At 66.8% G+C, this 57671-nt stretch carries 50 protein-coding genes (2 of these 50 only partly in view); 17 read left to right on the forward strand and 33 right to left on the reverse strand.

Annotation, left to right across the window (positions count from 1 at the left end; all coding sequences use genetic code 11):
- The 3 genes in view from G6N53_RS22925 to G6N53_RS22935 are tightly spaced (at most 46 nt apart) and all read right to left on the reverse strand, a layout consistent with a single transcriptional unit that may run on beyond the window.
- Positions 1–2533 carry the 5' portion of a valine--tRNA ligase gene (locus G6N53_RS22925; protein WP_237166617.1) on the reverse strand. The gene continues 161 nt to the left of window position 1, outside the view, so the window shows 2533 of its 2694 coding nt (coding positions 1–2533); it begins with the start codon at positions 2531–2533; its stop codon lies off the left edge, out of view.
- 46 nt (positions 2534–2579) lie between these two features.
- Positions 2580–3848, reverse strand: coding sequence for a saccharopine dehydrogenase family protein (locus tag G6N53_RS22930; RefSeq protein ID WP_163892575.1), 1269 nt, complete (start codon positions 3846–3848; stop codon positions 2580–2582).
- A 10-nt stretch (positions 3849–3858) separates the two neighbouring features.
- Positions 3859–5853 (reverse strand): S9 family peptidase, encoded by a 1995-nt coding sequence (locus G6N53_RS22935; protein ID WP_163892578.1) that lies wholly within the window; start codon positions 5851–5853, stop codon positions 3859–3861.
- Between the two features lie 177 nt (positions 5854–6030).
- Between G6N53_RS22935 and G6N53_RS22940 the strand changes: the two genes are divergently transcribed.
- Together G6N53_RS22940 and G6N53_RS22945 are read left to right on the forward strand one after the other, a co-directional pair.
- The gene (locus G6N53_RS22940; RefSeq protein WP_163892582.1) at positions 6031–7368 is read left to right on the forward strand and encodes an ammonium transporter; all 1338 of its coding nucleotides are present in this window, start codon (positions 6031–6033) and stop codon (positions 7366–7368) included.
- Positions 7369–7587 (forward strand): hypothetical protein, encoded by a 219-nt coding sequence (locus tag G6N53_RS22945; RefSeq protein ID WP_163892586.1) that lies wholly within the window; start codon positions 7369–7371, stop codon positions 7585–7587.
- A 118-nt stretch (positions 7588–7705) separates the two neighbouring features.
- Here G6N53_RS22945 and G6N53_RS22950 read toward each other — a convergent pair whose 3' ends face one another.
- Genes G6N53_RS22950 through G6N53_RS22960 form a run of 3 tightly spaced genes read right to left on the reverse strand, consistent with a single transcriptional unit; the run spans position 7706 to position 10210 of the window.
- Positions 7706–8683: a heme-dependent oxidative N-demethylase family protein gene (locus G6N53_RS22950; protein WP_163896273.1), complete on the reverse strand. Its 978-nt coding sequence runs from the start codon at positions 8681–8683 to the stop codon at positions 7706–7708.
- A 28-nt stretch (positions 8684–8711) separates the two neighbouring features.
- The gene (locus tag G6N53_RS22955) at positions 8712–9668 is read right to left on the reverse strand and encodes a PDR/VanB family oxidoreductase (RefSeq protein ID WP_163892589.1); all 957 of its coding nucleotides are present in this window, start codon (positions 9666–9668) and stop codon (positions 8712–8714) included.
- Positions 9665–10210, reverse strand: coding sequence for a dimethylamine monooxygenase subunit DmmA family protein (locus G6N53_RS22960; protein WP_163892592.1), 546 nt, complete (start codon positions 10208–10210; stop codon positions 9665–9667). Before G6N53_RS22960 ends, G6N53_RS22955 begins: the two co-directional genes overlap by 4 nt.
- Before the next feature lie 137 nt (positions 10211–10347).
- Between G6N53_RS22960 and G6N53_RS22965 the strand changes: the two genes are divergently transcribed.
- Positions 10348–11514, forward strand: coding sequence for an FAD-dependent oxidoreductase (locus G6N53_RS22965; RefSeq protein ID WP_163892597.1), 1167 nt, complete (start codon positions 10348–10350; stop codon positions 11512–11514).
- 13 nt (positions 11515–11527) lie between these two features.
- Here the strand turns inward: G6N53_RS22965 and G6N53_RS22970 are convergent, their stop codons facing one another.
- From G6N53_RS22970 to G6N53_RS23000, 7 genes are all read right to left on the reverse strand, one after another.
- Positions 11528–12034, reverse strand: coding sequence for a transglycosylase family protein (locus G6N53_RS22970; RefSeq protein ID WP_163892603.1), 507 nt, complete (start codon positions 12032–12034; stop codon positions 11528–11530).
- Between the two features lie 219 nt (positions 12035–12253).
- Positions 12254–12577: a transglycosylase family protein gene (locus G6N53_RS22975; RefSeq protein ID WP_163892606.1), complete on the reverse strand. Its 324-nt coding sequence runs from the start codon at positions 12575–12577 to the stop codon at positions 12254–12256.
- A gap of 945 nt (positions 12578–13522) precedes the next feature.
- Complete coding sequence (gene mobA / locus G6N53_RS22980; protein ID WP_163892609.1) at positions 13523–14125, reverse strand: molybdenum cofactor guanylyltransferase; 603 nt, start codon at positions 14123–14125, stop codon at positions 13523–13525.
- Positions 14126–14159: 34 nt separating this feature from the next.
- Positions 14160–15242, reverse strand: coding sequence for a 2-oxoacid:ferredoxin oxidoreductase subunit beta (locus G6N53_RS22985; RefSeq protein ID WP_163892612.1), 1083 nt, complete (start codon positions 15240–15242; stop codon positions 14160–14162).
- Positions 15239–17221 (reverse strand): 2-oxoacid:acceptor oxidoreductase subunit alpha, encoded by a 1983-nt coding sequence (locus tag G6N53_RS22990; protein ID WP_163892616.1) that lies wholly within the window; start codon positions 17219–17221, stop codon positions 15239–15241. The genes G6N53_RS22985 and G6N53_RS22990 overlap by 4 nt, the downstream gene beginning before the upstream one ends.
- Before the next feature lie 298 nt (positions 17222–17519).
- Positions 17520–18371, reverse strand: a complete 852-nt coding sequence (locus tag G6N53_RS22995; RefSeq protein ID WP_163896275.1) for a PfkB family carbohydrate kinase — start codon at positions 18369–18371, stop codon at positions 17520–17522.
- Between the two features lie 115 nt (positions 18372–18486).
- A complete protein-coding gene (locus G6N53_RS23000; RefSeq protein ID WP_163892619.1) occupies positions 18487–19491 on the reverse strand; it encodes a LacI family DNA-binding transcriptional regulator in 1005 nt (334 codons plus the stop codon).
- A gap of 152 nt (positions 19492–19643) precedes the next feature.
- Here G6N53_RS23000 and G6N53_RS23005 point away from each other — a divergent pair, with 152 nt between their 5' ends.
- The 4 genes from G6N53_RS23005 to G6N53_RS23020 are packed head-to-tail and all read left to right on the forward strand — an operon-like array spanning position 19644 to position 23702.
- Complete coding sequence (locus G6N53_RS23005; protein ID WP_205390440.1) at positions 19644–20807, forward strand: phytanoyl-CoA dioxygenase family protein; 1164 nt, start codon at positions 19644–19646, stop codon at positions 20805–20807.
- Complete coding sequence (locus G6N53_RS23010) at positions 20804–21832, forward strand: Gfo/Idh/MocA family protein (protein WP_163892625.1); 1029 nt, start codon at positions 20804–20806, stop codon at positions 21830–21832. The genes G6N53_RS23005 and G6N53_RS23010 overlap by 4 nt, the downstream gene beginning before the upstream one ends.
- Positions 21829–22701: a sugar phosphate isomerase/epimerase family protein gene (locus G6N53_RS23015; RefSeq protein WP_163892628.1), complete on the forward strand. Its 873-nt coding sequence runs from the start codon at positions 21829–21831 to the stop codon at positions 22699–22701. The genes G6N53_RS23010 and G6N53_RS23015 overlap by 4 nt, the downstream gene beginning before the upstream one ends.
- Complete coding sequence (locus tag G6N53_RS23020; protein WP_237166618.1) at positions 22698–23702, forward strand: Gfo/Idh/MocA family protein; 1005 nt, start codon at positions 22698–22700, stop codon at positions 23700–23702. Before G6N53_RS23015 ends, G6N53_RS23020 begins: the two co-directional genes overlap by 4 nt.
- Before the next feature lie 3 nt (positions 23703–23705).
- Here G6N53_RS23020 and G6N53_RS23025 read toward each other — a convergent pair whose 3' ends face one another.
- From G6N53_RS23025 to G6N53_RS23060, 8 genes are read right to left on the reverse strand one after another with little or no spacing between them, the layout of a single operon-like run.
- On the reverse strand, positions 23706–25133 hold the full coding sequence (locus tag G6N53_RS23025) for an MCE family protein (RefSeq protein ID WP_163892631.1): 1428 nt from the start codon (positions 25131–25133) through the stop codon (positions 23706–23708).
- Complete coding sequence (locus G6N53_RS23030; RefSeq protein ID WP_163892634.1) at positions 25134–26276, reverse strand: MCE family protein; 1143 nt, start codon at positions 26274–26276, stop codon at positions 25134–25136.
- Positions 26273–27526 carry an MCE family protein gene (locus G6N53_RS23035; protein WP_163892637.1) on the reverse strand — a complete coding sequence of 418 codons (1254 nt, stop codon included), beginning with the start codon at positions 27524–27526 and terminating at the stop codon, positions 26273–26275. The genes G6N53_RS23030 and G6N53_RS23035 overlap by 4 nt, the downstream gene beginning before the upstream one ends.
- Complete coding sequence (locus G6N53_RS23040; protein ID WP_163892640.1) at positions 27523–28755, reverse strand: MCE family protein; 1233 nt, start codon at positions 28753–28755, stop codon at positions 27523–27525. The genes G6N53_RS23035 and G6N53_RS23040 overlap by 4 nt, the downstream gene beginning before the upstream one ends.
- Complete coding sequence (locus tag G6N53_RS23045) at positions 28752–29780, reverse strand: MCE family protein (protein ID WP_163892643.1); 1029 nt, start codon at positions 29778–29780, stop codon at positions 28752–28754. The genes G6N53_RS23040 and G6N53_RS23045 overlap by 4 nt, the downstream gene beginning before the upstream one ends.
- A gap of 31 nt (positions 29781–29811) precedes the next feature.
- On the reverse strand, positions 29812–31161 hold the full coding sequence (locus tag G6N53_RS23050; protein WP_163892647.1) for an MCE family protein: 1350 nt from the start codon (positions 31159–31161) through the stop codon (positions 29812–29814).
- A gap of 1 nt (position 31162) precedes the next feature.
- Positions 31163–32017 carry an ABC transporter permease gene (locus G6N53_RS23055; RefSeq protein WP_163892650.1) on the reverse strand — a complete coding sequence of 285 codons (855 nt, stop codon included), beginning with the start codon at positions 32015–32017 and terminating at the stop codon, positions 31163–31165.
- A 9-nt stretch (positions 32018–32026) separates the two neighbouring features.
- Entirely contained in the window at positions 32027–32794 is a 768-nt protein-coding gene (locus G6N53_RS23060; protein ID WP_275999385.1) for an MlaE family ABC transporter permease, read from the reverse strand.
- A gap of 481 nt (positions 32795–33275) precedes the next feature.
- On the opposite strand from G6N53_RS23060, the gene G6N53_RS23065 reads away from it, so the two are divergent.
- Positions 33276–34469 carry a TetR/AcrR family transcriptional regulator gene (locus G6N53_RS23065; protein WP_237166619.1) on the forward strand — a complete coding sequence of 398 codons (1194 nt, stop codon included), beginning with the start codon at positions 33276–33278 and terminating at the stop codon, positions 34467–34469.
- A 22-nt stretch (positions 34470–34491) separates the two neighbouring features.
- On the opposite strand, the gene G6N53_RS23070 is transcribed toward G6N53_RS23065, so the two are convergent.
- From G6N53_RS23070 to G6N53_RS23095, 6 genes are read right to left on the reverse strand one after another with little or no spacing between them, the layout of a single operon-like run.
- Complete coding sequence (locus tag G6N53_RS23070) at positions 34492–35262, reverse strand: SDR family oxidoreductase (protein WP_163892657.1); 771 nt, start codon at positions 35260–35262, stop codon at positions 34492–34494.
- Positions 35263–35299: 37 nt separating this feature from the next.
- Positions 35300–36376, reverse strand: coding sequence for a 3,4-dihydroxy-2-butanone-4-phosphate synthase (locus tag G6N53_RS23075; RefSeq protein ID WP_163892660.1), 1077 nt, complete (start codon positions 36374–36376; stop codon positions 35300–35302).
- On the reverse strand, positions 36373–36894 hold the full coding sequence (locus G6N53_RS23080) for a flavin reductase family protein (RefSeq protein WP_237166620.1): 522 nt from the start codon (positions 36892–36894) through the stop codon (positions 36373–36375). The genes G6N53_RS23075 and G6N53_RS23080 overlap by 4 nt, the downstream gene beginning before the upstream one ends.
- Positions 36895–36897: 3 nt before the next feature.
- Positions 36898–37953 carry an alpha/beta fold hydrolase gene (locus G6N53_RS23085; RefSeq protein ID WP_163896280.1) on the reverse strand — a complete coding sequence of 352 codons (1056 nt, stop codon included), beginning with the start codon at positions 37951–37953 and terminating at the stop codon, positions 36898–36900.
- 24 nt (positions 37954–37977) lie between these two features.
- A complete protein-coding gene (locus G6N53_RS23090) occupies positions 37978–40512 on the reverse strand; it encodes an FAD-binding oxidoreductase (protein ID WP_163892664.1) in 2535 nt (844 codons plus the stop codon).
- Between the two features lie 27 nt (positions 40513–40539).
- The gene (locus G6N53_RS23095; RefSeq protein ID WP_163892667.1) at positions 40540–41649 is read right to left on the reverse strand and encodes an LLM class flavin-dependent oxidoreductase; all 1110 of its coding nucleotides are present in this window, start codon (positions 41647–41649) and stop codon (positions 40540–40542) included.
- A 326-nt stretch (positions 41650–41975) separates the two neighbouring features.
- Between G6N53_RS23095 and G6N53_RS23100 the strand changes: the two genes are divergently transcribed.
- Genes G6N53_RS23100 through G6N53_RS30670 form a run of 4 tightly spaced genes read left to right on the forward strand, consistent with a single transcriptional unit; the run spans position 41976 to position 48405 of the window.
- Complete coding sequence (locus G6N53_RS23100; protein WP_275999391.1) at positions 41976–42884, forward strand: enoyl-CoA hydratase; 909 nt, start codon at positions 41976–41978, stop codon at positions 42882–42884.
- A gap of 15 nt (positions 42885–42899) precedes the next feature.
- Positions 42900–44150, forward strand: a complete 1251-nt coding sequence (locus G6N53_RS23105; protein ID WP_163892670.1) for an acyl-CoA dehydrogenase — start codon at positions 42900–42902, stop codon at positions 44148–44150.
- Between the two features lies 1 nt (position 44151).
- Positions 44152–45249, forward strand: coding sequence for an acyl-CoA dehydrogenase family protein (locus G6N53_RS23110; RefSeq protein ID WP_163892674.1), 1098 nt, complete (start codon positions 44152–44154; stop codon positions 45247–45249).
- 24 nt (positions 45250–45273) lie between these two features.
- The gene (locus G6N53_RS30670) at positions 45274–48405 is read left to right on the forward strand and encodes a long-chain-fatty-acid--CoA ligase (protein ID WP_163892677.1); all 3132 of its coding nucleotides are present in this window, start codon (positions 45274–45276) and stop codon (positions 48403–48405) included.
- 19 nt (positions 48406–48424) lie between these two features.
- Here G6N53_RS30670 and G6N53_RS30475 read toward each other — a convergent pair whose 3' ends face one another.
- From G6N53_RS30475 to G6N53_RS23135, 5 genes are all read right to left on the reverse strand, one after another.
- A complete protein-coding gene (locus tag G6N53_RS30475) occupies positions 48425–48553 on the reverse strand; it encodes a hypothetical protein (RefSeq protein ID WP_264062598.1) in 129 nt (42 codons plus the stop codon).
- Positions 48554–48641: 88 nt separating this feature from the next.
- Positions 48642–49121, reverse strand: coding sequence for an SRPBCC family protein (locus G6N53_RS23120; protein WP_163892681.1), 480 nt, complete (start codon positions 49119–49121; stop codon positions 48642–48644).
- A gap of 67 nt (positions 49122–49188) precedes the next feature.
- Entirely contained in the window at positions 49189–50013 is an 825-nt protein-coding gene (locus G6N53_RS23125; RefSeq protein ID WP_163892684.1) for an ATP-binding cassette domain-containing protein, read from the reverse strand.
- A gap of 4 nt (positions 50014–50017) precedes the next feature.
- Positions 50018–51076 carry an ABC transporter permease gene (locus G6N53_RS23130; RefSeq protein WP_163892688.1) on the reverse strand — a complete coding sequence of 353 codons (1059 nt, stop codon included), beginning with the start codon at positions 51074–51076 and terminating at the stop codon, positions 50018–50020.
- The gene (locus tag G6N53_RS23135; protein WP_163892691.1) at positions 51076–52062 is read right to left on the reverse strand and encodes a substrate-binding domain-containing protein; all 987 of its coding nucleotides are present in this window, start codon (positions 52060–52062) and stop codon (positions 51076–51078) included. Before G6N53_RS23135 ends, G6N53_RS23130 begins: the two co-directional genes overlap by 1 nt.
- 232 nt (positions 52063–52294) lie before the next feature.
- Between G6N53_RS23135 and G6N53_RS23140 the strand changes: the two genes are divergently transcribed.
- Positions 52295–53089, forward strand: a complete 795-nt coding sequence (locus G6N53_RS23140) for a TIM barrel protein (RefSeq protein ID WP_163892694.1) — start codon at positions 52295–52297, stop codon at positions 53087–53089.
- Positions 53090–53165: 76 nt separating this feature from the next.
- On the opposite strand, the gene G6N53_RS23145 is transcribed toward G6N53_RS23140, so the two are convergent.
- Positions 53166–53948 (reverse strand): GntR family transcriptional regulator, encoded by a 783-nt coding sequence (locus tag G6N53_RS23145; RefSeq protein WP_275999384.1) that lies wholly within the window; start codon positions 53946–53948, stop codon positions 53166–53168.
- Between the two features lie 101 nt (positions 53949–54049).
- Here G6N53_RS23145 and iolC point away from each other — a divergent pair, with 101 nt between their 5' ends.
- The 4 genes in view from iolC to iolD are tightly spaced (at most 3 nt apart) and all read left to right on the forward strand, a layout consistent with a single transcriptional unit that may run on beyond the window.
- Entirely contained in the window at positions 54050–55036 is a 987-nt protein-coding gene (gene iolC / locus G6N53_RS23150) for a 5-dehydro-2-deoxygluconokinase (RefSeq protein ID WP_163892700.1), read from the forward strand.
- Positions 55029–55913, forward strand: coding sequence for a Cgl0159 family (beta/alpha)8-fold protein (locus G6N53_RS23155; protein WP_163892702.1), 885 nt, complete (start codon positions 55029–55031; stop codon positions 55911–55913). The genes iolC and G6N53_RS23155 overlap by 8 nt, the downstream gene beginning before the upstream one ends.
- Positions 55910–56800, forward strand: a complete 891-nt coding sequence (iolB, locus tag G6N53_RS23160; protein ID WP_163892705.1) for a 5-deoxy-glucuronate isomerase — start codon at positions 55910–55912, stop codon at positions 56798–56800. Before G6N53_RS23155 ends, iolB begins: the two co-directional genes overlap by 4 nt.
- 3 nt (positions 56801–56803) lie before the next feature.
- Positions 56804–57671, forward strand: partial view of a 3D-(3,5/4)-trihydroxycyclohexane-1,2-dione acylhydrolase (decyclizing) gene (gene iolD, locus G6N53_RS23165; protein ID WP_163892708.1) — the beginning only. 1082 nt of this gene lie beyond the right edge of the window; only the first 868 of its 1950 coding nucleotides appear in the window; the start codon lies at positions 56804–56806; its stop codon lies off the right edge, out of view.

Consider the following 57671-nt stretch of genomic DNA (forward strand, 5'->3'; position numbering starts at 1 on the left):
CGGCCAGATCCTTTTCCAGCCTGCGCCGTTCGGCGCCGACGTCGACGGTTCCCGAGGTGTCGAGTTCGACGAGCACGGTGGCTCCGGACAACCTCACCTCCAGGGAGGCCGACGGGGTGAAATCGTCAGCCGGCGGGGTCAGCCAGGCCAGCGCCGTGACCGCCGGAACGTGGGCGTCGAGCCCGGCCGCGCTGATCTCGGAGAGTCGGGCCGGGACCTTCTGCCGGTCGCCGAGGCCCTGGTCGCTGCGGAACCTGCGGACCTCGGTGACCAACTTCTGCATGTCGGACACACGTTGGGCCGCAGCCTCATCGGTACCGAACCCGGAGGGCTCGGGCCAGTCGGCGACGACGATCGACTCACCCCCGGTCACCGCCTTCCACAGCACCTCGGTCACAAACGGCATCACCGGGTGAAGCAGCTTGAGCAGTGTGTCGAGCACGAAGGCGAGGACCGCAGTCGTGCGCGCGGCGGGTGTCTCTTCCTGCCCGAGTTGGACTTTCGCCAGCTCTACATACCAGTCGCAGAACTCGTCCCAGGCGAAGTGGTACAGCGCCTCGCAGGCCTTGCTGAACTCGTAGCTGTCCAACGCCGAATCCACTTCGGCCCGAACCTCTTCCAGCCGGCCGAGGATCCAGCGGTCGGCGTCGGTGAGCTCCGCAGCCGACGGCAGCGGAGCTGGGCTTGCCCCGTTGAGCAGCGCGAACCGGGTGGCGTTGAACAGCTTGGTGGCGAAGTTGCGCGACGCCCGGGCGTGATCCTCGCCGATGGCCAGATCGCCGCCGGGGCTGGCACCCCGGGCCAGGGTGAATCGCAATGCGTCCGCACCGAACTTCTCCACCCAGTCCAGTGGGTCGATGCCGTTGCCGCGGGACTTGCTCATCTTGCGACCGTGCTCGTCGCGGATCAGGCCGTGCAGGAACACGTTTTCGAAGGGAACCTGCGGGCCGCGGATTCCGTCGCCGGTGATCGCCGGGTCGTCGCCGACAAACGTGCCGAACATCATCATCCGTGCCACCCAGAAGAACAGGATGTCGTATCCGGTGACCAGCACCGTGGTCGGATAGAACTTCGCCAGCTCGGGGGTGCGCTCCGGCCAGCCCATCGTGGAGAACGGCCACAGCGCCGAGCTGAACCACGTGTCCAGCACGTCGGGGTCCTGCTCCCAGTCCTGCGGCGGTGTCTCGTCCGGGCCCACGCACACGGTTTCGCCGTTCGGCCCGTGCCAGATCGGGATGCGGTGTCCCCACCACAGCTGACGTGAGATGCACCAGTCGTGCATGTTGTCGACCCAGCCGAACCAACGGGGCTCCAGGCTGGCGGGATGGATCACGGTGTCGCCGTTGCGGACCGCGTCACCGGCGGCCTTGGCCAGCGATTCCACCTTGACCCACCACTGCAGGCTCAGGCGCGGCTCGATCGGTTCGCCGCTGCGTTCGGAGTGGCCGACGCTGTGCAGATAGGGCCGCTTCTCGGCGACGATCCGGCCCTGTTCGGCCAGCGCCTCGCGAATGGCCACGCGCGCTTCGAATCGATCCATGCCGTCGAATCGGGTTGCGGTGTCGACGATCCGGCCCCTGGTGTCGAGAATCGACGGCATCGGCAGCTGGTGCCGCAGGCCGATCTCGAAGTCGTTCGGGTCGTGGGCGGGCGTGACTTTCACCGCTCCGGTGCCGAACTCGGGATCGACGTGCTCGTCGGCGACGATCACCATGTCCCGGTCGAGGAACGGATGCGGCAGCGTCTGGCCCACCAGGTGGCGGTACCGCTGATCGTCGGGATGCACGGCGATCGCGGTGTCTCCGAGCATCGTCTCCATCCGGGTGGTGGCCACCACGATGTGCGGCTCGTCGTCGTTCATCGAGCCGTAGCGGAACGACACCAGTTCGCCTTCGACGTCCTCGTACTTGACCTCGAGGTCGGAGATCGCGGTCTCGAGCACCGGCGACCAGTTCACCAGCCGCTCGGCCTGATAGATCAGCCCGGCATCGAAGAGTCGTTTGAAGATCGTGCGGACCGCCCGCGAAAGACCCTCGTCCATGGTGAACCGGTCGCGACTCCAGTCCACGCCGTCGCCCAGGGCGCGCATCTGCCATCCGATGGTGCCGCCGGACTCCCGCTTCCAGTCCCACACCTTTTCGACGAACAGGTCGCGCCCGAAGTCCTCTTTCGTCTTGCCGTCGACAGCGAGTTGCTTCTCCACAACCGACTGGGTGGCGATCCCCGCGTGGTCCATCCCCGGTAGCCAGAGCACTTCGTAGCCCTGCATGCGCTTACGCCGGGTCAGGGCGTCCATCAGCGTGTGGTCGAGTGCGTGACCCATGTGCAGGTTGCCCGTGACGTTCGGTGGCGGCAACACGATCGAGTACGCGGGCTTGCCGCTGTCCGGGTCGGCACCGAAGTACCCGGAGTCGACCCAGCCCTGGTAGAGCGTGCTCTCCACTGCCCCCGGGTCCCATGATTTGGGAAGGGCGTCGATGGACGGACCCCCTTCGAGGCCGCTGCTGGCGATGGGCTGGGAACTGGCGGTCACCGAGCCATTCTAGGAAGACTCTGCAAGCGGGTCACCGCCCCACCGGTCAGGCCAGCCGCGACGTCTCCAGCGACACCCCGGCAGCCGGGAACCGCGCCAGCAACGCGTCACCCATGGCGGCCGCCGGCGTCAACACCCCCCGCAGGTCAGAGAGGTGCGCGCGGTCCAGCGCCAACGCCAGTCCGCTTTCACCCAGCAACACCGACGTCGCCTTGTAACCCGGGTCACCCCGCTGCGACATCCGCGCCAGGTAGCGGGCGCCGGTGGAGGTGGTGGTGTATGTCTCGACGGTGTAGTGGCCCTGTTCGCGGGCCCGCTCGCTGGGCCCGGTGCCCACCTTGGGCAGCACCCGCTCGAGCAGGCCGCGCGGCACCCGGTCGAGGAATCGACTGCCCAACCCCATGGTCGCGACGTTGCCACCGGTCGCCATCGCCGCGGCCAACGGGGCCACCACGGAACGTCCGACGCTCATCTGCTCCGCGTACTCGAACCGTCTGCCGTAGGCGTAGTCCAACAGCGCATTGGTTCGCCGGACGATGCGGGTGTTCGGGATTGCCATCGCGAACGCACCGACCCAGTAGCCGTCGAGCTCGGGCGCGATGTCACGCCCACGCCGCCATCGCGCGTCGGGCTGCGCGCCGAGTTCGGGCTCCGCCGCGCGGTCCGGTGTCAGCGTGTAGGGATCGTTGAGCAGCCGGCGCGCCTCGGGATCGGCGGAGGCTTCCCGGGCGAGCTCGGTCATCGACGCGACGGTGCCACCGGAGACACCGCCCGCGAAACGGCGAACCACGAAGTTGGTGTCGCCGAGCTGACCGGTGCCGTCGCGCTCGGCCTGACGGTACAGCGCGTACACCGTCAGATCCGAAGGGATGGAGTCGAACCCGCACGAGTGGACGATCCGTGCGCCGGTGTCGGTGGCCTGCTTGTGATAGAGATCGATGCCTTTGCGGATGAACAACGGCTCGCCGGTGAGATCGGCGTAGTCGGTGCCCGCAGCCGCACATGCCGCGACCAGTGGCAGGCCGTAGCGCAGGTAGGGCCCGACAGTGGTGATCACCACCCGGGTGCGGGCCGCCATCGCGTTGAGCGTGGCCGGTTGCGAGGCGTCGGCGGTGATCAGCGGCCACGATTGCGCCGCCTCCCCCAGCGAGTCACGCACGGCGAGCAGCCGGTCTGCCGAACGGCCTGCCAGCGCGACGCGTGCGCCGCCCGCCGCGGCGGCCAGATACTCGGCGGTCAGCTTGCCGACGAATCCGGTGGCACCGTAGACGACGACATCGAACTCGCGATCGGCTTCATTCTCCGGAGCGGTCATGGAGCCGACGCTACCCGAGCATCTCGGGCAACTCGACGTCCTGACCGAGCACATGTCTGGACAGGAAGCCTGTCACCACCTGGTACCAGATCTTGGCGTGCTGCGGGCTGAGCACCCAGTGGTTCTCCGAAGGGAAGTACAGGAAGCGGTGGACGGTCGCTCCATCGTCGCCGGCCGGCAGCGCCGATCGGCTCAGCAACTCGTACCACAATCGAAGGGCCTCGCCGATCGGCACCCGGTAGTCCTTGTCGCCGTGGATCACCAGCATCGGCGTGGCGATCTCCGAGACGAATCGGTGCGGTGAGTGCGCCGCCGCCATCTCGGGTGTCATCTCCCTGGCCCACCAGTACGCACCGTCGGTGGTCGAGCCGAACTGGTCGAGTGCCCACAGGCTCGCATGGGTGACGATCGCCGCGAATCGGTCGGTGTGCCCGGCGATCCAGTTGGCCATGTAGCCGCCGAACGAACCGCCCATCGCAGCGGTGCGGGTTGCGTCGACGCCGGGCTGTGCGCAGGCCGCGTCGGTGGCCGCGAGTAGATCGGTGTACGGCGCCGAACCCCATGCTCCCCAACCACGTTGGACGAATTCCTGGCCGTAGCCGGTTGACAGAGCCGGGTCGGGCAGCAGCACCGCGTAACCGCGGGCCACCATCACCCACGGGTTCCACCGCCAATGCCACGCATTCCAGCTCGCCAGCGGGCCGCCGTGGATCCACAACAGCAGTGGGGCCGGTGCGTCGTCGTCACTTCCGTGGGGGACCGCCAGCCAGGACCGCACCGCCTGCCCGTCGTCGGCGACCGCGGTCACCTCTGTCAGCGTGCCGGGCAGTTCGGGCCTCGGCAGGCACGGCAACTCGACCACCGTCCCGTCGGCGTCGATGCGCACCGGGTGCGGCGGGGTGGCGCAGGAACTGCGCAGCGCGAACAGCACCCCGCCGGGGGCGGAGCGTACGTCGGAGTAGGTGAAATCGTCAGCGACGATCGAACGCACCGCGCCGGAGGCCGGGTCGACGGCGAAGATCGGGCCGCGACCGTTGTCGTCTGCGGTCACGATCAGCGACGAACCGTCCGCCGACCATGTCACCGACGTCGGCCAGCGGTCCCAGTGCGTCGTCAGCTCGACCGGCTGCGCGCCGAAACGCAGCAGCCACAACGTTGTTCGCGGTGCATGATGCGACGTGGAGAACGTCTCCCGGGTGAAGGCCACCGACTGCCCGTCCGGGGAGATCGCCGGCAGTCCCAGATCGGCATCGGGGTCGTCGACGACGACGGAGCGCTGCGCGGTCGCCACGTCGATGCGGATCAGCGTGCTGCGGACCGCCGCTCCCGGCGCCGGCCGCTGCCAGGCCGCCACCACGAACGCACCGTCGCGGCTGAGATCGAAATCCGCGTGGCTCAAGGCGGCGCCGGCGTCCGGGGTCAGGTCGCGCCCGTCCGCGCCGAACAAGTGCGTGCGCTCGGGGCCGAGGTCCTGGTCCCAGTACCGGACCGGGTAACCGTCGTGCAGCACCGCCGAGACCTTGTTGTCCTTGCGGGCCGCCCGCAGTTGCTTGTCGTGGTCGGTGTCGGTCGCCGACGGAAACACCGAGGAGGCGATCACAACCGTGGCGGCGGCTTCAGCCGCCACCACTGCGTCGACACCACCGGGCAGCATGACGGCCTCGACCGCTTCGCCACCGGCCGTGGGCAACCGCCACAGCGATTTGGGTGGTTTGTCATCATCGGCGGTGGCCCTGGCGGCGAGGAACAGCAGATCTCCGTCTGCGGTGAAAGCCGGTGCCGACTCCCCTTTCTCGCCGTGGGTGATTCGGCGTGCCGGCTGCCGTCCACGCGGGTCGAGTTCCCACAGCGAGCTGACGAACTCGGTGCGCTTGGTGTTGAGGGCGGCGACGGTGGTGACGATCCTCGAGCCGTCCGCGGACACCGCAAGACCGGACATCCGCGGGAGGGCCAGGAAGTCGTCGAGGTCGCCGAAAGGGGCTGCGGATCCCGCGGTTGAGGTCATGCGCACTTCGTAACACACGCCACCAGATGACTTCACGCGGAATTAACGCGCCTTGACAGGTGGGACACATTCCCACAGTTAGCGTCAAGCCTCGTACACCGTCAGTACCTCGAGAACACTCCTGATAAACCCAGTGGCCAACCAGCCATCCCCAAATACCCAACGGTGGAGGTCCCCTTGACACCCGAAGTCGAGGACGCGATTGCGTCCATGGCGGCAGTCAACAACGAATTCTTCTATTGGATGTCCATCGCGTTGATGATGCTCATCCACGCGGGCTTCCTGGCCTACGAGATCGGTGCGTCGCGTTCGAAGAACGTCCTGGCCACCGCGATGAAGAACCTGCTGGCGTTCGCCACCATCATCGCGTCGTTCTTTTTTGTCGGCTGGTTCCTCTACAACGCCATGCCCACGGGGTTCATCGAGTTCAACGACGCAGCCAAGGCAGCTCTGCCGTGGAGCGACAACATGGGCCCGAACACTGACGACCCCGCGAGCGGCATTTTCTGGGGCGCGTTCGCGCTGTTCGCCGCCACCACCGGTTCGATCATGTCCGGGGCGGTACTCGAACGCATCCGGACCAGCGGCTTCCTGGTCCTGACCGTGTTCGTCGGCTCGGTGGTGTGGATCATCGGCGCGTCATGGGGGTGGCACGGCGCCGGCTGGATGTTGACCGAACTCGGTTTCCACGACGTCGGTGCGGCCGGTTGTGTGCACATGATCGCCGGCTTCGCCGCGCTGGGCATCCTGATCAACCTGGGGCCACGGATCGGCCGCTTCCTGCCTGATGGCACGCCGGTGACGATCCGCCCGCACAACCTGCCGTTGACCATGCTCGGGCTGTTCCTGATCTTCACCGGCTTCTTCGGCTTCCTGATGGGCTGCGTCATCTACGGCCCCGGCGGCTACGCCACCATCTACGGAAGCCCGACGACGTTGAGCGCCTTCGCTTTCAACACGTTGATGGGCCTGGCAGGCGGCATCATCGGTGCCTACCTGACCTCCCGCGGTGAGCCGTTCTGGACGATCTCGGGCGGGCTGGCGGGCGTGATCGCCGTCGCCGCCGGACTGGACCTGTACCACCCGGCGCTGACGTTCGTCATCGCGTTGGTGGGCGGCGGCCTGATCCCGTTCATCGGCAAACTGCTGGACAAGATGAAGATCGACGACGTGGTCGGTGCGGTCGCCGTGCACGGCGGTATGGGCTTCTACTCGCTGATCATGGCGGGCGTGTTCCTCGCCGGCTACCCCAACACCGACGGCAACCCGTCGATTTCCTTCTGGGGTCAGCTGATCGGTGCGGTCACCTTCGCCGCGCTGGGGTTCTTCCCCGCCTACCTGCTGTCGCTGGGGCTGAAGAAGGCCGGTCTGCTGCGGATTCCGCCGGAGGTGGAGTTGCAGGGTCTGGACCTGTCCGAGGTTCCGGCCACGCCTTACCCCGAGGGCATCCCGGTGACCGAGATGCGTTCCAGCAGCGGCACTGCGGTGCTCGTCCTCGGTGAGGAGGTGAAATAAATGTTCAGTCCGATCGACAGCTATGACGTTCCCGGCGTGGTGTTCACCTTCGGTGGCAACAGCTTCGGCACCTGGTTGTTCTTCATCCTCGCGGTGGCGCTCTTCGTCGGGTTCTTCGTCCGGATGATCCAGCACGAGAACCACGCCTACAAGGCCATCATCGAACACACGCCGGTCGAGAAGGGGCCGGTCGCGGAAGGCGAACCGCCGGTCTACTGACCTTGCGCGAGCTGGGGATACCTCCCGGGTCGCGAGCAGACACAAAGTCGCACGGATCCAATCGGATTCGTGCGACTTTGTGTCTGCTCGCCAGGGGCCCCGCTCGCCAGGGACCCCGTCAGCCTGCGTTGCGCAGCCACCGCACAGCGTGGTCGCGGAAGGCGATGATGCCCTTGTAGTCGGCCATGTCCTCGGGCAACTCGGCGAGCACCGTCGCTGCACGCTGACGCCACGCTTCCACCGCCGCCACATCGGCGAGCGGCAGCATGTAGGTGCGGATCAGAAAGCAGATCGATCCCGACTCGGGCAGCCGGATGAGGTGCTGCACCTCGACCCGCAGGTGCACCAGCCGCCCGAAATCCTCGTCCGGGACAGTCTGGATCATCGTCCGGTCCGGGCCCCATTCGTGGTATCGCTCGGTGGAGACATCGAGGCGACGGCCGATGGTCAGCGTCCAGTTGGTGCGCCGGTAGGTCTCGCCGGGCTGCAGCCGCATCAGGAACTCGCGGGCCCGGGTGATGACGCCGGACTCCCTGAGCCGGGGTACCGGACCGTGGATCTCCAGGAACGTCATACCCACGTCGAAACCGAAAGACCAGTCCGCTGCGAAGGTCACCACACCGGCATCACCGAAGAGGTCACCGTCGCGCTGGTCGAGCAGCACGATGTCCTCCTGCACCTGGCTCGCGATGTAGGCCAACGGTTCGGCGGGAAGCGTGGTCTCGTCCCCGACGACAAAATCCTGGGTCAGACCCAGCCGGTCGTTGCGCCAGTGCCACCCGGAGCCGCGGCGCTCCAACGACATGATCTCGGGGTACGCGGTGGCCATCTCGCGCATCAGCGTCAACATGGTGTCCCAGCAGGCAGGCCGCATGTGTGGCAGCACGGCGTAGCGGGTCGGATCGGCAGCCAGAACCGTGGCACGCTCGGCGAGTTCGTGCTCGTACTCACTGTCGATGTCGACGACGCGCTCCCCCCAGCGGCCCGCGGGGGTGTGCACTGCCGAGCCTGCCGGTTCCACGTTGGTGCTGTACCGGTAGCTGTCGGCGGCGAACGGGAACGGAAACGTCTCGATCAGGTCCGGCGCCGACAACAGTCCTTCAACATTCATTCGGTCACTCCGATCACAGGGCCAACTCCAAGGTTCCACCGCCGGCCCGGGACACACAGGCCATCATCGACTCACCCGATCGCTTCTCCTCGTCGCTGAGGAACAGATCGCGGTGGGTGATGACGCCACCGGCGACCGGGACACGACATTCGCCGCAGACTCCGCGCCGGCACAGGCTGGCCACGTCGTAACCGCGGCTCTCCAGCGCCTCCAGCAGCGACACCCCGGGGTCGACGGTGAACCCCTCGCCGCTCGAGCAGACCCGCACGGCGAACGGCTCTCCGGGATCCAGGGCGGCAGATCCGAAGTGTTCCATGTGGATTCGGCTGCCCGGCCAGCCCAGCTCGCCGGCGAGGGCAGAGACCGAGTCGATGAAAGACGCGGGCCCGCAGATGTAGAGGTGGGTGCCGATGGGCTGGTCGGCGAGCATGGTGACGAGCTCGTCGGTGAACTCGTCGCGGCGGGTGTGGACCGCGGCGTGGTCGGTGAGCGACAGCACGGTGTCGACGTAGGCCGGCCGCTCTGCGCGATGGATGTAGAGCAGCCGGGCGTCGCGGCCCCACAGCCGGGCGCTGCGCAGGTGCGACACCATCGGCGTGATTCCGATGCCCGCGGCCACCAGTAGGTGCCTGCGGGCGCGCAGCACCGGCGCGAATGCGCTACGAGGCGGGCGGGTGACCACGGTGTCACCCGCCGCCAGCTCGTCGTGGATCCAGCGCGATCCGCTGGATCCGGCCGCCGATTCCTCGCCACACCGCAACACCGAGATCACGTAGGCGTCCGGGGAGATGCCGTCCCCGGTCAGCGAATAGGCGTTGGCGGGGCGACCCGGACCGCCGCACTCCACGACGATGTGGCTCCCGGGCGGGAAGGAGGGCAGCGGTGCGCCGTCCGGATGGGTGAGCGTCAGCGTGCGGATACCGGCGATCGTGTCGTCGATGGCGGCGACGACCAGCTTCAGCGTGCTCACCGGGCGGTCTGCTCCTCGGCGTCGACCATGAACCCCAGATGTGCACCCTGCCTGCGTGAGACGTGGTAGTACACCAGCAGGTTGCGGCCGCACCCGCTGCACGCCAGGACGTCTTCGAGTTCGACGGCCGCAGAGGTGACAGTCCGGCAGTGCACGCACTGCACCGAACGCGACGCCACATCGGTCGAGGCCACCGTCATCTCGTCGTCGGCGATGCCCGTCTCCATCGCCAACGCGCGCACCTTCAGGCAGGCGTCTGCCGGCCCGGCGATCATCAGACGCCAGCCGACCCGCGCGTGGGCAAGGTCGGCCAGCAGCGCCGCACGCGCCGGCCCGTCGCCGTCCTGCTCGGCGATCTCGTGCACCCGTACCGCGGATACCCGCCCGCTCGCGGAGATCTGGTCGGACCACCCGCGCGCCACCTCGGCACCGGCTGGGCCGAAGGCGATGATGCTCCACTGCCGACCGGACAGGTCTGCGTCCGGCCGGGTGACGGCGGTGGTCCAGGCGGGCACGCTGGTCAGCTCGAGGGCGGGTCCCATGAAACCTCCGGTGTACACCTGCAGTTGACTCGGTTGCCCTTCAGGAAACCAGGCTCGCGTTTCGTGGATGTGACCTGGCTGTCTCGTCTGTTTGACGTGTCCCCGAACCGGTCGCCGCCGACGGATACAGTCGGCGGATGCCCGCCCACATCACGGTGATCGGCGCCGGTATCGCCGGGTTGGCCACGGCCGTCGCGCTGCACCGTGCCGGACACGACGTGACGGTGATCGAGCAACGCACCGACACGACCACCGGCGCGGGCATCAGCATCTGGCCCAACGCGCTGGCCGCCCTCGACGAGATCGGGCTTGGCGATGCCGTGCGGCGCGCAGGTGGCCGGGTGACCGGCGGCGCGATCCGCTGGCGGGACGGCACCTCACTGCGCCGCCCGTCAGCGCAGCGAATCGTGGACGCCCTCGGTGAACCACTCGTGGTGGTGCGGCGCAGCGCGCTGACCGACATCCTGCGCGGCGCGTTACCCGCCCAGGCGGTGCGGACCGGGGTCAGCGCGACCGGGCTGACCATCGGCGAACACTCGGTGCGGCTGACGCTGTCCGATTCCCGGAACTTCGAGGTGGACGCGGTGATCGGCGCCGACGGTGTCAACTCGATGGTGGCGTGCGTCCTCAACGGACCGCTGTCCAGCCGCTACGTGGGATACACCGCATGGCGTGGGGTGGCCGCCCATCGACTGGACCCGGCGCTGGCCGGCGAGACCATGGGAGCAGGGGTCGAGGTCGGGCATGTGCCGCTGGGGCCTGACCACACCTACTGGTTCGCCACCGAGAGGCTGCCCCAGGGTTTCGCCGCCCCCGGCGGGGACCACGCTTATCTCGCGCAGAAGCTGGCCTCGTGGGCCGACCCGATACCGCGGTTGATCGCCTCCACGGATGCCGCGGATCTGCTGCGCAACGATCTGTTCGATCGGGCCCAGCCCGAGCGCTGGTCACAAGGCGCTGCGGTGCTCGTCGGTGACGCCGCCCATCCGATGCGTCCCCACCTAGGGCAGGGCGGGTGCCAGGCGCTCGAGGACGCGGCGATCCTCGCCCGGTTCATCACCCTGTCCGCCGACCTACCCACCGCCTTCGACCGGTTCGGCCGCTTCCGCAGACGGCGGGTCCGTCCGCTGGTGCGGGAGTCGGCGACGATCGGCAGGATCGTGAACCTTCGTCCGTCGTTCCTCAGCGGTGCCGCCAGTCGGGCCACGGCGCTGATTCCCGAACGCGTGGTGACAGCCCACCTGGCGTCGATCGCGGCCCGGTCGGCTTATGTCCCGCCTACCGCAGCTGACGCCGCGCGCTGAACGCAGCCGGCTCTCAGCGCGCCGAGCGCGGCGTCGTCAACGCGGTGCACATCTTGCGCAGGTCGAGCAGGCCACCGAAGACCGAGGTCGGCATGCCCGCGCACCCGTTCGCCTTCACGGGGACGGTGCGAGGGGCCGGAGCAGCGGGAGTGGTGGGCGCGTTGCCCCACACCTGAGCCGCCATTCCCTTGGCGCCGCACTTCGGCCAGGCCTTGATGCCCTGGGTCCGCAGGACGTTCTCGGCGACGCGGATCTGCTCGGACCGGGACGCGGTCGCAGGGTTGCCCACACCGCCATTGGAGGACCAGGTCGCCGGCTTGAACTGCAGGCCGCCGTAGTGACCGTTGCCGGTGTTGATCGACCAGTTCCCGCCGGACTCGCACTGGGCGATCGCGTCCCAGTTGACGGTGTCGGCGTGCGCGGTGGCGGCGGAGCCGTCGAGTGTCATCGGGATGACAGCGAGCGCTCCGGAGATCGCGGTGGCCATCAGGCCTTTGGTGACAACCTTACGAATGTTCATCTCTGCGGTCCTTCCCCGACCGTTGTGACTCAAGGCCCGCAAGTGAAGTGGTGGCGCGTTCTCACGCTGCGGTTATCCGGTCTGTCGGGTGATGCACATCACCTGTTACGCAGGAGACGAAAGTTTTAGTAGTTGCTTATCTGACGTAAGAGACCCCTGAGAAGAAAGGGGCGGCGCCGGCGTCTGCCGGCACCGCCTCTTTCCCAGGTGTGTACGGCGTCAGCCGCGTCCACCGCAGGTCGGCCATGCGCCGATGCCCTGCGTCTGCAGCACGTTCTCGGCCACCCGGATCTGCTCTTCACGGCTGGCGTGGTGGGGCGAACCCGAGCCACCGTTCGACTTCCAGGTGCCCATCGCGAACTGCAGGCCGCCGTAGTAGCCGTTACCGGTGTTGATCGACCAGTTGCCGCCCGACTCGCATGCCGCCACGGCATCCCAGTTGACGCTGTCCGCATTGGCGGTACCGGTCGCCAGGACCATCGGCGCCACAGTGAGCGCTCCGGCGATGGTGGCCAGACCAAACGTCTTGCGGATGTTCTTCAACTTCGATCCTTTCGGCAAGCGCGCGCCATCACCGCCCGCGCATGGGCGGGCACGGTGCCTGGAAGCCAGGCGGTGTTGTCGGGTCGCGCCGTCTCGGTCGGGCACAACAGGGGGGCGGCAGTCACCTCGCCGGAGTCTCGGACCCGGCGACCCAGCGGAGGCTGATCGCCTCCCGCAGGCCCCACGCACGCAGGTTCGTGGTTTTGAGTTATTTGCTCCGTAGAAGCTGTTTGGGACCGTACAAAGCGTTTTGCGCAAAGTCATATCGAGTAACGACGTGTCGCAGGCAGATAACGGAACGATCACAACCGCATTGCTCGGTTGTTCGTGCAGGTCAACTCGGGGTTTGTCGCCGGCGTAGAAACCGGCCCGATCCCGCGTGCACGTGAGTCAGATCACCAGCATTTTGTGAGCTGGGACACGGTTTGGGTGACGGGGACCGCGGTGAGCGGAGTCGACTGGCACAGAAGAGCATCGCCCACGCGCCGGCAGCAGTTTTCGGTTCGCTGTGCCGGCCGCCGACGTGGCGGTCAACAGCGGACCTTAGTTACGCTGCGCCACAATCGATTCGGACAAACAGCAGCCTCCGCGCAAGCCCGGAACACCGCCACCTTCGAGCAGTGTTCCACCTGAGCGACAACATGTTTCGCGGTACCACTGTGCCGAGCATCCACCCCAGGCGTCGGCAGGTGAGCCATATCGCGGCGGCGGCGACCAGGCTTTTCGGGTCGACCGACGCCGAATTCGGTTCCCTCTAATCGTTTTCGTCGGATTCACGGATCAACACCGTTGCGGGACAGGCTGTTTTGTCCGCTCAGGTGCAACAGCCACCGTAGACCGATTCAGATCGGCCGTTCGCATATCACAAAATTGTCTGTATGAATTCAGTGGCATGAATTCGAGAAGTTCGTGTGCAAATTCGGCGCCACCCCATCACTGAATTTGCTAGACCAATCGCGGGGGCATCACGGCGTCCAGATCGGCCATCGTGTTGACGTTGGCCAGGGCGGGCTGTTCGGGCATCACGATCCGTTGGGTGTCGACGGAGACCACAAGCGCGCGCATGCTTCGCTCCCCCGCGCCGACGAGTGCCTCGATCGTGGAGAACAGCGCGGTGCGGTAGATACCGGCCAGGTAGTGGTCGCGGCCGTCCCACGGCAGCACCACATCGGCGCCCAGCCGTTCGGCCGGTCCGGCGAGAGTGTCGATCAGCTCGGTGGTCAGCTCGGGCATGTCCACCGCACAGACGAACGCGTGCTCGAAACCGGCCTCCGCTGCGGCACGCAACCCCCGGCCGGCGGCGAGCAGCGGCCCCACGCCGCGTACCTCGTCGCGAAGCACCAGTGCCGGGAGGTCGGGCAGCCCCTGACCGGGCGCGGCGATGACGTAGACCGGGGCACACCGCATGGTCACGATCGAGACCACCCGTTCGACCAGCGTGGTCGGGCCGGCGGCGCCCTCGAAAGGCAACGTGGCCTTGTCCCGACCCATCCGCCGGGACGCACCACCTGCGAGTACCACGGCGGCCAACGGCAGCGACGATGTCACATCGGTGACGTTAGCGCACCGTGCCGACCGTCAGTCAGTCAACGGTCCAGGTGTCCTTGCCGCGCAGAAGCGATTGCAGCGCGGCCGTGTCGTGGGCTTTGGCATCACGCGCCGCGGCCAGCTGCTGCCGGGCCGCGTCGTCGTAGGTCGGCTTGCTCACCTGACGGAAGGTGCCCATCACCATGTGGTCCAGGTTCTGCTCGGACAGCCGCGACAATGCGAACGCATATGCCGGGTCCTCGAGCTGCGCGTCGTGGACCACGATCTGGTCGGCCGACACATCGGCGGTCTTGGCGACCTCGAGACCGTAGCCGGACTTCACCACGCAGTATTCGCCGTCGGCCCCGAAGATGATCGGCTCGCCGTGGCTGAGGTTGATCAGCCGCTCCTCGGCGCCTTCCTTGCGCAGCGCGTCGAACGAGCCGTCGTTGAAGATCGGGCAGTCCTGCATGATCTCGACCAGCGCCGCGCCGCGGTGGGCGGCGGCGCCGCGCAGCACCTCGGACAGACCCTTGCGGTCGGAGTCCATGGCACGGCCGACGAACGTCGCCTCGGCGCCCAGGGCCAGCGACACCGGGTTGAACGGGTAGTCCAGCGAGCCCATCGGGGTGGACTTGGTGACCTTGCCGACCTCGGAGGTGGGCGAGTACTGGCCCTTGGTCAACCCGTAGATCCGGTTGTTGAACAACAGGATCGTGATGTTGATGTTGCGTCGCAGCGCGTGGATGAGGTGGTTGCCACCGATCGAGAGGGCGTCGCCGTCACCGGTGACCACCCAGACCGACAGGTCTTCGCGGGCCAGTGCAAGCCCGGTCGCGATGGTCGGCGCCCGGCCGTGGATCGAGTGGAAGCCATAGGTTTCCAGGTAGTAGGGAAAGCGGCTCGAGCAACCGATTCCGCTGACGAACGCGATGTTCTCGCGACGCAGACCCAACTCGGGCAGGAAGTTGCGGATGGTGTTGAGGATGACGTAGTCACCGCAACCCGGGCACCAACGAACCTCCTGGTCGCTGGTGAAATCCTTGGACTTCTGCGGTTGGTCCGTCGTCGGCACCAGGCTGGTCTTGGACAGACCGCCGGGGGTCAATCCCAGATCGCTTCCTACCAGGTCAGTCATGCGTTCGCTCCCACACCAGTTGCGTCGTCGGCCACTGCGGCCGGGTCCTCGATGGTGGCCGCCGCCAGCCTGGCGAACTTCGCCTTCTCGAGTTCTTTCTCGCCCAGGGTTCCGTCGAGCGCGGCCTCGATGATGCCCTCGACCTCGTCGGCGAGAAACGCCATGCCCTCGACCTTGGTCACCGACTGGATATCCACCAGATACTTGCCGCGCAGCAGCAGCGCCAGCTGCCCGAGATTCATCTCCGGCAACACCACGGTGGAGTACTTCGCCAGCACGTCACCGACATTGGCCGGGAACGGGTTGAGGTTGCGCAGATGTGCCTGGGCGACCTTGATGCCCTTTCGCCGGGCGCGCCGGCAGGCCTCACCGATGGGTCCGTAGCTGCTGCCCCAGCCGAGCATCAGCAGCTCGGCCTCGCCGCTGGGATCGTCGACCTCGAGGTCGGGGACCTTGATGCCGGCAACCTTCTCCTGACGCAGCCGGACCATCAGGTCGTGGTTCTTGGGCTCGTAGGAGATGTTGCCCGAACCGTTGGCCGCCTCGAGGCCACCGATTCGATGCTCCAGACCGGGAGTGCCGGGAATCGCGAACTGCCGGGCCAGGGTTTCGGGGTCGCGCGCGTAGGGCGCGAACGGCTCACCCGTCTTGGCGAAGGTGTGCACGATGGGCTCATAGCTGGTCACATCGGGGATCCGCCACGGTTCTGAACCGTTGGCGATGGCGCCATCGGACAGGATCATCACCGGGGTGTGATAGTGCACCGCGATGCGGGCGGCCTCCATGGCGATGTCGAAGCAATCCGACGGTGACCGCGGCGCCAGCACGGCCACCGGTGATTCACCGTTGCGCCCGAACAGCGCCTGGAGCAGGTCGGCCTGCTCGGTCTTGGTGGGCAGACCGGTCGACGGTCCGCCGCGCTGCACGTCGATGACGATCAGGGGCAGCTCGGTCATCACGGCCAGCCCGATCGCCTCGGACTTCAGCGAGATGCCCGGCCCCGAAGTGCTGGTGACACCGAGCGCACCGCCGTAGGAGGCACCGATGGCCGCACCGATACCGGCGATCTCGTCCTCGGCCTGGAACGTCAGGACGTGAAAGTTCTTGTGCTTGGACAGCTCGTGCAGGATGTCGGAGGCCGGGGTGATCGGGTAGGTGCCCAGCACCACCTGGATGTCACTGAGATGGCCTGCGGACACCAGCCCGTAGGCCAGCGCGGTGTTGCCCGAGATCTGCCGGTACTCGCCGGTCTTGAGCTTGGCCGGCGACACCTCGTAGGTGGTCGCGAAGGCTTCCGTGGTCTCACCGAAGTACCAGCCGGCCTTCAGCGCCAGCACGTTGGCCTCGGCGATGTCGGGCTTGCGGGCGAACTTCTCCCGGATGAACGACTCGCTGTGTTCGAGTTCGCGCCCGTACATCCACGACAGCAGGCCGAGCGCGAACATGTTCTTGGCGCGCTGGCCGTCTTTCTTGGTGGCCCCGATGGATTCCACCGCGCCCAGCGTCAGCGTGGTCATCGGGACGGCCTGCACCACGTAGTCGGACAGCTCGTCGGTCTCCAACGGATTGGCGCTGTACCCGACCTTGGCCAGGTTGCGCTTGGTGAACTCGTCGGAGTTGGCGATGATCAGACCGCCGTGGGGCAGGTCGGAGACGTTGGCCTTCAGCGCGGCCGGGTTCATCGCGACCAGGACGTCGGGGCGGTCCCCAGCGGTCAGGATGTCGTAATCGGCGATCTGGATCTGGAACGAGGAGACACCGGGCAGAGTGCCCTGCGGCGCACGGATCTCGGCAGGGTAATTCGGTTGCGTCGCAAGGTCGTTACCGAACAGCGCAGCTTCCGACGTGAACCGGTCACCGGTGAGCTGCATGCCGTCGCCGGAGTCACCGGCGAAGCGGATGACGACCTTCTCGAGCTTCTGCCGCGGGGCGGGATTTGTCGCGGCGCCGTCGCCGTTGACTGTGCCGTTCTGACCCACGACCCTGCCTTTCGAAATCTACTCGGGCTGCGCCGCTGCAAGTCGCAGAGCGGGCTGCGACTTCATGACGCACCGTCGAACAAGTTGTACCCAAATGTTTCTGTCACCGGGAGTACCGATTATTGCACTTCTCTTAGGCTGGCCTGAACAGGGCACACCGGTTACCGACACGTAAAGAAGCGTCGAAGTGCCAGTTCAGGCGCGTGAAGCCCGCTGACATGCGACAGATTTGTGGTTTTCGTCACGTTTTCGAGAACGTCGTTCTCTAAGATTGCGGTTACTCGTCAGTAGCTGCCGGCTAGCAGCCGCGGGGCGCCGGAACGGCCTCAGCCGAGTCGAACGACCCGACCTGACGCCGCTTCTCGAGCTCGCCGGCGACGAGGTCGCTGGCGAGTTCGGCCGCCCGTCGCGGATCCGATCCTGCTGCGCGGTTGGCCACATAGCATGCGGTGAACATGTCGCCGGCACCCGTGGTCTGCACATCGAGCACCCGCCACGCCGCGGGAACGCGCGTGACGTCGCCGTCGGTGTAGATGTGGCAGCCCTCGGAGCCGTAGGTCACCACGATCTCGGGCACCCCGAGCCGCCTGGCCACGTCCGCATCGAAGGGCCCGTCAGCGACGACGATGGCTTCGTCCTCCGCGAGCTTGAGGACGTCGAGGTGGTCCAGCAGGCCTGCGGGAAAGTGCCGATCCTCGACCAGCGGTCCCAGTCGGTCGGCACGCACCAGCCCCTGTCCGTCGTAGGCGACCCGGTGGCCGCGGTCGGAGAGCAGCTTCAGGGTTTCCGCCGGGAAATCGGTGCGCAGCAGCGGGGCCAAGTGCACCCAGGTGGTATCGGGATCGGCGGCCTCCACCTCGGCCTCACCCCAGATCGGACCGATCGCGTCGACCGACATGTGGCGATGATCGACGTCGTCGTAGTCCAGTCGGAAGGCGCTCGTCCGGTCGGAAGGCAGAACCCGGATCAGGCCGCCGAACCGTTCGAGCAGCGCATCGAAGAGGGAGTGGTCCTGCTCGGCGCCCATCGCGACGATTCGACCGGGCACGCCCGACGCCTCGAGCGCCACCCCGGCGAAGGACGCGCAACCACCGGGACTCCTGGGCGCACCGTCGATGACATCGATGGCCAGGTTGCCCAGCACGGTCACACCGTTGATGAACTCTTGCGGCACCGATCGATTCCCTGATCTACGTCGTCGGCGCGTTTTCGACACCGTGGGGCGAGATGTTATCGGTGAATGCCCGGTTTCGACGATTCTGCGGTCAGGCCGGCAGGTTGTGGGGGGTGATGACCTGGATGGGGACCGGCCGCGCCGACTCCGTCGGCAGAGCCCCGCGTTCCTGCAGAATCAGCCTCAGCGCGAACCTGGCATCGGCCCGCAGATCGTTGTGCAGCACCGCGGAGATGTGCCCGTCCCGCAGCAGTCGCCGGTTGTCGGCGTCGAGGTCGTGGGCGACGAACACCCGGCAGGGCCGCCCGATCCGCTCGAACGCCGCGACCGTCGCGACGTTTCCCCCGCCGACGGAGTACACAGCCTCCACCGCCGGGTGGCTCTCGAGCGCCTCGAGCACCAGCCGCTCGTTGGTCGCGTCGATGCCGTCGCTGTCGCTGACCTCGACTATTCCCCGGCCGGAACCACGCAGTCCCGACCGGAACCCGACTTCGCGCTCGCCCTCGCCGCGGAACACCGTCTGGCTCAACGTGATGAGGACATCGGCCGGAGCGGGCCCCAGCCACTGGTTCACCAGGTACGCGGCGGTCAGCCCGGCGCCGTGGTTGTCGATGCCGACGTAGCCGCACCGCGAGCTTGCGGGCACGTCGGTCGCATAAGTCACCACCGGCACCCCGGCGTCCACGAGTCGGTCGATCGCCTCGGCCACCTCGGGTTGGTCCTGGGCCTTGAGCACCACCCCGTGACTGCCGCGCAGCCGCCGCAACGCCTCGACCATCTGTGCGGTCGAACCCGACTCCCACAGATGGAACCGGGCCCGCAGCATCGCCGGGGCGAACGCGGGCAGTTCGGCTTCCACCGCTGCACGGAACGCATCGGAGAATCGTCGAGGGGTCTGCATGACGATGTCGATGAGGTACCGGCGCCCGTTGAGGCGCAGCTGCGCGCGCTGTTTGTCCAGGTCGGCAATGGCCTGGTGGACCTCTGCGACGGTGTTCTCCCGGACCCCGGGGCGGTTGTGCAGCACCCGGTCCACAGTGGCTTCACTCAGACCGGCCTGTTGGGCGATCTCGCGGACCTTGTACCGGTGCGACATTGCCCTGAGCCCTTTCTCCGCGAGCAGACACATAGTTGTGCTTTTTTGCCCCGAACAGCGGGACTTTGTGTCTGCTCGCGGCAAATCCGTGAGGTGTTTTTGATGGATTTATGCGGTTGATTGCGGTGCCGATCACAGCAAGACTAACTGCCATGGGAGCACCAGTGCGCGCGACGCCGGCACCGTGGCTGGACGAGTCCGACTTCGGCCTGGACGCGTTCCGCGCCGAGGTGGACCGCGACACCGAGTTCGGCGACTATCCGCTCGCCGACGAGGTCCGCAGCAACGTCCTCGTCTACACGGCGCGGTCCGTGGCGCAAAGCGACCGACGGGCGCTGCAGTCCGAGCTCATCCGGGCGCTCGCCGACGGCCCCGGGGTGGTCGTCTTCACCGGGGCATTCGATGCCGCTGTCGTCGATCGCGCCAACGAAGCGTTCTTCGCGCTGATCGAGGCGCAACGCGTCGACGGGGTGACCGCCGGCGATCATTTCGGCAAGCCGGGCGCCAACGACCGGATCTGGAACGCGGCTCAGAAGCTGGCGCTGCACAGCCCCGCGGTGTTCGCCGACTACTACGCCAACGACGTGCTCGCCGTGGTGTGCCAGGCGTGGCTGGGTCCGCGCTATCAGGTCACCTCGCAGGTCAACGTCGTCAACCCCGGCGGCGCAGCACAGGTGCCACACCGCGATTACCACCTCGGCTTCGTTCCCGAGGATCACCTCGCCGCCTACCCCGCGCATGTGCACCGCGCCTCACCGGTGCTGACGCTGCAGGGCGCGGTCGCCCACTGCGACATGCCCTTGGACAGCGGGCCGACGATGCTGCTGCCACACTCTCAGCGGTTCGCCGGGGGGTACATCGCGTTCAACCGGCCTGAGTTCGTCGACTTCTTCGCCCGCCGCCACGTGCAACTCCCGCTGCAGAAGGGTGACGCGGTGTTCTTCAACCCGGCGCTCTATCACGGTGCGGGCAGCAACATCTCACCCGGAATCCGGCGCATCGCGAACCTGCTGCAGATCTCGTCGCCGTTCGGGCGGGCGATGGAGGCGCTGGACCGCACCGCGATGGTGCGTGCCGTCTACCCGGCGCTGCGCGCGATGCAGACCGCCGGCCGGCCCTACCGCGAGGTGGAGAACGCCGTGGTCGCCACTGCGGAGGGTTACGCCTTCCCCACCAACCTGGACAGCGATCCACCGATCGGAAGCCTGGCACCTGCGAGCCAGGTGGACACCGTGCTGGGTGCGCTGGCCGACGACCTCACCCCAGAAGACCTCGCCCTCGCACTCGGCGACCAGAATGAACGGAGAATCCCATGACCACTCTCGGCCTCATCGGGCTCGGGCGGATCGGTGCGTTCCACACCGAGACGCTGACCAACCTGCCGGCAGTGTCCGGCTTGGTGATCACCGACGAACGGCTCGACGTCGTCAAGGAGGTGGCCGCGAAATACGGTGCCACACCGGTCAACTCGGTCGAAGAGCTGCTGTCCTCGGGAATCGACGGCGTGGTCGTCGCGGCGGCCACGCCTGCGCACGCGGAGTTGACCCTGGCCGCCGTCGAACGCGGGTTGCCGACGTTCTGTGAGAAGCCGATCGCAGCCAGTGCCGCAGAGAGCGCCCGGGTGGCCGAGGTGATCGCCCGCTCGGGTGTGCCCGTTCAGGTGGGCTACCAGCGTCGGTTCGACACCGCGTTCGCCGCCGTCAAACGTGCGGTCGACGACGGCACACTGGGCGCGCTGCACACCGTGCGCAGCACCACGATGGACCCCGCTCCGCCACCGATGGACTACATCAAGGGCTCCGGTGGCATCTTCCGCGACTGCGCGGTCCACGATTTCGACGTGGTGCGCTGGGTCACCGGGCAGAACGCCGTCGAGGTGTACGCCACCGGCAGCGTGCAGGGAGATCCGTTGTTCACCGAGTACGGCGACGTGGACACCGCCGCCATCGTGGTGCGTTTCGACGGCGGCGCGCTCGGGGTGGTGTCCGCGGCGCGGTACAACGGCCGTGGTTACGACTGCCGCCTCGAGGTCCACGGGTTCGACGACACGGTGGTCGCAGGTTGGGATCAGGGCGCTCCGGTGCGCAACGGTGACCCGCGCTTCTCCTCACCCGGCGACTTCCCGGCCGGTCCCCCGCACCACTTCTTCATGGACCGGTTCACCGACGCGTTCCGCGCAGAGCTCAGCGGATTCGTCGAAGTCGTTCGCGGAGGCCCGAATCTGGGCGCCACGGTAGCCGATGCGGTCGAGGTCGCGTGGATCGCCGAAGCCGCCACGGAGTCGCTGCGCCGGGGTGTCCCGGTATCGCTCGAGTCGGTTCGAAAGGAGACACAGAAGTGAAGATCGCAGGTGCACCGATCTCGTGGGGGGTGTGCGAGGTCCCCGGCTGGGGCCATCAACTGAACCCGGATCGGGTGCTGGCCGAGATGCGGGAGGTCGGCTTGGCGGCGACCGAGACGGGTCCCCAGGGGTTCCTGCCGTCACAGCCCGCGGAGTTGACGACGCTGTTGGGCACCTACGGGCTCAGCTGTGTCGGATCGTTCGTCCCGGTGGTTCTGCACGACGCGGCACACGATCCGGCGACCGACATCGCCGGGCCGATCGAGTCGCTGGTGGCCTCCGATGCCGATGTCCTCGTACTGGCCGCGGCGACGGGGTCGGACGGCTACGACTCGCGCCCGACGCTCGACGATGCGCAGTGGTCCACGCTGTTGGGCAATCTGGACCGGTTGGCCGAGATCGTCGCGGCGCGTGGCCTGACCGCGGTGCTGCATCCGCATGTCGGCACGATGGTGGAGAACCGCGCCGAAGTACAACGCGTACTGGACGGTTCGGCGATCCAGCTGTGCCTGGACACCGGGCATCTGCTGATCGGCGGGACAGACCCGGTGCAGTTGGCACGAGACGTGCCCGGCAGGATCTCACACGCCCACCTCAAGGACGTGAACGCGGCGATGGCCGCGCGGGTGCAGGCCGGTGAAATGACCTACACCGACGCCGTACGCGACGGCATCTACACGGCGCTGGGCAGCGGCGACGTCGACATCGCCGGGCTCGTCACAGCGCTGCGCGCCAACGGCTACGACGGCTGGTTCGTCATGGAACAGGACACCATCCTCGCCGGCGAACCCACCGGAGAGGGCCCGATCGGCGACGTGCGTGCGAGTGTGGCCTATCTACAGGACGTGTGCCGCGCGGTGGAGGTGTGAGCGAACGCCCAGCAGCACACCGACGGACCGGTGGCCTGCGGATCGGGGTGCTCGGCGCGTCCCGGATCGCCGAGTCGGCGATCGTCGGCCCTGCCCGGGATCTCGGCCACCGGCTGGTCGCGGTCGCCTCGCGGGATCCGTTGCGCGCCAAGGTGTTCGCCGACGCACACGGTGTCGAGCGGGTGCTGCAGTCATACCAGGATGTGGTCGACGACCCCGAGGTCGACATCATCTACAACCCGTTGGCCAACGGGTTGCACGCACCCTGGAACCTGGCCTCGGTGGCGGCAGGAAAGCCGGTGCTGACCGAGAAGCCGTTCGCCCGGAACCGCGAGCAGGCGCAGCGGGTGGCGGCGGCAGCCGAGGCGGTCGGGGTGCCGGTGCTGGAGGGCTTTCACTACCTGTTCCATCCGCTCACGCGTCGCGTCTTCGACCTCGCCCACGACGGTTCGCTCGGTGAGCTCACCCGCGTCGAGGTCCGGATGGAGATGCCGGCACCGCCGCCCGAGGATCCGCGGTGGTCGTTGGAGCTCGCCGGTGGCGCCCTGATGGATCTGGGGTGTTACGGCCTGCACGTCATGCGCCGGTTCGGCACACCGACGGTTGTCGGCGCCACGGCAGGGCATTGCGACCACGGCGGCCCCGATGTCGATGCATGGTGTGACGTGGAACTCGAACTGCCCGGTGGCGCCACCGGCCTGTCGGCCAATTCGATGCTGGCCGACGAGTACTCGTTCACCCTGCGGATCGTCGGGACTCGCGGGGATGTGCTGGCGCACAACTTCATCAAGCCGCAGGACGACGACAGGATCACCATCACCACCGAGACCGGGACGACCGTCGAGCACCTCGGCAGCCGGGCGACCTACACCTATCAGCTCGAAGCGTTCGCCGCCCACGTCGAGCACGGTGCCCCGCTACCGATCGACACCGCCGACGCCGTGGCCAACATGGCGCTCATCGACGACGCCTACCGGGCCGCGGGGTTGAGTCCCCGCTGAGCTTCAGGGCGGCGGCAGCAGCATCGTCTGCCACGTCCGGTCCCCCGACGCGCCGGGCGCCAGGTCCGCCTGGGTGTAGGTGCGGCCGTCGGGTCCGACGTAGCTACCGGTCGCGGGGTCGTATTCAGCAGCGGCCAACGCTGGTTCCGGGCCACCTCCCGGCGGAAGCTGCGGGACCGGCTGACCCGAGGTCGTCGCGTTCGGATCGCCCTTCCAGTTGAATCCGTCGTTGAGAGGTACGTAGAATTCTTCGCTCTCACACATGGCGGCCGTCGGAGCACGCTTGCCGGGTTTGGTGGCGCACGGGATATTGTGTGCGCCACGAACATTGAGCGGTGAATCCTGTGGAACCCGGCAGTACAGATCGCCCGGCGGGCGCTCGGGCGCATCCTCGAAGACCGCTGAACGTTGCTGCTGGGCGGGCAGAAAGCCGGTGGTGCAGGGCGGCGGCAGGTTGATGTTCAGGTTGAAGCTGAGGTACTGGCCCATGTAGTCCTGTTTGGTGGCGTGGTTCGCCACCAAACCCGCTTGCTCTGCCGACACGACGGCGGGGAACAGGACCAGGAGCTGTTCGATGTTCGCGCGGTAAGTCACCGCGACCTCGCCGACGCTGACCAGGTTGGCCAGCACCACAGGCAGCGTCGGCTGCACTCTGTCGAGGAGTTGGCGCACCGAATCGGCGGTCGCACCGCCGTCGGAGATCACCCGGGCAACGGTCTCATCGTGGGTCTGCAGTTGGGTGGTCACCGTCGCGACCTGCGATGCCCACGCTTCGATGGCCTCCGAGGTGCGCGTCTGCGAATCCAGGACCGGCTGCGACTGTTCGATCAGCGCGATCATCGGGTCGAGATTCTCACGGGCTTCGATCGCCAGATCCATTGAACTGTCCACGATCCGGGAAAGCTCAGGTCCGAGTCCGCCCACCGCCGTGTAGGACTCGTCGACGACGGTCTTGAGATTCTCGCGCGGCACCGCCTGCAGGCCGGCATTCGCGTCGGCGAGCAGGGTGTTCACGTCGGGCGGCACCGACGTGTCGGCGAGGGGGATGACATCGCCGTCCCGCAACGGCCGGGCGTCTGCGCTACGTGGCAGCAGAGCCACGTACTGCTCGCCGATCGCCGACTGGCTGTGCACCTCCGCCCGCAGGTCGGAGGGGACGTCGATGCCGGATTTCAGCGAGAGCACCGCCTCAACTCCGTCCGGGGTCAGCCGTACGTCGTCGACCCGGCCCACCTCGGTGCCTCGATACGTGACGTTGCCTCCGCTGTAGAGGCCTCCGGTCTGGGGCAACTGGACCACCACGGTGTAGCGGCCGACCCCGAAGAGCTTGGCCGGCAACTTCATGAAGTGCAGGCCCATCACACTGATCGCCACCACGGCGATGACCGTGAACAGCGCGAGCTGGATCTGCATTCGCCTGTCGAGCCGCATCTACGGCCCCTGATCCCAGCGGTACGGCACCGTCAACGGGTTCGCCCTGGTGTAGGGGCTCGGAAACTGGCCGATCGTGCGGCCCCACTGCAATTCGAGTGCGGTCAGGTCACCCTCCCACCGGGTTCCGGTGAACATTCCCGCGTCGATCCTGCTCAGCGTGAGGTCGGCGATCGCCGTCAGGTTGGCGTAGTCACCGCGCTGCCATTTCTCGATGGTCTCGTTGGGGAACGGAAAAGTCGGCAGCAGGGACAGCGCCCGCGTCATGCTCGGTCCCGCGTCGGCCAGCGACGCCAGCACCGGGCCCATGTCGTTGAGCTCCTCGACCAGGTTGTCCTTCGTCTTGTTGACGGTGTCGACGGTCAGCGCGCTGAATTTGCCGAACTGATCAGCGGTGTCGATGAGATCCTCCCGCTCGCCGTTGAGTACGGCCAGCGCGTCCGGGATGGTCGCCAAGGCGTGGTCGAGCACCGGCCGTTGGGCCGAGAACCGACCGACCAGATCGTTCAAACTCTCGGTGGCGGCGATGATGTCGTCGGTCTGACCGTTGACGTTGCGGGAGAAGGTCTCCAGCTGTCCGATCATGCTGCGCACGTCCTGCTCCCGGCCGCCGAATGCCGTGGAGAACGCCTCGGTGATGTCGTGCACCTGGCCGAGGCCACCCCCGTTGAGCACCATCGACAGCGCCGCCAGCGTCTGCTCCGTGCTCGGGAACGCCCCGCCATTCGACAGCGGGATGAGCGAGCCGTCACGCAGCCGCCCTTGCGGGGGCACCGCGGTGGGCGGTGACAGTTCCAGGTGCAAGGAACCCAGCAGGCTGGTCAGACCGAGTGTGACGACGGAGTTCTCAGGGAGGGCCACGTCACCGTCGAGTCGCATCGTCACCAATGCGTGCCAGCCCTGTCGCTCGATATCGGTCACAGTGCCGACGTTCACATCGGCGACACGGACCCGTGCATTCGGCTGGATGTTGTTGACGTCGGGTAGCTGAGCTTGGATCACGTACGAGCCGGGGCCGCCACCCGCGGTACCGGGCATCGGTAGCGAGTTCAGGCCCTGCCATTCCGAGCAGCCGGCCACCCCCGCGGCTACCGCGATCGACGCTGCGCCGGCCGTGACCCGGCGCCACCACGCGTTGCTCACAATCCACCTCCGTTGGCGGGCACCATCATTCCCTGCAGACCGGCATCCGGGTCGGTAGGAGGCGCGGCAGGGGGGACGAAGTCAGGCCGCATCCAGTCCTCGCTGTAGGTGACCTCGTTCGGTCTGGCCTGCGCGCCGACCAGCAGGTTCTCCCCGATCGGCGGGAAGTTGTACTGCCGGTTCTTGACGATGGGCGCCAGGTATTGAGCACACAGCTTCGCCGACTGCTCGGCGCCGTGGCGGGAGGCCGCCTGGATCGCGCCACAGATGAAGCTGATGGGATTGGCGAAGTTGTTCACGGCCAGCGCCCCGGTCAACGATCCGTTGGCCGGTTCGAAGATGTTGTGGAAGTTCGCCACTGTGCCGGGCGCGATGTGCAGTGTCTGCTTGAGGTCGTCGAGGCTGTCGACAAGCACGGTGCTGATGGACGCCAGCCGGTCGCTGGTGGTGCCGATCGCTTCGATGTTGTCGTCTGCGAAGTCCTTGACGTCGCCGATGACCCCGCCCAGATCCTGGACCGTCCGCGCCACCTTCTGCGGATCGTCGGCCACCAACGATGTCACCGCCGCCATGTTCTGGTTGAGCTGCTCGAGCAGGTCGGCGCTGTCGTGGAGCGCGGTCACCAGAGTCGACAGGTTTCGGAACGTGGTGAAGATGTCGTCGCTGTGATCGCCCAGCGTCGCCAGTGCCTGCGAGAGTCTGGTGACGGTCTCGCGGATATTCGCACCCTGCCCGCGGAGGTTGTCGGCGGCGGTGTTGATCACCGAGCCGAGCGTGCTGACGCCGCCCGGTTCGGTCGGCTGAAGCAGTCTTGTCAAGCGCTGCAGTTGAACTCGCACATCGTCCCATTCCACAGGCACCGCGGTGCGCTCCTGGCCGACGACCGTGCCCGTCGCCATCACCGGCCCCTCGGTGTAGACGGGTGTCAGTTGGATCGCCCGCCCCGTCACCAACTGCGGGGACAGGATCACCGCCTTTGCCTCGGCCGGGATGAGGTAGTCACCGTCCACCCAGAACGTGATCCTGGCGCGGGTCGGCTCCGGCACGATGCTGTCGACCCGGCCCACCGGCACGCCGAGGATGCGCACGTCGTCGCCGGCGAAGATGCCGTTGCTGTTCTCGAAGTACGCAGTCACCCAGGTTTTCTCACCATGATCGGCGGCCCGTGCCGCGACCAGGACCCCGGCAGCCAGGGTCAGCACCAGCATCGCGGCCAGGACCCTGCGCGCCCGCCGCAGCCGCCCGGTCATCGTGGCCCCACCGGTCCGGGCGCCGGGGGCCCCGGCGGCGCACCGCCGGGCGGCGGCGCGGGCAACGGTTCACGGTACGGGTAGCGCGGATCACCCGGCTTTCCGGTGATGGCGTCGGGCAGGTTCAGGTGAGGCTCGCCGCCCTGGCCGGTACGCGGGTAGGGCACCGGCAACGCCGGCGTACCGGGCTGGCCGGTTTGCGGATCGGTCAGCTGCGACGGCAGCAGCACATTCGGATCGAGCCCCAGATCGGAGAACGCGGCGTCGACGAACGGCTGCACGAACTGACCCGGCAGCAGATTGACCACGTAGGCCTTGAAGAACGGTCCGGACGACAAGGACTCGCCCAGCGACATCGCGTACTTGTTGAGCAGTTTGACCGCCTCCTGGAGGCGTTCTTTTCGGTTGTCGACGATGGTGAGCACGCCGTTGAGTTTGTCCAGGGCCGGCCGCAGCTGCTGGCGATTCTCGGCGATGAATGCCTTGAGCTGTTGTGCCGCACCGGAGATGTTCACCCAGATCTGATTGACCGCCTCGCTCTGTGTCCGCAGCTGGGCGAGCAACGCGTTGGTGTCGGAGATCAACCGGGCGATCTGATCGCTGCGATGGGCCAGCACGCCGGTGGCCCTGGCGGCGTTGTCCAACAGGTTGCGCAACTCGGAGTCGCGTTCATTGAGCGTCTGGGCGAATCGCGCCACACCCTGCACGGCGTCCCGTAGTTCGTCGGGGGTGTGGGCGAACGCCTCCGACACCGTGGCCAACGAGTCCGACAGTTGGTCGGTGTCCAGCCCGCTGATCGTGTCGGCGAGATCGCCCAGCGCATCGGGAAGCTGGTAGGGCGACACCGTCCGGCTCATCGGAATCGGACCTTCGAGCCGGCCACTGCCGTGAGGCATCACCGCGAGCATCTTGGTTCCGAGCAGACTTTTCGTCTTGATGCCCGCTTCTGTCGCCTCACCCATCCTGATGTTCTTGTCGACGGTGAAGCGCACCAGCACCACCGCTCCGTCGAGTTCGATACCCGAGACCCTGCCGGCCGGATGGCCCGAGACCTCGACGGTGGCGCCGGTGAAGAGTCCGCCCGCATCGGCGAAGTGGGCAGAGTAGGAGTTGACCTGGTTGACCAGGGGCAGGTTCTGGTACTGCAGGGCACCCGTGACGATTACCGCGACGCCCACCGCGCCGACGATCCCGATCACCAACGGGCTGCGCTCCGCGAAAGATTTCATTTCGGGGAGCACCTGCCAGAGTCCTGTCCGGCGATCTTCACGTACACCGGCTGACCGCCTTTACCGTTGAGCTTGAGCACGATCTCGCAGAGGTAGAAGCTGAAGAAGTCGCCGTACATGCCCTGGCGTCCCAGTGCCCGGTACTTGTCCGGCAATGTGTTCAGCAGATTGTCCAGATAGACGTGGTCGGCCATGGCGATCGCCGCGCTGCGATCGGTCTCGCGCACCACGCGCGAAAACGGTTGGCGCGACTGGGCGAGCAGATCGGTCACCGATCCCGCGGCCGCGTCGACATAGGCCACGCTGGTGGAGATGTCGACGCGGCGTTCGGCGAGCCCCGCCACCAGCTCCGACAGCGACGTCACCGCCAGGTCGAGGCGATCGGTCTGGCTGCCGAGCGACCCGAGCACCACGTTGAGGTTGTCGACGACCTGACCGATCAGCATGTCCCGGTCGGCCAGGGTGTTGGTCACTGCCGCCGCCTGTTGCAGAAACGAGCCGATGGTGGCCCCCTGGCCCTGGAGGGCCGAGATCAGTTGGCCGCTCAGCGCGTTCACCTGGTCGGTGTCGAGCGCTCGGAACAGCGGTCTGAAGCCTCCGATCACCGAATCCAGGTCCAGCGCGGGCTCGGTGCGTGTCGTCGGGATCGTCCCGCCGGGTGGCAGCGTGGCCAGCCCCGCGGCGCCCTCCTCCAGCGTCAGGTAGCGCCCGCCGATCACGTTGTCGTAGCGGATCGCCGCGCGGGTCCCGTCGGTGACGCTGACGCTGTCGTCGGTGGAGAACTCCACCCGAACCGTCGAATCGGCATTGAACGAGATGTCCTGGATGCTGCCCACTTCGACCCCGGCGATCCGCACCAGGTCGTCACTCTTGAGACCAGAGACGTTGCGGAACTCGGCGAAATAGCGCTTGCCGTCGCCGAACCGGAACTCGGCGAACACCGAGAGCAGTGCAAAGGTCGCGAACGCACACACAGTCAGGAAAACCACCAGACGCCATGCCGCGCCTTTGAAGTCGTCCTTCACGGTTTCTTCTCCTGTTCTCTGATCTGTGGTGTCACGGGGTGGGCGGCGTGGGTGTGGCGGGAGGCACTCCCGGGTACAGCGGTGTGCCACCCGGGCCGTACAGCGGCGCCCCGTACGGTGGCGCCCCCGGGTACGGGATCGGGCCGGGTGCCGGACCCGGCAGGCACTGCCTGATGCTCGGCGGCTGCGGATTGGCCCGGGTCACCGGGAGGTAGTTCGCCCAACAGGGATGGCCGATACCAGGATTGGGCCGAATGTCCAGGCCGGGTCCCCACCCCGTGTTCGCGACGAGCTGGCGCACCGGGAAGTTCTTGGTGGCGTCCGGCAGCGACCCGCAGCCCGGCCGACCCCCCGGCCCTCCCTTTGCCGCAATGACCGGCAGGTTCTCGGGATACTTGTAGGGGTCGTTACCGAACAGCAGACCGACGTCGAGCTGGATCGACCGGCCGTTGGCCCCACCCCAGACGTCGAAACCGCCGTTGTCGAGGAACCACGTCGCCCCTTGCAGAAAGCAGGTGTACACCGGGCTGTACTCGTGGAGCAGGCCGGTGGTCGGTTCCAGCACATCGACCAGATCGACGAAGCTGTCCTTGCTGGAACCGAGAAGCTCGGTTCCAGCCCTCGACAAGCCGATCGTGTTGAGCAGCAACGTATCCAGTTCGGAGGAATGATTGACAAGCGTCGTGCTCGTGGTGCTGGCTCCGTCGAGGATCGTGATGATGTCGGAGGCGACGGCTGCGTAGGTGTCGTTGAAGTTCTTGAACGAGCGCCAGTCCTCCCGGATGGTCTCGTTGCGCTCGTTGAGCGCGGTGAGGACGGTGTTCAGGTCCGTGGTGGCCTGCCCCATCCGCTCACCTTTGCCGCGGACACCGTCTGCCACCGCGGTCAGCACGGCGTTGAGCTTGGCGGGGTCGATCATCTGCAGCAGTTCGGACAAGTTGCCGAAGATGGTGTTGACCTCGGTGCTGACGTTGGTGGACCGCAGCACCGCACCGGCGGCCAGCCGGTCCGGGCTCGGGTCGGGCGGATAGACGAGGTCGACGAACTTGGCACCGAAGGCGGTGGTGGCCTGGATCTGCGCCCCCACATTGGCGGGGATGAATTGGATCTGGTCGGGGTAGAGGGCCAGTTCCAGGCTGGCCCGGGCGTCGCCGCCGGTGATGGTCCTGACCCGACCGACCTCGACGCCGCGCAATTTCACCTTGGCTCCGGTCTCCATCACCAGCCCGGAACGATCGGAGGTCAAAGTGACCGGCACATAGGAACGGAACGTGCCGTTGTAGATGCCGATGGTGACGAGCAGGAACGCGGCGACCATCACCAGGAGCATCGCGGTCCACCATGCGTTGTGGATTCGGGGTCCCCCCGAGCGCGGTCGCATGCTAACCCGCCAGGTTGAAGTTGCCCGACTGACCGTAGACGGCCAGCGAGATCATCACGATCTCCACCGCGGCGACGACCATCGAGGTACGTACCGCCCGTCCCACCGCTTCGCCGACGCCCGCGGGCCCGCCCGAGGCCGTGAACCCGTAGTACGTGTGGACCAGCATGATCACCACGGTCATCGCCACGCACTGGAAGAACGACCAGATGAGGTCGGTGGGGCTGAGGAACGTGCCGAAGTAGTGGTCGTAGACGCCGGAGCCTTGTCCGTAGATCACCGTCGTGCCGAAGCGGGCGGCCAGGAACGCCATCATCACCGCGACGCAGTACAGCGGGATGACGACGATCACGCCGGCCAGGACGCGGGTAGCGGCAAGGTATGTCACGGTGCGGATGCCGATCACCTCGAGCGCGTCGATCTCCTCGTTGATCCGCATGGCACCCAGTTGGGCGGTGGCCGCCGCCCCGATGGTGGCGGACAACGCCACCGATGTCGTCCCCGGCACGATCAGCCGCACGTTGAAGAACGCCGAGGCGAACCCGGTGAGCGCTTCGAATCCCACCGACGCCAACTGGTTGTATCCCTGCACCGCCACCAGGGCGCCCGTCGTCATGGTCAGGAAGCCCACGATCGCCACGGTGCCTCCGACCACGACGAGCGCTCCGCTGCCGAGGCCCATCTGGGCGATCAACCGCAGCAGCTCGGTCCGGTAGTGCAGGACCGCGTCCGGAATCGCCCCCAGCGTCTCGGCGTAGAAGCGCATCTGGCCGCCGATCCGGTTCCACCCCGTGGCGAAGTCGTCGACGGCGTTGTGCAGCCGCCCGTATGGTCTGCTCGGCGTACTGGTGCTCATCCGGTCACCTCACGAGACCGTGAACTGGATGCCGACCGCGGTCACGATCACGTTGATGGCGAACAGCACCATGAAGGTGAACACCACGGTCTCGTTGACGGCGTTGCCCACGCCGGCGGGGCCGCCCCCGACGTACACCCCCTTGTAGCAGGCGATCAGACCGGCGGCCAGTCCGAAAAGGGTTGCCTTGATCAGGGATACGATGACGTCTCCCGCACCGGTGAGCAGTGTCAGGCCCGAGATGAACGCTCCCGCAGACACATTCTGGATGTATACGCAGAAGAAGAACGCCCCGGCGAGTCCGACGATGATGACCGATGCGGACAGCGCGAGAGCCACGGTGGTAGCCGCCAGCACGCGCGGTACCACCAGTGCCTGGATCGGATTGATGCCCATCACCCGTAGCGCGTCGAGCTCGTCACGGATGGTACGCGCCCCCAGGTCGGCGCACATCGCCGTCGCACCCGCGCCGGAGACCACCAGCACGGTGACGATCGGCCCGATCTGGTTCACGGTCCCGATCGCCGCGCCGGTGCCGGAGAAGTCCGACGCGCCAAACTCATTGAGCAGGATGTTGAACGTGAAAACGAGAAGTACCGAATAGGGCATCGTCAGCATCAGTGCCGGTAGTACGGAGACTCTCGCCACGAACCAGGTCTGGATGACGTACTCGCGCCACGCGAACGGCCGTTGGAATATCAGCGTGAACGTGTCCAGCGACATCGCGAAGAAGCCGCCGAGCGCGCGGAGGGGTTTGGTCGCCGCCGGCGCGCTCATCACCGTGCCCACGCCGGCGGCCCGGCATCGGCGATTCTGGACCACGACGCTTGGGGGAATGCACCATCGTCGGCCGGCATAGCCGAGACGGTACCGACGTTTGCTGCCCGGGCGCTGCTACCAGAAATGGGTATAACTGTCTCCCGTACGAGGCAGCGAAGGCGCCACGCCGGCCGTGAAACCGGGTGCCGCACACTGGCGCCGAAACATCGGTGAGAGCTGCTCATGGTGACCATCCGGACGGGTTCGACGGGGTCGCTGACGCAGCCAGAGTACGCGTCGCTGTCCATTTATGTCTATAGGCGATATGCGATAAGTCGAGCAGACTCCGCTGTTTTCCCCATGTAGTTGGCTCCTGTAGGTCACAATGTATCTAGACGATACGACCAATCTGTCGTCGAGAAGGTGGTGGACATGCCCGCGCGGTACGCACCGTCTGGCAGGATCTCAGGCACGTGACCGGGACAAGGGAGATGGCGCAGTGGAGCCCACGGCCTCAGCGGTGAAGCGTAGGCCCAAGGACCGTAAGCAGCAGATCCTCGAACAGGCCGTTGCGCTGTTCATCGACCGTGGTTTCCATTCGGTGAAGCTGGAAGACATCGCCGAAGCATCCGGAGTCACCGCGCGGGCGCTCTATCGCCACTACGACAACAAGCAAGCACTGCTGGCCGCCGCCATTCGCACCGGACAGGAGCAGTACCAGAGTGCCCGTCTGCTCGCCCAGGGCGAGGCGGCATCGGCGCCGAGACCGCTGAGCGCCGAACTGGCGGACCTTGTCACCGCAGCGGTCGCATCGCGATCCCTGACAGTGCTCTGGCAACGCGAAGCGCGCTACCTCGACGAGGCCGAACGGGCGGAAGTGCGCCGCCGAATCCACGCCATCATCGCCGGTATCGAAGCCAGCCTGCGTCTCGACGTACCGGACCTGAGCCCGCGGCACTCCGAACTTCGGGCCTGGGCGGTCTCCAGCGTCATCACCAGTCTCGGCCGGCACAGCCTGACGTTGCCGAAGGACGAGCTTCACCAACTGCTCGTCGCTGCGTGTATGGCAGCGGCGTCCACTCCCCCCGACCAACCTCTGGAACCCGATCACGCGACGCCCAGCGCCGAGCGTGCCCTGTTCTCCCGACATGAGACCTTGCTCGCGGCCGGCGCGCGGCTGTTTCGCGCGCAGGGATACCCGGCGGTGAGCACCAGTGAGATAGGAAAGGGAGTCGGCATCGCCGGCCCCGGACTGTACCGGTCGTTCTCCTCCAAGCAGGCAATCCTCGACGCGCTCATCAGTCGTCTGGATGAGTGGTGCAGCCTTGTGTGCATCCGTGCCCTGCGGGCGGACAATGAAGCGGCCGAACGCCTTCGCGCGCTGGTCGCAGGCCGCGTCCGGATCTGCCTGGACGATCCTGATCTGGTGGCGGTGTCGGTCACCGAGTTGTCCTACGCGTCAGCCGAAGTCCGTGATCGGTACACCCGAAATCAGGCCGACCGCGATGGGGTGTGGATCGACCTGATCGGCAAGCTGGTACCGCAGACCGCCCCGGCCGAGGCCCGCCTGCTGGTGGCCGCGGCCAACAGTTTCATCGATGACGTCGTCCGGACCTGGCATCTCACCCGCTACGCAGGCGTCGCCGAGGAGATCACCGCTATCGTGTTGTCGATCCTCACCAGCCGCCGCTGACGAGTCACCCGGATGAGCGGCCTCACCACAGCGCCGCGACCGTTCCGCCGTCGGCCAGCTGGGCGGTCCCGTTGACCATCGCGGCGTCATCGGACAGTAGGAAAGCCACCACCGCGGCCATCTCGGCGGGCCCGGCCATCCGGCCCTGCAGACGCCCGATCATCGTGCCGGCGCCGCCCGCGCCGAGGGCCTGGTCGAACATCGTCATCGCGGCCTGTTGCATCGGAGTGTCGACGAACGCAGGCAGCAAGGCATTGGAGCGGATGTTCTCCGAACGGAGCTCGGCGGCGGTGATCCGACTGAGGTGGATGATCCCGGCCTTGGACATGCCGTAGGCGGCAGTACCGCCGGCGGCGACCAGCCCGCCCAGAGAGGATATGTTGACGATGGCGCCACCCCCGCGCTCGGCCATCCTGGGTGCGGCGTGCTTGGTGCACAGCCAGGCACCGCGCAGGTTGATGCCGATGACACGATCGAAGTCGTCGACGGTTGTCTCGGTCAGCGGCGCAAAGTGCACGACCCCGGCATTGGCCACGAGTTTGTCGACTCCACCGAACACACTGACGCACGCCTGCACCATGCGCACCACCTGCGGTTCGTCGCTCACGTCGACGGCGTGCCCGACAGCGCCGCCCCCGATCGCTGCGGCCGCGACATCGGCTGCGGCACCGTCGATGTCCGCGCACACCACCTTGCAGCCCTCGGCGGCGAGCCGCTCGGCGATCGCCAGTCCGATCCCGCCACCCGCCCCGGTGACGATCGCGGCCTTACCCGCCAGGTCTGGATATGTCATCGAACCACCTCCGTATCACGTTGCAGTTCCGGGATTCTCAGGCCGCAAGGCGACTCTCGCGGATGGCGCCGAACATCACCAGCCCGTATCCAGGCGCATCGTCGGCGAGCCTGACCGAGTACACACCCAGATCCCGCAGGATCCACGTCAGCGTGTCCAGCGCCGGCTCAGCGCCCGATACGTCGGGCTCGGCCAGCCCGCAAGCGTGCAGCGACCCGGTGGGACGCAGGTAGACGATGACGCCGCCGCCCTGAGCGCTCATCGTGGCGACGGCGTCGTCGAGCACCACTCCGCAGTGGCAGGTCGTCGAGCCGAACACGTCCCCGGTGAGGCACTCGCGGTGCACGTGCAGCGGTACCGGCTCGCCGGAGCCGACCGAGCCGATGAGCAGCACCAGATGCTCGGCACTCCCGTGGACATCTCGGAAGCCGATGACGCGGTGTATGCCACGACGTGTCGGCAGGGTGGTCTCTGCGAGCCGCACGATCTGGCGTTCGGTACGACGGCGGTAGCCGAGGAGTTCGGCGAGCGACACCACGGCCAGGCCGTGTTCCGCTGCGAAGTCGACCGATTCGGCACGGGAGGCGATTGTGGTGGGCAGATCACGGGACACGATCTCGCACAGTCCGGCGGCCTGCCGTCGCCCCGCCAGCCGGGCCAGGTCGATCGCGGCCTCGGCGACCCCCGGGATGCCCAACACCCCATCGGCGTCGGCCTGCACCGGGATCACGTGACCGGGACGGCTGAAGTCGCCCGGCCGGGCATCAGCGGATGCGAGTGCGGCAATCGTCCGGGCACGATCGGTCGCCGAGATCCCGGTGCCGGTGCCGCTGACATCCACCGCAACCCTCTGAGACGAGGTATCGGGACGATCGGGGTCCGACACGCACATCGGCGGTAGGTCGAGCCGCTCACACTCGGATCGCGGCAGCGCTGCGCGAACCAGACCGCTGGTGTGCCGCACGGTGAAGGCGAGCACCGCCGGGGTTGCGGCATCGGCGGCGAATACCAGGTGACCCTCGCTGCCGCACTCGGTATCGGCGATCACCACGACCGGACGGCCCTCCGCCACCGCATTGATCGCGCGACGGACCCGGATGTCGGTGGTCCTCATGTCGGTTCCTGCGCGACGACCGCCAGACGGCGGAACCGACTGCCGTGGAAAACCAGCGGCGGGGTGTCCGCGGCCACCCCCAGCGCGCAGATCTCCAGCAGGACGATCGTGTGATCACCGGCCGCCACCTCCGCATGGACCCGGCAGTCCCACCACGCACTAGCGCCGTCGATCAACACCGCACCGTTCGCGAGCTCACCCCACGACACCCCGGCGAACCGGTCACCGACCTTGCGCGACAGGCTGATCGCGGCGGCGGCGTGGTCTTCGGCGAGCACGCTGAGACCCAGCCGCCGCTGGTTTCGCAACCGCGGCCACGTCGTCGAACTGTTCTGCACCGAGATCGACGCCAGCGGCGGGTCGATCGAGACCGGGGTGAACGAACTGGCCGCCATCCCTACCGGTTCGCCGCCGATCACCGCACAGACCGCGGTGACCCCGGACGGGAAACAGCCGAACGCACGCCGCAGTTCGGCACTGTCAGCGGGACAGCGCTGGAGCTCCATCGACACAGCCATCTCCTATCCCACCCGACGCAGGAAGTCGAGAAGAAGCCGGTTGGTCTCCTCGGGGGCCTCCTGCTGGATCCAGTGGCCCACCTCGGGCACCATGTGGGTCCCCGAGTAGTTCGTCATCACCTCGGGTGCACGTTCGAGAGCTTCGGCCCCCCAGGTCGTACCGACGTCGTACTGTCCGCCGATGAACATCGCCGGCGGTGTGAGTGGCTTGCCTGCCTGGTCGGCGAGATCATGCCAGTCGTTGTCGATGTTGTGGTAGAAGCTCAGTGGACCGCCGAAACCGGAACGCTCGAATTCTGCTGTGTAGAAATCGAGATCGGCTTCGGAGAACCAGTTCGGCATCGTCGGGGGGTAGCTGAACGCATCCTTGAGCCGCGCGCCCTCGGCCATGCACAGCGGCCCGGCCCGGATGACATCGATCGGGTCCATCGCCTCCAGGTCGACTCCCGCGGCGACGGCTGCCTCGGACGCCGCAAGGACCCCACCACCGGAGACCGTGTACGTCAGGCCCCACAGCCATCCGCGCAGATCCTCTTCGATCTCGGCGATGATGCCGTCCTGCGCAGCGAAGTAGTCCTGGTACCAGACCCGCCCGGGTCCGGCCAGCACCCGGTGATAGTCGTTCGGGCGGTGTTCTCCGAACGGACTACCCGGCAGCCCGATCACGCCGCGGCCGGCGAAGGGCACGCTGATGCCGACCACCCCCGCGCACCGCTGCGGATGCAGCCATGCGAAGGTCCACGCCACCGGCGCACCCCAGTCGTGACCGACCACGACCGCCTGCTCGGCGCCGTAGGCGTCGATGACGCCGACGATGTCGCCCACCAGTTCTTTGATGCGGTAAGCCTCTTGGACTCGGTACTTCGAGGAGCGTCCGTATCCGCGCTGGTCGATCGCGACCACCCGGTAGCCGCCCGCTGCCAGTTCCGGGATCTGGTGCCGCCACGAGTACCAGGACTCCGGGAACCCGTGGACCAGCACGACCAGCGGGCCCTCCCCCTCTTCGACTGCGTGGATCCGGGTACCGCGGCAGTTCAGCATCCGATGGGTCTGTGACATCTTCGGCATCTGGCTCCTCTTCTCCTAGGGTGAGCGGGTCCCGACCAGGACGACTGGTGGTTTCTCAGTTCGCGCCAGGTGGTCGACGGGCGGCACGGCGCGATTCTCGTAGTTGCGCGCGATCAGGGTCTTGCGCCCCGAGAGCCTGGTCCTGGCCCATTTGCCCAGCACTTTCCCGGCGACCCTGGGGGTCATCAACGCCGCCGGCGGTTTGACCAGATGAACGACTGCCAGGAACTCGTTGTAGGCGCCGGCGTCGTCGTGCACCAGTTCCATGACCCGGTCCATATACCAGGTCAGCACCCGGAAATAGAAGGGACGCTTTCGCTCGACGTCCTGCAGCCAGTCGAACCGTAGATTCTGCTCACGGATCACGAACCACGCTGTGTCAGCCAACTTGCTGATCTTGCGGTAGTAGCGCCTCGGTAGCTCCGAGTGAACAGGACCGTACTTGGCAAGCAGAACCTGCATCTCGCGAACTTCCTTGAGCGCCAGAGTCATACCGAGGCCCGAAACGGGATCCGCGCTGGTGTAGGCGTCACCGACCGCCAGCAGGGCGCGCGGGAGACCACGCTTGTTCTCGTAGCGAAGCCGCAGCATGTTGGGATACCGGAAGTTGTAGATGGGTGACGCCGGCACCAAACCGTCGATGTTCTCACCCACCACCGCAGACGGCATGAAATCAGCGAACCGCCTGAACTCCTCTGCGGTGCGCGGCGGCGAATAGCAGTTGTAGGCAACAAGTGTGGTGGACAGAGTGCTGCGCGAGCTGTCGGTGTAGTACTGGGCGGCGTAGGTGTCCTCGTAGGGCCGGTACGCGTAGCAGATCATCATCACCTTGTCGTCCCACTGCCGGCCCGGCGGCACCCGGTGGTACATGGTGGAGTAGAAGCAGTTGATGATGTCCTGCTCGACTTCCGGCGCCCCCACGCCGATGCGATCGAGGAAATCCGGGATGTGAGTGTTCTTGCCCGATGCGTCCACCACGAATTCGGCTGGTATGACCTCGAGTTCACCGTGCCCGCGGTCGACTGCAACTCCGAGGACGGTGTTGCTGTCGCGATCGTGAACCAGGTCGGCCACCTCGGACTCGTAGTGGAAGGCGATGCGGGGTTCGTCGTCGAGCCGGCGACGGACGCACCATTCGAGCAGGGGGCGACCGGCGCAGACGATGTTGATGTCGCCGGTACCGGGTTTCTTCCAGGCGCCACCGAGCCGGATGCGGTACTGGGCCGCCATGTCGACATCGAAGGCGCCCTCGCGCACCATGTCGTCGACAATGCCGGGAAACAGTCGCTCCAACTCGATTCGGCCCGCGGTCAGAAGGTGATGCAGGTGCCAACCCTGGGCGGCGCCGGGCCTGCCTTCACGGCGCCGGTGCGGCTCGTCCTTCTCGAGGACGACGACCCGTTCGAAGGTGTCGCTGAGCACCTTGGCCGCGGCGATGCCGGCAATGCTGCCGCCGACCACCACCGCGGTCCCACGGCCCCGCTGCCGTGTGTCGGCCAGGTCGAGCTTCGAATAGTCCAGGTGCGGCAGGTTGCGCCGGCGGGCCGCCCCACTGGGGACGAATTTTTCGTAGTACAGACCGACACCGTGGGCGCCGTGCTCGTCGAGCCATCTGCGGGTGGCCTCGATCATGGGTCCTGGACCGCACAGATAGACGTCGGCGTCGCCATCGAACATGCCCGGCTCGAGGAGGTCGGTCACCGACCCCACGGCGCCGTCCCATCTGGGATCGGGCCGAGCGACGATGAGGTGCACCTGCAGACCGCTGATGCGGTTGTCCAGCTCCTCGAGTTCCCGTCGCTTGCAGAGATCCTCGACGTCGGTCACCCCGTAGAGCAGGTGCACCGGCTGCCCCGTCTCGGTATCGAGGCTCTGGGCCATGGCCAGGATCGCCGACAACCCGGTGCCTCCGGCCACCAGGACCACCGGCCGCACCACCGGGCGTAGGTGGAAGCTGCCCTTGCTGCACCGCAGAGCGATGCGATCACCCGGTGCGGCCCTGTCCCGCAGGTATTCCGACATCGTCCCTTCGGGCAGCAGTCGGATGATGAACTCCAGTTCCGTGCAGCCGTCTGCAGGGTGGGCATAGGAGTAGTTCCGCCAGACGTCGGTGCCGGGAACACGCAGCTGTGCGAACTGCCCCGGCTGATAGTCGATCGCACCCATCTCGGAAATGTCGATGCGCAGCAACGCCGTCGACGGGGAGATCCGGTCGACTCCGGTGACCGTCCCGTGGCCGGCTACCAGCTTCGCCGCGTTGTCGTCGGCCGGGTACTGCAGGTCGACCCGGCAGTCGGTGCTCGGGAGCGTCTGGCAGGTCAGTACCTTGCCTGCGGCGCGCTCGACATCGGAGAGCCCTTCGGTACGGCCCATCTCGTAGTCGCCCGACGAACAGGTGGCCACGCAGGTGCCGCAGATCCCGCTCTGGCACTCGTTGACTATTGCGATGCCGTGTTCCTCGGCCGCTTCCAGAATCGTCTGCTCCGGTTGCACCGGCATCGTCTTGCACGTCCCGTCGGAGTATCCGACGGTGACCTGGCGAACCACCACAGGTTCAGCTCCTTCGTTGGCGGGTGACTAGACGATGGCGAGGTGGGGCTTCTTGGCCAGGCGTGCGTTGAGACGGGGCATGACCTCTTCGGCGAGCAGTCGCATCGACTCTTTCCACGGGCCCGGGTCGTCGCGGTAGTCGAACCCCAGGATCAACAGGTGTCCGAAGCCGCCGACCTGGTCGTAGGTGGCTTCGAGCTTGTCCACCACCGTCTCGACCGAACCGACCACAAATGTGTTCTCGGCGAGGTACTCGGGGGTCACGTCATCGTCGGGCACCGACGGGTTGTGCTTGTAGAACTTGGTCATGCCGAACATGCGGAAGGTCGGCAGCACGTACTCACGCATGTTGCGGCCCATCATGCCGTCGACGGCATAGCGGAACGCCTGTTCGTCCGTTTCGGCGACGACGACCTCGCGGACCAGGCGCCAATCGCGGCGATCCGGAGTGCGGCCGCTGCGAGCGGCGCCCTCGAGCACCGCATCCCAGTGCGTCGCAACGTAGTCGGTGTTGAGGTCGAGGCTCATGGGAAGGTAGCCCCGCTCACCGGCGAGCTTCAGCGTTTCCGAGCCCGCGCTGAAGCCGGTGACCCCGATCGGAGGGTGCGGCGCCTGGAACGGCTTTATGTGCCGCCTCATCAGACCCTCGAACATCGGCGCGATGCCGTTGACGTTCCAGTACTTCCCTCGGAACTCCCACGGCTGGTCCTCGGTCCAGACCTTCAGCATGATCTCGAGAGCTTCCCGGGTCATCTCGCGGTGCTCACCGTTCTGCCCGTCGACGTCGAACAGAGCCCAGTCACCCGGGATGCCACTGGCGCCTACGCCCAGCATGAACCGCCCCTGGGCGAGGTGGTCGAAGTAGGCAACGCGGTGGGCCAGTTCCACGGGGTGGTGGTAGGGCAGCAGATGGGCGCCCGGGGCGAGCTTGATCGACTTGGTACGCAGCAGCGCCTGAGCCAGCAGCAGGTCCGGAGCGCAGATCGGTTCCCACGGCACCGTGAAGTGCTCACCGACCCAGGCTTCGACGTAGCCCAATTGGTCAGCGAGCTCGATGATTTCGAGGTCCCACTGAGTTGCGTCGTACAGACTCCGCTCCGGCGGGTGCGCCGGCATGAGAAATATCCCGATCTCCATCTTCAACCTTCCTCGGTCATGGCCCACAGCCCGAACATCGCGGCGGCGACCCGGGATCTCCGGCGCCTGCGGATGCGATGTACACCACAGTACTAACAAGATACATCGTCGAACGCAAGAGCCAGTTGTCTTGGCAATTTAACTTCGAATGCGATTTCAGCTCGCGTATCGGCTATGGACATTATGGGATGTGACCCCGTAACCTCCTGGAGGTCGGACCCACCGTGGGCATTACGGCGCCGCTGCGGCCCGCCGGACCGCCCGAGGACACCGCAACCGTCGCGTTCATCGGCCGTGCGGTTTTCACTCATGAAGGGAGTACTGCGTTGCAGGACTTCGACTGCCAGTTCGAATTCGTCGGCTACGAGCTCGTGGAGCGGGGACGCGTCGCGGTCATCACTCTCGATCGGCCCAAACAGCGCAATGCCCAGAACCGCGGCATGCTCGTCGAGCTGGGTGTGGCGTTCGAACGGGCCGAGATCGACGACACCGTCCGCGTCGTGGTACTGCGCGGGGCGGGCCCGTCGTTCTCGGCAGGACACGACCTGGGCTCCTCCGACGACGTCCGCGAACGCGCGCCGGGTCCGGGCCAGCACCCCACGTACGGGTGCGACGGCGGCACGTTGGGGGGTGTGGAGTCCCGGCACCGCCAGGAGTGGCACTACTTCTTCGAGAACACCCGGCGATGGCGCAATCTGCGCAAGATCACGATCGCCGAAGTGCATGGGATGGTGTTGTCGGCCGGTCTGATGCTCGCGTGGTGCTGTGATCTCATCGTGGCCGGCGAGGACACCGTGTTCGCCGATGTCGTGGGAACCCGACTGGGCATGTGCGGTGTGGAGTTCTTCGGTCACCCGTGGGAGTTCGGGCCCCGCAAGGCCAAGGAGCTGCTGCTCACCGGGGACGCGCTGGGCGCCGACGAAGCACATGCGCTCGGCATGGTGAGCAAGGTCTTCCCTGACGACCAGTTATCGGACTGTACAGTCGAATTCGCAACTCGCATAGCCAAATTGCCCACGGCAACCGCCCTGTTCATCAAGGAGTCGGTGAACCAGACGGTCGATGCCATGGGATTCTCCACCGCGCTGGATGCCTGTTTCTCGATCCACCAGCTCAACCACGCGTACTGGGCCGAGATCACCGGCGACCGGCTGGGCATCGGCACCGTCGAGCACGGACTGGAGGACTGGCGGCTCGCGCCGGAGATTCTGCCCGCAGGCAAGAACCAACCCTGACCGGAGGAAACCGCAGTGGACGCCGACTACCCGCCACAAGCCGAGGCATTCCGCGATCGCATCCGCGCGTTCCTCGCCGAACACCTGCCGCCGGACTGGTCCGGCGGCGGTGCGCTCACACCTGCAGAGCGCGGGACGGTCGCGCGCAGATGGCGCCAGTCGTTGGCCGAAGCGGGCCTGGTCGCGGTCTCCTGGCCCGAACAGTACGGCGGTGCAGGACTTTCCGTTCTCGAGCAGGTGGTACTGGACGAGGAGTTCGCCCGCGCCGGCGCGCCCGAACGTGCCGAGAACGACCTGCTGGGAATCCAGCTGCTCGGAAACACCCTGATCGCGCTGGGCACCGAGGAGCAGAAGAGGCATTTCCTGCCGCGCATCCTGTCCGCCGAGGACCGCTGGTGCCAGGGGTTCTCCGAGCCCGAAGCAGGCTCGGACCTGGCTTCCGTGCGGACCTCGGCCACCCTCGAAGATGACGAATGGGTGCTCAACGGCCAGAAGACCTGGACGTCGGCCGGCCCCACCGCGAACTGGATATTCGTGCTGGCCCGCACCGATCCGGATGCGCCGAAACACAAAGGGCTTTCGCTGCTGCTGGTGCCTATCGCTCAACCGGGCGTCGTCGTCCGGCCGATCGTCAACGCCGCCGGGCACGCGTCCTTCAGCGAGGTGTTCTTCACCGATGCCCGCACCCGGGAGACGAACGTGGTCGGCCGGGTCGGCCAAGGATGGCCTGCCGCCATGTCGGTGCTCGGCTTCGAGCGTGCCTCGCAGGTCACCACGGCGGCGATCAACTTCGGTCGCGACTGGGATCGGTTGTGGGCGCTCGCGCGTGACCGGGGCCTGCACACTGATGCGCACATCCGCGATGGGTTGGCCTGGTGTTATTCGCGCGTCCAGCTGATGCGCTACCAGGGGTACCGGGGGCTGACATCGCTGCTGTCCGGGCACCAGCCGGGCCGCGAGGCGGCGATCAGCAAGGTCATCTGGAGTGAGTACTTCCGGCGATACACCGAGTTGGCCGTCGAAATCCTCGGCCTCGAGGCCCTCGGTCCCATGGGGCCGGGCAATGGAGAGGCATTGATAGTGCCGGAGCCCGGGACGCCGAACTCGGCGGCGTGCTGGATGGACGAGCTGCTCTATGCGCGGGCCTCGACCATCTACGCCGGCAGTTCGCAGATCCAGCGCAACGTGATCGGCGAGCAACTGCTCGGGCTACCCAAAGAACCCGTAGGCCGCATCCCCGAGCTGGCCGGACACGGGCGGCACTGACATGGATTTCCGCTACCGCACCGAGCATGACGACCTGCGCGCGTCACTGCGCGGCCTGCTGAATGCGGTCGCGCCCCCGGCACGGGTCCGCGAAGTGGCAGCGGCGGACGGACACGACCGGGAACTCTGGCGCCGGCTCTGCGCCGACCTCGAACTTCCCGGCCTGCACCTGTCACCGGCCGACGGCGGGGCCGGCGGCACATTGGTCGAAGCCGCGATCGTCTTCGAGGAACTCGGCCGTGCGCTCACGCCGGTGCCGTTGGCGGCCACGGTGTTCGCGATCGAAGCTGTGCGCCGGCTCGGGGACGGACAGCAGCGGGCCAGGCTGTTGCCCGGGCTGCTGTCCGGAGAGCGGATAGGAACACTTGCCGCCACCGCACCCGATGTCACCGACCCGGCCGCGGCGACCGTGCGGGCCGAGCGAGCAGGCCCAGACACGGTGCTCTACGGGTCCTGCACGCCTGTGTTGCACGGGCACGTCGCGGATCTGTTCGTGGTTCCCGCGGCGGTCGACGGCCGGGTCGTCCTGCATGTGGTGCCGGCAGACTCCCCCGGCGTCGCGGTCGAACAGCTGCCCTCGTTTGATGCCACCCGGCCTGTCGCCCGGCTTCGGCTGGATCGGGCGCCGGCCGAGCCGCTCGACGCGGGGCGGTCCGACGGGGTCGAGCAGGTGCTGGACACCGCGAGAGTGCTGCTGGCCGCCGAGATGCTGGGCGGCGCCGAGGCCTGTCTGGCGATGGCGGTCCAACATGCCCGCAGCCGAACACAGTTCGCGCGGCCAATCGGCTCGTTCCAGGCGGTCAAACATCTCTGCGCCGAGATGATGATCGAGATCGACGCCACCCGTGCGGCGGTGATGTTCGCCGCCATGAGCGCAACCGACCCCGATGAGTTGCGCATCGCCGGACCGCTGGTCAAGGCCCAGGCCGCCGACACCTTCACGCTGTGTGCCGGCTCCGCGTTCCAGGTCCACGGCGGAATCGCCTTCACCTGGGAACACGACATGCACCTGTATTACCGCAGAGCCAAGACCACCGAGGCCCTGTTCGGCGGCAGCGTGCACCACCGCAGCCTGCTCGCCGACCGAGTAGGCCTCTAGAACCACGCCCGAGAGGAACCGACGATGAACACCGGGATCACCCTCAGCGACGCCCTCGCGCGTCACGCGCTCATCAGGCCCGACGCGTCCGCGCTGGTGGCCCCCCGGCGCCGCATCACCTTCGGTGAACTCGACGAACGTGTGAGTCGGCTGGCGTGCGCGCTGGCGGCACGCGGGGTCAGGCCCGGCGACCGGGTCGCGGTTCTCGGACTCAACAGCATCGAACTGGTCGAGTCCTGGCTGGCCGCACTGCGTCTGGGCGCCATCGCGGTTCCGGTGAACTTCCGACTGTCGGGCGAGGAGATCGCTTACGTCCTCGCCGACAGTGGGGCTGCCGCCATCGTCGTGGACCTGGCGCTCGAACCGGCGGTGGAGCAGGCGCGTTCGAAACTTCCGTCGCTGCACGCCGTCTTGACCATCGGCGGGCACCTGGAGCAGACGATCGCCGCAGCAGACCCCGACCCGGGCCGCCTCGCCGTCAGCGACGACGCGCCGGCCTTCATCATGTACACGTCGGGAACCACCGGCTTCCCGAAAGGGGCTGTCCTCACCCACCGCAACCTCTACCTGCATGCGTTCAGCTCGATTGCCACGCTGGGCCACCGGGACGACGATCACTGCTGGATGGCGGTGGCACCGCTGTTCCACACCGCCGGGGTGTCCGGGATGCTGCCGACCTTCCTCACCGGTGGGACCACGGTCATCCCGCCGTCGGGCAGCTTCGATCCGAACGCCATCGTCACCACCATCGTCGACGAAGGCGTCACCTCCTGCTGGATGACCCCGGCGCAGTGGCAGGCTGTCTGCGCACTTCCCGATCTCGAGACCCGTGATCTGTCGAGACTTCGACGGGTGTGGTGGGGTGCAGCACCGGCGTCGACATCCCTGCTGCGCAAGATGACCGACACGTTCTCCGACGCAGAGATCATCGCCGCATTCGGCCAGACCGAGTGCAGCCCCATCACCTGTCTGCTCCGTGGTGACGACTCGATCCGGAAGATCGGATCGGTGGGCACTCCGATGCTCAACGTCGCGGTCCGGGTGGTCGACAGCGAGATGAACGACGTGGTCCCGGGCGAGGTCGGTGAGATCGTCTACCTCGGTCCGCTGGTGATGAAGGAGTACTGGAACAAACCCCTCGAGACTGCCGAGGCGTTTCGCGGCGGCTGGTTCCACTCCGGCGACCTCGTCAGACGGGATGAAGACGGCTACGTCTATGTGGTGGATCGGAAAAAGGACATGATCATCTCCGGTGGCGAGAACATCTACAGCGCCGAGGTGGAGAACGCCGTCGCCACCCATCCCAAGGTCGCCGAGGTCGCGGTCATCGGTGTGCCCCATCCGAAATGGGGCGAGACACCGCTCGCGGTCATCGTGCCGCACGAACCTGCCGATCCACCGACCGATGCAGAGATCGAGTCACACTGCCGCGAGCAGTTGGCCCACTACAAGTGCCCGCAGTACGTACACACAGTCGACGCACTCCCCCGCAACCCCGCCGGCAAGGTCCTCAAAGGCCGACTTCGCGACGAGCACGGCACGCTGATCTCCTACGCGGCAGGACCGACCGATGCCGAGCTGCTCGACGAGACGATCGGGGCGAACTTCGAGCGCACCGCCGTGATGTATCCCGAGGTGGAGGCACTCGTCGACGTCCCCAGCGGCCGGCGGTGGAGCTACGGTGAGCTCAACACCGAAATCGACGTGGTGGCACGCTCATTGATGGCCAGCGGTATCGAGAAGGGCGACCGGGTCGGGATCTGGGCGCCCAACTGCCCGGAGTGGACGATCCTGCAGTACGCCACCGCCAGGATCGGCGCGATACTGGTCACGATCAACCCCGCCTACCGCACCCATGAGCTGGCCTATGTGCTCGAGCACTCCGGTGTTCGTCTTCTCGTCTCAGCCGCGGAGTTCAAGAGCTCCGACTACCGCGCCATGGTCGCCGAAGTCCGCCCGGATCTGCCCGGCCTGCGCGAGGTGTTGTTCTTGGGCACCGACGACTGGCACACACTGGGCGAACGAGCCGGGCTGGTGTCCGACGGCGAACTGCGACACCGCATCGCGGGGTTGACACCCGGCGATCCCATCAACATCCAATACACCTCGGGCACAACCGGTTCGCCCAAGGGCGCCACGCTGTCGCACCGAAACATCCTGAACAACGGGTACTTCGTCACCGAACTCATCGGGTTCGGACCGGGTGACCGGCTCTGCATACCGGTGCCGTTCTACCACTGTTTCGGAATGGTCATGGGCAATCTCGGCTGTACGACCCACGGTGCCACCATGGTGATCCCAGCGGCCGGGTTCGATCCAGCAGCGACGCTGGCGGCCGTCGAAGCGGAACGCTGCACGGCGCTGTACGGGGTGCCGACCATGTTCATCGCCATGCTCGGCCACCCCGACCTCGCGGATCGCGACGTCTCCTCGCTGCGGACCGGGATCATGGCAGGGTCACCATGCCCGGTGGAAGTGATGAAGCGCTGTGTCAACGAGCTCAACATGTCCGAGGTCGGAATCGCCTACGGCATGACCGAGACCTCGCCGGTGTCCTGCCAGACGCTGATCGACGACGACCTCGAGCGTCGTACCGCAACGGTCGGCCGCGCCCACCCGCATGTGGAGATCAAGATCGTCGAGCCCGACTCCGGCAGAATCGTCAAACGTGGGACACCGGGCGAATTCTGCACCCGCGGATACTCGGTGATGCGGGGCTACTGGTGTGACGACCAGAAGACCGGACAGGCGATCGACACCGACGGCTGGATGCACACCGGCGATCTCGCCGTGATGCGCGACGACGGCTACTGCACGATCGTCGGACGCATCAAGGACATTGCGATCCGCGGTGGCGAGAATGTGTATCCGCGTGAGGTCGAGGAATTCCTGCACACCCATCCCGATATCGATGACGTGCAGGTGATCGGCGTCCCCGACGACCGGTACGGCGAGGAGATCTGCGCGTGGGTCAAGATGCGGCCGGGCGCGGCGCCCCTGAACGCTTCATCGGTGCGCGAGTTCGCCACCGGGAAGCTCGCACACTACAAGATTCCCCGCTACGTCCACGTCGTCGACGACTTCCCGATGACGGTCACCGGAAAGGTGCGCAAGATCGACATGCGTGCCGAGACAGCGCGGATGCTGGGACTCTGAAGACTCTGAACACGCCGTTCTACACGCGGCGGGTGCGGCGCTCGTGCCAGCGCAGGCGCAGCATCAACAGGTTGCGGTGCGCACGCCAGCCTACCGACAGCGGGTCACGCCATACCGGAACGGCCGACGACCCGAAATCCCGATCCATGCCGTCCATTGTGCCGCGATCGGCCGGTTTCGGCCTTGTGACGCTTCATACGTTGCCGTGTCGACACCGTGAACATTGGTCGGCGGATCTATGAAGCGTGCAGGTCGTAGCGGCTCGCCAGCGAGGCCAGCGTGGATTCGATGCCCTCGGCATTCTTCTTCTGCAGGCCGAGCAACTCGATGACGAAGGGCAGCTTGGCGGTGGAGTAGTCGAACGTCTCGGTCACCTTCGTGGTCGCGGGACTCACCTCGGCCAGCTCCCAGCGCCATCGGTGACCGAGCGGATGTTGCCACTCGACGACCCGGTTCTCCTGCACCGCGGTGGCCGTCGAGGTGATCTTGTACGGCAGGCCGTACTGCGTCATACCGACGGTGAACTTGTCACCTTCGGTGAGCCGGTCGGGACCCTTGACCTCGATGTCGCGCACCGTGCCGGACCCGTCGATCTCGGGGTGGCGGTGGGGATCGACGATCATCGCGAAGATCTCGGCGATCGGCGCGCCGACCTGCACGCTGCGGCTGACGGTCTTCGGTCCTGCGTCTTCGGTCTTCAGTGTTGACGGGGTCATCAGAGCGCTATACCCGAAGGCCCTGCCGGCCAATCGGTCGACAGGGCCGATCGTGGCTCCGATCCGCCTAGTTCTTGGCGCCCCGCAGCTCGTGGGACAGCGCCTCGAGCTCGTCACCGCCGGCCATCTGCTGCGTGAGGTGTTCGAGCGTGATCTCGTCGTAGGTGCAGTCCAGCTTCTGCCGGCCTCGGTTGAGCAGTACGAAGTGATCACCCACCAGGTGCGCGTGGTGCGGGTTGTGGGTGATGAACACCACCCCGAACCCGGCCTCCTTGGCCGCGGTGATGTACTTCAGCACCACGCCGGACTGCTTGACTCCCAACGCAGCCGTCGGCTCGTCGAGAATGAGCACCCGGGCCCCGAAGAACACGGCACGCGCGATCGCGACACACTGCTTCTGACCGCCCGACAGCGAACCGATCGGCACGTCGACGTCCGGCAGGTCGATACCCATTTTCGACAACTCGGTCAGCGTCGTCGCGCGCATCGCATTGGCGTCCAACGAGAACGGGAACGACTTCTTACGGAGCTCCTGGCCGAGGAAGAAGTTGCGCCACACCGGCATCAACGGTACGACGGCCAGGTTCTGGTACACCGTCGCGATGCCCTTCTCCAGCGCGTCCGCCGGGGAGCCGAACTTGATCGCTTCCCCGTCGACGAGCAGGTCACCTTCGGTCTGCTGATGCAGCCCGGAGATGATCTTGATGAGCGTGGACTTGCCCGCGCCGTTGTCACCGAGGATGCCGGTGACCTCTCCGGCATGCACCCGCAGGCAGATGTCCTTGAGCGCCGTGATGTTGCCGTAGGACTTGCCCACATCCTTCAGTTCGACGAGCGGCACCTTGCCGCCCGAAGGGGCGTTGCTGCTCGGCTTTTCGACTGTGGTGGTCATCGGGTCACCTCTTCGCTGCGTAGTTGCGGAAGGCATTGTTGGCGATCACCGCGAACAGCAGCATCGCGCCCAGGAAGAACTTGAACCAGTCGGGGTCCCAGCCTGCATAGACGATGCCCTGGTTGGTCATCCCGAAGATGAAGGCACCGATGGCGGCGCCGATCGCGGTGCCGTAGCCGCCGGTGAGCAGACATCCGCCGATGACCGCGGCGATGATGTAGAAGAACTCGTTGCCGATGCCCTGGCCGGACTGCACGGTGTTGAAGGAGAACAGCAGGTGCATGCCGACGAACCAGGCGCAGAACCCGACGAACATGAACAGCCCGATCTTGACCGCGGTGACCGGAACACCTACGGCGCGTGCGCTTTCCTTGTCCCCGCCGACGGCGAAGATCCAGTTGCCGATCTTGGTCTTGAACAGCACCCAGGTCGCCACCGCGGTGAAGACCAGCCACCACACCACGGTGATGCGGATGCTCACCCCGAACACCGTGAACGACGAAGCGAACACCGCGCGTGCCGAATCCCAGCCCTGCATGTCACTGACGCTCTGGGTCGCCACCTGACCGGCGACCAACTTGGTGACGGCAAGGTTGATGCCTGCGAGCATGAAGAAGGTGCTCAACGTGATCAGGAAGCTGGGGATCTTGGTCTTCATCACCAGGAAGCCGTTGAAGAAGCCGACTGCCAGCGCCAAGACCAGCGCCAACGCGGCGCCGGCCCACAGGTTCAGGTGCAGGTTGTACGCCAGCATCGACGCCGCCAGAGAGCTGAACGTCACGGCAACACCGGTCGACAGGTCGAACTCGCCCCCGATCATCAGCACGGCGACGCCGCAGGCCATGATGCCGATGGTGGAACTGGCATACAGCACGGTGGCCAGCGAGGAGGCCTCGCGGAACGGCTCCGCCACGACCAGGAAAAGTACGAAGATCCCGATCGCGCCGATCGCCGCACCCACCTCGGGCCGAATCAGCAGGCGCTGCAGCCGGTTCCGTTCCTTTACACGCTCGTCTCTGGCCACCTTCTGCGGGGCCACGTCCATCTCCGACTGAGTGGTCATCAGCGCGTTCCGTTCTTCGCGTACTCGGCCACCGCGTCGATGTTGGTCTGATCGATGAACGCCGGGCCGGTCAGGGTGGGCTGGCCGCCACCGAGCACGTTGCCGTTGCTCAGGTACAGCCACAGGGAGTCGACGGCAAGATAGCCCTGCAGGTACGGCTGCTGATCCACGGCCCACTGCACGTCTCCGGACTCGATGGCCCCGACCAACGCGGCGTTGGTGTCGAAGGTGCCGATCTTCGTTTCACTGCCGGCCCTGGCGGCTGACTGCACCGCGGTGAGGGCGAACGGAGCACCGAGGGTGACGACATAGTCGACGCTGGGGTCCTGTTGTAGCTTGGCGGTGATGGTCGATTCCACCGACGGCATGTCCTTGCCGTTGACGTTCAGGATCTCGGTCGCCGGGAACGTGTCGCGCACCCCGGCGCAGCGGGCTTCCAGGTCCACGTGCCCCTGCTCCTGGATGACACACAGCGCCTTGGTCGCGCCCTCGGCGCGCAGTCGGTCACCAACCCCCTGGCCGGCGATGAAGCCGTCCTGACCGAAGTACTCCTTGACGCCCATCTCCTTCCAGGAGTCCATGCCGGCGTTGAACGCCACGACCGGAATGCCCTTCTCCGCAGCGGCATTCACCGCGGCCTGCATGGCGTCGGGCTTGGCGAGTGTCACCGCGATGCCGTCGACCCCGCTGTCGATCGCGCTCTGGACCAGATTCGCCTGGTTGGGCGCCTCCGGATCGTTGGAGTAGCGCAATTCGACATTGTCTTTCTGGGCGGCGGTCTCTGCGCCCTTGCGGACCAGGTCCCAGAACGAGTCACCGGGCACCTCGTGGGTGATCATCGCGATCGTCATCCGGGGGGTGTCCACGGTTCCGCCACCGGACCCCTCACCGGACCCCTGTGGCGCGCCGCCGGTCGAAGAACACGACACGATCCCCAACGCCAGGGCCCCTGCTCCAGCCACCGCCGCGAGCCGCTTGAACGTCATTGCTTCTCCTTAGTCCTCGAGATCGCCGCGACGCCCTCGCTGACCCACCCGGGGCCGTGCCGAGCGACACGCTTCACTGGTGATGTAATACGCCTCACACCCGAAAGTCAAGAGTTTGTCCTGACATTAGGACTGCAAGTCATATGCGGGTTAGCATCGGCGCAGATCACGGTGCTGGCAGTCGAACGCCTGCCGTACAGACGAATTCCCAACCGCGAGATCGGAGACCACCATGCCAGGACTCACCGGCCCCGGGAGCGTATTCCAGCTCGCGGTGTCGTCGGAGATGGTCTTCACTGACCTTCCGATACTCGAACGCGTCCGCCGCATCCACGACCTGGGCTTCGCGGTCGAGATCTGGAGTTGGCACGACAAGGATCTCGACGCTCTGGCCGCCACGGGGGCCACGTTCACGTCGATGACCGGCTATCTGCACGGCGACCTGATCGATCCCGACAGCTGCGACGAGGTGGTGCGCACGGCGGAGCTCAGCATCCAAGCCGCTGAGAGGCTGGGGGTCACGCGGCTGAACCTGCACACCGCCGAGCTCGTCGACGGCCAGGCCGCCCGCCCCCGGCACCGCGCGACCGGCCAGATGTGGCTCACCGCCACACGAACGCTGCAGCGCATCGGCGAGCTGGGCGCCGCGGCCGGCGTGACCTTCTGCGTGGAGAACCTCAACACGATCGTCGACCACCCCGGCGTCCCCCTGGCCCGCGCCAAGGACACCCTGGCGCTCGTCGAGGGCGTCGCTCACCCGCACGTGAAGATGATGCTGGACCTCTACCACGCCCAGATCGGCGAGGGAAACCTCATCGAGTTGGTGCGCCGCTGCGGCGATGCCATCGGTGAGATCCAGGTGGCCGACGTGCCGGGCCGGTGTGAGCCCGGCACTGGCGAGATCAACTACCCGGCGATCGCCGACGCGCTGCGTTCGATGGGCTACACGGGCACCATCGGACTGGAGGCGTGGGCGTCCGGCGACAGCGAGGCAGCACTGCAGTCCTTCCGCGCCGCCTTCGCCTGACCCCCGCCGGAACTGTATTCCATCAGCGGATTTCCGCAGAATGCGCGCCTGGAATACCGTTCCGGCGCAGGGTGGGCTAGCGGTCGACGAGCGTGGTGTCGAAGTAGTAGCGCGACGCCCGGTAGCAGTGGTTGCCGAACTCCACCGCGGCCCCCGAGTCATCGAACGCCGTGCGCGCCATCGTCAACAACGGGGCGTTGGGTTTCTCGTCTAGTAGCTGCGCCTCACTGCGGGTGGCACCGCGGGCGCCGATCCGTTGGCGTGCCAGCCGGATGTGCACACCACGGGCCCGCATCGACTGGTACAGCCCGTTGGTCTCGAGCTCGTCCGCACCGGGGGCGATCTCCACCGGCAGGTGATTGATCATCACGGCCAACGGTTCACCGTTGGCGCAGCGCAGGCGCTGGATGCAGACCACCTCACGGTCTTCGGCGAGGTTCAGCTCCCGGGCGACCTCCTCGTCGGGCGTGCCGACGCGGTAGTCGAGCAGCCGGGTGGTGGGCTCCTGGCCGGCGCGGGCGAGATCGTCGAACAGGCTCGTCAACTCCACACGACGGTGCACCGGATTCTGGACCACCTGGGTGCCGACGCCGCGTTTTCGCACCAGCAGACCCTTGTCCACGAGTTCCTGGATGGCACGCCGGGTCGTCGGGCGCGAGAGGGTCAGTCGCTTGGCGAGCGCGAGTTCGTTCTCGAAGCGGTCGCCGGGCGCAAGTTCGCCCTCCCGGATGGCGGTCTCGATCGCCTGAGCGAGCTGATAGTAGAGAGGAACAGGGCTTGACCTGTCGAGCTCCACCGTCAGGGGCACGTCGCGCTCCGATCTCGAAGGGGCCAGCCAAGGGTAGCTGAATCCTAGCATTTCATGATTGAAAGATAGAATGTCAGGACAAAGTATTGACACCAGGCCGTGACGCGGGGCACAGTCTTAACCAGCCACCCACCTACTCGTCGGAGTGACTTTTGAAGACCAATCAGCCATATGACGTGCTCGCCATCGGGCGATGCGGCGTCGACGTGTACCCACTCCAGGTCGGTGTCGGCCTCGAGGATGTCGAGACCTTCGGAAAGTTCCTGGGCGGCAGCGCCGCCAACGTCGCGGTGGCCGCCTCGCGGCTCGGCAACCGTGCGGCCCTGATCTCGGGCGTCGGTGACGACCCGTTCGGGCGTTTCGTCCGCGCGGAACTCGCCCGCCTCGGTGTCGACAACCGCTACGTGGCCACCCACGGCGAGTTCCCGACGCCGGTGACGTTCTGCGAGATCTTCCCACCCGACGACTTTCCCCTCTACTTCTACCGCAAGCCCAGTGCCCCCGACCTGCAGATCGATTCACAGGACATCGACGCCGACGCGGTCCGGTCGGCACGGCTGTTCTGGGCGACGGTCACCGGACTGTCCGAAGAGCCGAGTCGGAGCGCGCATTTCGAGGCATGGGAAGCTCGCGCCGGGAATAGCGAAAGCCGCGGGCCGCTCACGGTTCTCGATCTCGACTACCGGCCGATGTTCTGGGCTTCGGCGGCAGATGCCACCGAGCAGGTGCAGCGCGCGCTGGCTCACGTCACCGTCGCCGTCGGCAACCGCGAAGAATGCGAGATCGCCGTCGGCGAGTCCAATCCACACCGGGCGGCCGACGCACTGCTCGACCTCGGTGTCGAGTTGGCCATCGTCAAACAGGGTCCGCGCGGCGTGCTCGGCAAGAGCAGGCACTCGTCGGTCACCGTGGCCCCCAACGAGGTTGACGTGGTCAACGGCCTCGGGGCCGGGGACGCCTTCGGCGGCAGTCTGTGCCACGGGCTGCTCAACGGGTGGCCCCTGGAGAAAACCCTGCGCTACGCCAACGCCGCCGGAGCCATCGTGGCCGGCAGGCTCGAGTGCTCCACCGCCATGCCGACCAGCGCAGAAGTCGCCGAGCTGGCAGAGCAGACCGCATTGGGAGCCGTCAATGTCTGAAACCGCGCTGTGCAGCGACTATGCCGCCATCACCGAGATCCGAGCCACGGACCCCACCGCGATCGCACGGGCATGGCAGCAACGGTCCACCCGACCGACGTTGCGTGACAACGGAAGACTCATGATCGTCGCCGCCGACCACCCCGCCCGGGGCGCCCTGGCGGTCGGGTCGCGCCCCACTGCGATGAACAGCCGCACCGATCTGCTCGACCGGTTGCGTGCAGCGCTCGCCGATCCCGGTGTCGACGGGGTGCTGGCCACCGCCGACATCCTCGACGACCTCGTGCTCCTGGGGGCGCTCGAGGACAAGGTCGTGTTCTCCTCATTCAACCGCGGCGGGCTCGCGGGATCTTCGTTCGAGCTCGACGACCGGATGACCGGCGCCACCGCGGCATCCACCGCAGCAGCGAGGATGAACGGCGGAAAGATGCTGTGCCGGATCGACCTTGACGACCCCGGAACCGTTGCAACCTTGGCTGCCTGCGCGCAGGCCGTCGATGGTCTGGCCGCGCACGGCATGATCGCAATGCTCGAGCCGTTCATGTCCACCCGGGTCGACGGCAAGGTTCGCAACGACCTGAGCCCCGACGCGGTGATCAAGTCCGTACACATCAGCCAGGGCCTGGGCGCCACGTCGGCCTATACCTGGATGAAGCTTCCGGTCGTCGATGAGATGGATCGGGTGATGGAATCCACCACGATGCCCACCCTGCTGCTCGGCGGAGACCCCACCGATCCCGACGAGGCATTCGCGAGCTGGGAGAAAGCGCTCGCACTGCCGTCGGTGCGCGGCCTGATCGTCGGCCGGACGCTGCTGTATCCATCCGACGACGACGTGAGCTCGGCCGTCGCGACCGCGGTGTCACTGGTCCGATGAACAGCGACCTCTACATTCCGGCGGGCAGCGCCTCCGCGCCGTTCACTGTCGCGATCACCCCCCAAGACGCGGGGTGGGCAGAGTCGTCGCTGCACGTCGTCGACCTCGGTGACGGGCAGAACCTGTCCCTGCACACCGGCGGCGACGAGGTGATGATCCTGCCGCTGGCCGGTGCAGGCACAGTCGAGTGCGCCGGTGAGTCGTTCGAGTTGTCACTGCGCGCTTCGGTTTTCGACGGGCCTGCGGACATGGTGTACCTGGGGATCGACCAGGCGTACACGCTCTCTGGTCACGGCCGGATCGCAATCTGCGGTGCGCGTGCGACGAGTTCATACCCCAACCGTCGGGTCGCCGCAGCCGACGTCGCGGTCGAACTTCGCGGTGCGGGCAACTGCAGCCGGCAGGTGCACAACTTCGGCACCGCGACGACGTTCGAGGCGGACTCGTTGATCGCGTGCGAGGTCATCACCCCCGGCGGGAACTGGTCGAGTTACCCCGCGCACAAGCATGACGAGAACACCGACGTGGAGACACAACTCGAGGAGATCTACTACTTCGAGATCGCCGACAGCCCGGCCGGTACACCGGGTTTCGGATACCACCGGGTGTACGGCACTCCGGAGCGGCCCATCGAGGTCCTCGAGGAGGTCCGAACCGGCGACGCCGTGCTGGTCCCCCACGGGTATCACGGCCCCTCCATCGCCGCACCGGGCCACCACATGTACTACCTGAACGTGATGGCCGGCTCCGGTCCCAACCGCGCATGGCTCATCTGTGACGATCCCAACCACACCTGGTTGCGTGGCAGCTGGGAGCACCAGGAGATCGACCCGCGCCTCCCGTTCACTGCGTTTTCCGAGACGTCCTCCGCACCCCAAGGAGAATGACCCGTGGTTTCCACCGCGCCGAAGTCGACCGACAAGCTCGCCGACACCGAACCGACCGTCCGGCTCACGGTGGCACAGGCCACCGTGCGGTTTCTCGCCAACCAGTACGTCGCGCGTGACGGCGAGCGGCACAAGTTCTTCGCAGGGTGCTTCGGGATCTTCGGACACGGCAACGTGGCCGGGATCGGGCAGGCGCTGCTCCAGGACGAAGTGGAGGCACACGAGGCCGGCGTCGAACCGGGACTGAAGTACGTCCTGGGCCGAAACGAGCAGGCCATGGTGCACACCGCGGTGGCCTACGCCCGCCAGCAAGACCGCCTGCAGACCTGGGCGGTGACCGCCAGTGTCGGTCCCGGGGCGACGAACATGCTCACCGGAGCCGCGCTGGCCACCATCAACCGGCTTCCGGTACTGCTGCTGCCCGCAGACACTTTCGCCACGCGGGCCAGCTCACCCGTGCTGCAGGAGCTGGAGTTGCCCTCCAGCGGCGACGTCACCGTCAACGACGCGTTCAGGCCGCTGTCCCGCTACTTCGACCGGGTATGGCGCCCCGAGCAACTCCCGGCCGCGCTGCTGGGTGCGATGCGGGTCCTGACCGACCCCGTCGAGACAGGCGCAGCGACGATCGCCCTACCGCAGGACGTCCAGGCCGAGGCGTTCGACTGGCCGGAATCCCTGTTCGCCGAAAGAACCTGGCACATCGCGCGCCCGCTGCCGGAGCGTTCGGTGATCGCCCGCGCGGCCGAGATCATCCGCTCGGCCCGCAGGCCACTGATCGTGGCCGGCGGCGGCGTCATCTACTCCGGCGCCAGCGACGCTCTGTCGGCTCTGGCGGCACGCACCGGAATCCCGGTGTGCGAGAGCCAGGCCG

Source organism: Mycolicibacterium hippocampi (assembly GCF_010723735.1).
Taxonomy (GTDB): Bacteria; Actinomycetota; Actinomycetes; order Mycobacteriales; family Mycobacteriaceae; genus Mycobacterium; species Mycobacterium hippocampi.

Coding starts and splice junctions, on each gene's coding strand:
- G6N53_RS23125 (WP_163892684.1), bottom strand. CDS start 50,013: ATGACCACCACAGTCGAAAAGCCGAGCAGCAACGCCCCTTCGGGCGGC.
- G6N53_RS23135 (WP_163892691.1), bottom strand. CDS start 52,062: ATGACGTTCAAGCGGCTCGCGGCGGTGGCTGGAGCAGGGGCCCTGGCG.
- G6N53_RS23140 (WP_163892694.1), top strand. CDS start 52,295: ATGCCAGGACTCACCGGCCCCGGGAGCGTATTCCAGCTCGCGGTGTCG.
- G6N53_RS23085 (WP_163896280.1), bottom strand. CDS start 37,953: ATGTCACAGACCCATCGGATGCTGAACTGCCGCGGTACCCGGATCCAC.
- G6N53_RS30475 (WP_264062598.1), bottom strand. CDS start 48,553: ATGGATCGGGATTTCGGGTCGTCGGCCGTTCCGGTATGGCGTGACCCG.
- G6N53_RS23000 (WP_163892619.1), bottom strand. CDS start 19,491: ATGTCGCACCGGTACAAGGTCCGCGAGATCGCCCAACAGGCCGGTCTG.
- G6N53_RS23070 (WP_163892657.1), bottom strand. CDS start 35,262: ATGACATATCCAGACCTGGCGGGTAAGGCCGCGATCGTCACCGGGGCG.
- G6N53_RS23095 (WP_163892667.1), bottom strand. CDS start 41,649: ATGGAGATCGGGATATTTCTCATGCCGGCGCACCCGCCGGAGCGGAGT.
- G6N53_RS23120 (WP_163892681.1), bottom strand. CDS start 49,121: ATGACCCCGTCAACACTGAAGACCGAAGACGCAGGACCGAAGACCGTC.
- G6N53_RS23110 (WP_163892674.1), top strand. CDS start 44,152: ATGGATTTCCGCTACCGCACCGAGCATGACGACCTGCGCGCGTCACTG.
- G6N53_RS22960 (WP_163892592.1), bottom strand. CDS start 10,210: ATGGGACCCGCCCTCGAGCTGACCAGCGTGCCCGCCTGGACCACCGCC.
- G6N53_RS23130 (WP_163892688.1), bottom strand. CDS start 51,076: ATGACCACTCAGTCGGAGATGGACGTGGCCCCGCAGAAGGTGGCCAGA.
- G6N53_RS23005 (WP_205390440.1), top strand. CDS start 19,644: ATGGGAGCACCAGTGCGCGCGACGCCGGCACCGTGGCTGGACGAGTCC.
- G6N53_RS23025 (WP_163892631.1), bottom strand. CDS start 25,133: ATGCGGCTCGACAGGCGAATGCAGATCCAGCTCGCGCTGTTCACGGTC.
- G6N53_RS23050 (WP_163892647.1), bottom strand. CDS start 31,161: ATGCGACCGCGCTCGGGGGGACCCCGAATCCACAACGCATGGTGGACC.
- G6N53_RS23040 (WP_163892640.1), bottom strand. CDS start 28,755: ATGAAATCTTTCGCGGAGCGCAGCCCGTTGGTGATCGGGATCGTCGGC.
- G6N53_RS23035 (WP_163892637.1), bottom strand. CDS start 27,526: ATGACCGGGCGGCTGCGGCGGGCGCGCAGGGTCCTGGCCGCGATGCTG.
- G6N53_RS22970 (WP_163892603.1), bottom strand. CDS start 12,034: ATGAACATTCGTAAGGTTGTCACCAAAGGCCTGATGGCCACCGCGATC.
- G6N53_RS23145 (WP_275999384.1), bottom strand. CDS start 53,948: ATGCTAGGATTCAGCTACCCTTGGCTGGCCCCTTCGAGATCGGAGCGC.
- G6N53_RS22945 (WP_163892586.1), top strand. CDS start 7,369: ATGTTCAGTCCGATCGACAGCTATGACGTTCCCGGCGTGGTGTTCACC.
- G6N53_RS23080 (WP_237166620.1), bottom strand. CDS start 36,894: ATGGCTGTGTCGATGGAGCTCCAGCGCTGTCCCGCTGACAGTGCCGAA.
- G6N53_RS23155 (WP_163892702.1), top strand. CDS start 55,029: ATGTCTGAAACCGCGCTGTGCAGCGACTATGCCGCCATCACCGAGATC.
- G6N53_RS23075 (WP_163892660.1), bottom strand. CDS start 36,376: ATGAGGACCACCGACATCCGGGTCCGTCGCGCGATCAATGCGGTGGCG.
- G6N53_RS23060 (WP_275999385.1), bottom strand. CDS start 32,794: ATGAGCGCGCCGGCGGCGACCAAACCCCTCCGCGCGCTCGGCGGCTTC.
- G6N53_RS23055 (WP_163892650.1), bottom strand. CDS start 32,017: ATGAGCACCAGTACGCCGAGCAGACCATACGGGCGGCTGCACAACGCC.
- G6N53_RS22965 (WP_163892597.1), top strand. CDS start 10,348: ATGCCCGCCCACATCACGGTGATCGGCGCCGGTATCGCCGGGTTGGCC.
- G6N53_RS23010 (WP_163892625.1), top strand. CDS start 20,804: ATGACCACTCTCGGCCTCATCGGGCTCGGGCGGATCGGTGCGTTCCAC.
- G6N53_RS22935 (WP_163892578.1), bottom strand. CDS start 5,853: ATGACCTCAACCGCGGGATCCGCAGCCCCTTTCGGCGACCTCGACGAC.
- G6N53_RS30670 (WP_163892677.1), top strand. CDS start 45,274: ATGAACACCGGGATCACCCTCAGCGACGCCCTCGCGCGTCACGCGCTC.
- iolB (WP_163892705.1), top strand. CDS start 55,910: ATGAACAGCGACCTCTACATTCCGGCGGGCAGCGCCTCCGCGCCGTTC.
- G6N53_RS22930 (WP_163892575.1), bottom strand. CDS start 3,848: ATGACCGCTCCGGAGAATGAAGCCGATCGCGAGTTCGATGTCGTCGTC.
- G6N53_RS22985 (WP_163892612.1), bottom strand. CDS start 15,242: ATGACTGACCTGGTAGGAAGCGATCTGGGATTGACCCCCGGCGGTCTG.